Annotated in this window: 39 protein-coding genes and 2 pseudogenes (1 of these 41 running past the window's edge); 37 read left to right on the top strand and 4 right to left on the bottom strand. The window is 48.2% G+C overall.

All coding sequences use genetic code 11. The annotated features are described in order from the left end of the window. The 8 genes and pseudogenes from DTHIO_RS06510 to DTHIO_RS06475 all read left to right on the top strand — a co-directional run. Positions 1-1,625 carry the 3' portion of a hypothetical protein gene (locus DTHIO_RS06510; protein ID WP_008869531.1) on the top strand. Its footprint begins 3,856 nt before the window's first position, so 1,625 of the gene's 5,481 nt are visible here — the last part of the coding sequence; its start codon lies beyond the left edge, outside the window; it ends in the stop codon at positions 1,623-1,625. 131 nt (positions 1,626-1,756) lie between these two features. After that, positions 1,757-4,378, top strand: a complete 2,622-nt coding sequence (locus DTHIO_RS06505; protein WP_008869530.1) for a trypsin-like serine peptidase — start codon at positions 1,757-1,759, stop codon at positions 4,376-4,378. A 351-nt stretch (positions 4,379-4,729) separates the two neighbouring features. Next, positions 4,730-8,596, top strand: coding sequence for a COG1361 family protein (locus tag DTHIO_RS06500; RefSeq protein ID WP_008869529.1), 3,867 nt, complete (start codon positions 4,730-4,732; stop codon positions 8,594-8,596). 918 nt (positions 8,597-9,514) lie between these two features. After that, complete coding sequence (locus DTHIO_RS06495; protein WP_008869528.1) at positions 9,515-21,469, top strand: hypothetical protein; 11,955 nt, start codon at positions 9,515-9,517, stop codon at positions 21,467-21,469. A 175-nt stretch (positions 21,470-21,644) separates the two neighbouring features. Then, positions 21,645-22,354: pseudogene (locus tag DTHIO_RS06490) on the top strand (SapC family protein). Then, complete coding sequence (locus tag DTHIO_RS06485) at positions 22,351-22,992, top strand: NYN domain-containing protein (RefSeq protein WP_008869527.1); 642 nt, start codon at positions 22,351-22,353, stop codon at positions 22,990-22,992. The pseudogene DTHIO_RS06490 and the gene DTHIO_RS06485 overlap by 4 nt, the downstream one beginning before the upstream one ends. Before the next feature lies 1 nt (position 22,993). Continuing rightward, positions 22,994-23,206 carry a hypothetical protein gene (locus DTHIO_RS06480; protein WP_008869508.1) on the top strand — a complete coding sequence of 71 codons (213 nt, stop codon included), beginning with the start codon at positions 22,994-22,996 and terminating at the stop codon, positions 23,204-23,206. A gap of 309 nt (positions 23,207-23,515) precedes the next feature. Further along, positions 23,516-24,103, top strand: coding sequence for a site-specific integrase (locus DTHIO_RS06475; RefSeq protein WP_144311475.1), 588 nt, complete (start codon positions 23,516-23,518; stop codon positions 24,101-24,103). Positions 24,104-24,214: 111 nt separating this feature from the next. Here DTHIO_RS06475 and istB read toward each other — a convergent pair whose 3' ends face one another. Beyond that, positions 24,215-24,970 (bottom strand): IS21-like element helper ATPase IstB, encoded by a 756-nt coding sequence (gene istB / locus DTHIO_RS06470; RefSeq protein WP_008869526.1) that lies wholly within the window; start codon positions 24,968-24,970, stop codon positions 24,215-24,217. 12 nt (positions 24,971-24,982) lie between these two features. Continuing rightward, positions 24,983-26,530 (bottom strand): IS21 family transposase, encoded by a 1,548-nt coding sequence (gene istA / locus DTHIO_RS06465; protein WP_008869525.1) that lies wholly within the window; start codon positions 26,528-26,530, stop codon positions 24,983-24,985. 275 nt (positions 26,531-26,805) lie between these two features. On the opposite strand from istA, the gene DTHIO_RS22660 reads away from it, so the two are divergent. From DTHIO_RS22660 to DTHIO_RS06440, 6 genes are all read left to right on the top strand, one after another. Further along, positions 26,806-26,934, top strand: coding sequence for a hypothetical protein (locus DTHIO_RS22660; protein WP_279614617.1), 129 nt, complete (start codon positions 26,806-26,808; stop codon positions 26,932-26,934). A 100-nt stretch (positions 26,935-27,034) separates the two neighbouring features. Then, on the top strand, positions 27,035-27,949 hold the full coding sequence (locus DTHIO_RS06460; protein ID WP_008869522.1) for a transposase: 915 nt from the start codon (positions 27,035-27,037) through the stop codon (positions 27,947-27,949). Between the two features lie 308 nt (positions 27,950-28,257). After that, positions 28,258-29,172, top strand: coding sequence for a transposase (locus DTHIO_RS06455; protein ID WP_008869524.1), 915 nt, complete (start codon positions 28,258-28,260; stop codon positions 29,170-29,172). A gap of 64 nt (positions 29,173-29,236) precedes the next feature. Next, on the top strand, positions 29,237-29,554 hold the full coding sequence (locus DTHIO_RS06450) for a SapC family protein (protein WP_008869523.1): 318 nt from the start codon (positions 29,237-29,239) through the stop codon (positions 29,552-29,554). Positions 29,555-29,654: 100 nt separating this feature from the next. Further along, complete coding sequence (locus DTHIO_RS06445) at positions 29,655-30,569, top strand: transposase (RefSeq protein WP_008869522.1); 915 nt, start codon at positions 29,655-29,657, stop codon at positions 30,567-30,569. 308 nt (positions 30,570-30,877) lie between these two features. After that, positions 30,878-31,798 (top strand): transposase, encoded by a 921-nt coding sequence (locus DTHIO_RS06440; RefSeq protein WP_008869521.1) that lies wholly within the window; start codon positions 30,878-30,880, stop codon positions 31,796-31,798. A gap of 460 nt (positions 31,799-32,258) precedes the next feature. On the opposite strand, the gene DTHIO_RS22655 is transcribed toward DTHIO_RS06440, so the two are convergent. Then, positions 32,259-32,381 carry a hypothetical protein gene (locus DTHIO_RS22655; RefSeq protein WP_008869520.1) on the bottom strand — a complete coding sequence of 41 codons (123 nt, stop codon included), beginning with the start codon at positions 32,379-32,381 and terminating at the stop codon, positions 32,259-32,261. A 53-nt stretch (positions 32,382-32,434) separates the two neighbouring features. Here DTHIO_RS22655 and DTHIO_RS06430 point away from each other — a divergent pair, with 53 nt between their 5' ends. The 21 genes and pseudogenes from DTHIO_RS06430 to DTHIO_RS22320 form a co-directional block, all read left to right on the top strand. Continuing rightward, positions 32,435-32,881 (top strand): hypothetical protein, encoded by a 447-nt coding sequence (locus tag DTHIO_RS06430; RefSeq protein WP_008869519.1) that lies wholly within the window; start codon positions 32,435-32,437, stop codon positions 32,879-32,881. A gap of 102 nt (positions 32,882-32,983) precedes the next feature. Beyond that, positions 32,984-33,280 carry a CHC2 zinc finger domain-containing protein gene (locus DTHIO_RS06425; RefSeq protein WP_008869518.1) on the top strand — a complete coding sequence of 99 codons (297 nt, stop codon included), beginning with the start codon at positions 32,984-32,986 and terminating at the stop codon, positions 33,278-33,280. A gap of 5 nt (positions 33,281-33,285) precedes the next feature. Then, complete coding sequence (locus tag DTHIO_RS06420) at positions 33,286-34,470, top strand: tyrosine-type recombinase/integrase (RefSeq protein ID WP_008869517.1); 1,185 nt, start codon at positions 33,286-33,288, stop codon at positions 34,468-34,470. Next, positions 34,457-35,425, top strand: a complete 969-nt coding sequence (locus DTHIO_RS06415) for a tyrosine-type recombinase/integrase (protein ID WP_008869516.1) — start codon at positions 34,457-34,459, stop codon at positions 35,423-35,425. The genes DTHIO_RS06420 and DTHIO_RS06415 overlap by 14 nt, the downstream gene beginning before the upstream one ends. After that, the gene (locus DTHIO_RS06410; RefSeq protein WP_008869515.1) at positions 35,422-36,438 is read left to right on the top strand and encodes a site-specific integrase; all 1,017 of its coding nucleotides are present in this window, start codon (positions 35,422-35,424) and stop codon (positions 36,436-36,438) included. Before DTHIO_RS06415 ends, DTHIO_RS06410 begins: the two co-directional genes overlap by 4 nt. Before the next feature lie 202 nt (positions 36,439-36,640). Continuing rightward, the gene (locus tag DTHIO_RS06405; RefSeq protein ID WP_040418127.1) at positions 36,641-36,955 is read left to right on the top strand and encodes an O-linked N-acetylglucosamine transferase family protein; all 315 of its coding nucleotides are present in this window, start codon (positions 36,641-36,643) and stop codon (positions 36,953-36,955) included. A gap of 453 nt (positions 36,956-37,408) precedes the next feature. Continuing rightward, positions 37,409-38,203 carry a transposase gene (locus tag DTHIO_RS06400; RefSeq protein ID WP_008869514.1) on the top strand — a complete coding sequence of 265 codons (795 nt, stop codon included), beginning with the start codon at positions 37,409-37,411 and terminating at the stop codon, positions 38,201-38,203. A gap of 632 nt (positions 38,204-38,835) precedes the next feature. Then, positions 38,836-39,756 carry a transposase gene (locus DTHIO_RS06390; RefSeq protein WP_008869513.1) on the top strand — a complete coding sequence of 307 codons (921 nt, stop codon included), beginning with the start codon at positions 38,836-38,838 and terminating at the stop codon, positions 39,754-39,756. 93 nt (positions 39,757-39,849) lie between these two features. After that, positions 39,850-39,996, top strand: a complete 147-nt coding sequence (locus DTHIO_RS21380; RefSeq protein ID WP_153305062.1) for a hypothetical protein — start codon at positions 39,850-39,852, stop codon at positions 39,994-39,996. Between the two features lie 45 nt (positions 39,997-40,041). Beyond that, positions 40,042-40,224 (top strand): type II toxin-antitoxin system HicA family toxin, encoded by a 183-nt coding sequence (locus DTHIO_RS22935; protein WP_008869512.1) that lies wholly within the window; start codon positions 40,042-40,044, stop codon positions 40,222-40,224. A 3-nt stretch (positions 40,225-40,227) separates the two neighbouring features. Beyond that, positions 40,228-40,443: a type II toxin-antitoxin system HicB family antitoxin gene (locus tag DTHIO_RS06380; protein ID WP_008869511.1), complete on the top strand. Its 216-nt coding sequence runs from the start codon at positions 40,228-40,230 to the stop codon at positions 40,441-40,443. 78 nt (positions 40,444-40,521) lie between these two features. Beyond that, on the top strand, positions 40,522-41,232 hold the full coding sequence (locus DTHIO_RS06375; RefSeq protein ID WP_008869510.1) for a SapC family protein: 711 nt from the start codon (positions 40,522-40,524) through the stop codon (positions 41,230-41,232). Further along, entirely contained in the window at positions 41,229-41,870 is a 642-nt protein-coding gene (locus DTHIO_RS06370; protein ID WP_008869509.1) for an NYN domain-containing protein, read from the top strand. Before DTHIO_RS06375 ends, DTHIO_RS06370 begins: the two co-directional genes overlap by 4 nt. Position 41,871: 1 nt before the next feature. Continuing rightward, positions 41,872-42,084 (top strand): hypothetical protein, encoded by a 213-nt coding sequence (locus tag DTHIO_RS06365; protein ID WP_008869508.1) that lies wholly within the window; start codon positions 41,872-41,874, stop codon positions 42,082-42,084. A gap of 518 nt (positions 42,085-42,602) precedes the next feature. Next, positions 42,603-44,420 carry a COG1361 family protein gene (locus DTHIO_RS06355; protein WP_008869507.1) on the top strand — a complete coding sequence of 606 codons (1,818 nt, stop codon included), beginning with the start codon at positions 42,603-42,605 and terminating at the stop codon, positions 44,418-44,420. An 87-nt stretch (positions 44,421-44,507) separates the two neighbouring features. Further along, positions 44,508-44,726 (top strand): hypothetical protein, encoded by a 219-nt coding sequence (locus tag DTHIO_RS06350; protein WP_008869506.1) that lies wholly within the window; start codon positions 44,508-44,510, stop codon positions 44,724-44,726. A 23-nt stretch (positions 44,727-44,749) separates the two neighbouring features. Further along, on the top strand, positions 44,750-44,983 hold the full coding sequence (locus DTHIO_RS06345; protein ID WP_008869505.1) for a hypothetical protein: 234 nt from the start codon (positions 44,750-44,752) through the stop codon (positions 44,981-44,983). A 642-nt stretch (positions 44,984-45,625) separates the two neighbouring features. Continuing rightward, positions 45,626-47,965, top strand: coding sequence for a CAP domain-containing protein (locus tag DTHIO_RS19610; protein WP_008869504.1), 2,340 nt, complete (start codon positions 45,626-45,628; stop codon positions 47,963-47,965). Between the two features lie 767 nt (positions 47,966-48,732). Continuing rightward, positions 48,733-53,448 (top strand): trypsin-like peptidase domain-containing protein, encoded by a 4,716-nt coding sequence (locus DTHIO_RS06335; RefSeq protein WP_008869503.1) that lies wholly within the window; start codon positions 48,733-48,735, stop codon positions 53,446-53,448. Further along, positions 53,426-53,995 (top strand): right-handed parallel beta-helix repeat-containing protein, encoded by a 570-nt coding sequence (locus tag DTHIO_RS06330; protein WP_161598642.1) that lies wholly within the window; start codon positions 53,426-53,428, stop codon positions 53,993-53,995. The genes DTHIO_RS06335 and DTHIO_RS06330 overlap by 23 nt, the downstream gene beginning before the upstream one ends. Before the next feature lie 256 nt (positions 53,996-54,251). Beyond that, positions 54,252-54,433, top strand: a pseudogene (locus tag DTHIO_RS22320) (Rpn family recombination-promoting nuclease/putative transposase); the annotation flags it as partial. Positions 54,434-55,222: 789 nt separating this feature from the next. Here the strand turns inward: DTHIO_RS22320 and DTHIO_RS06320 are convergent. Continuing rightward, on the bottom strand, positions 55,223-56,224 hold the full coding sequence (locus DTHIO_RS06320) for an Rpn family recombination-promoting nuclease/putative transposase (protein WP_083803981.1): 1,002 nt from the start codon (positions 56,222-56,224) through the stop codon (positions 55,223-55,225). A 159-nt stretch (positions 56,225-56,383) separates the two neighbouring features. Between DTHIO_RS06320 and DTHIO_RS06315 the strand changes: the two genes are divergently transcribed. Beyond that, entirely contained in the window at positions 56,384-57,304 is a 921-nt protein-coding gene (locus DTHIO_RS06315) for a transposase (protein WP_008869499.1), read from the top strand. 70 nt (positions 57,305-57,374) lie between these two features. Further along, positions 57,375-57,671 (top strand): Rpn family recombination-promoting nuclease/putative transposase (locus DTHIO_RS06310; protein ID WP_008869498.1); only part of this gene is annotated, 297 nt, incomplete at its 3' end.

The following is a 57,671-nucleotide window of genomic DNA, read 5'->3' as shown; positions in this document are numbered from 1 at the left end:
ATTACGGGCGGGCCGTGGCCCTGCAGAATCCCGCCCGTGGCACCTGGGACCTTCGCCTGAGCGATGAGAGCGGCCTGGGCGAGGTGACCTACGATGCCAGCGAGATGTTTCAGGGGCCGAGTACAGAGATTTTGAGCGTGGAGGTTGATGCCGGGAGCGATCAGGTGCATATAGTGTTCGACACCGAGCTTCAGGATGCAGACAGCGGGGTGGTGCAGCTGTATGCAAGCCTGAGCCCTGAAACTGTGGACGAACTGGGCCGGCGCATTACCACTGATGCCATTGAAGTTGTTCAGGGGCAGCAGGAATATGTCTGGGATTACCGGGAAATGGCTCCTGGGACTTACTATGTGAACGCCGTGACCACAGCCGAAGGTCTGGCTCCGGACCATGCCTTTTCTGATGAGCCTGTGGAAGTTGTTGGCAGCGCAGATCTCGTGCTCTCTGTGGAACAGGAAAAGGGGCCCATAGAGGAAACATTTCTTTTGACCTTTACAGTGAGCAACGAGGGTGAGCGGGATTCAGGGTCCGGTATTCTGTCCATAGATGTTCCCGAGTCCCTTGTGGGCTATCAGCCAGATTCTGAGTTTCAGTCATTTACTGACAAGGTGACTGAAGTAAATTTTGAAAATATAGCAGCTGGTGACAGCGCTGATTTCGAGTTTCTAATACCGGCCGATTTTGAGGATCCTGCGGTTCCGCTGCAGGCCCAGGTTCAGGCTGCAGTTTACGACGCCGACCCGTCCCGCAATCAAATACTGTACGGGCTTTTTCCGGCATCGGAAGAAGAACAAGATGATGATGACGACCCCTTGCTGCAGGATTTTGAGTTTCATACACAAGTGGATATTGCCGTGGGCTCCCCTTTCTCGGAGCTGTTTACGGATGTGCAGGCCATGTATACCCATTACCAGGTCTGGACTGGGCGAATTGAGGATGGTATTGTTTTAGACGGCAACTCTTCAGGCTGGATACCTGCTGAGCATCTTGATGATTATAGCGTTGGTTATGAAAACTTAGAGCACAACACTTTGTATGTCCAGGGATGGAAACAGGGAGCCCCGCCAGGGGGCTGGCACAGCAATGCCTGGAGGGATGGGGATTATTTTGATTTTCCTGGTCCCCCGGAAATCGAGTTCAACGTTGACTCAGACATCTCTGTAGGCACTTCCTTTTCCGAGCTGTTCACAGACCAGGACGACACTACGACCTGGTATCAGTTGTGGACAGGCGAGCTGGACCAGGAAGGGGTGGTCCAGGGTTCAGTGGTGGATACTGAAGCCGGCGGCGGCTGGGTCCGGGCTGAAGATCTAAACGGGCTTCAGGTCACCGGAGACCAGGCCGGGCACAACACCATTTATGTCCAGGCTTACAGTCCCGAGCTGGGAATGCGTGACTGGCAGTCCAATGACTGGCAGAATCAGGAATATTTCGGATTTCCAGAGCCCTGGGGCTATGAACTGGCAGCACAGCATAAGCTGATCGTCCATCTGGACGATGGTTCCAAAGGAAATGTGGCCGATTTACCTGTTGCAGTTGCAGATTATGTTAATTCAGATGATTCCGGCAGCCTTGCCCTGCAGGGAGTGCAGGATGAGCAGGATTCCGGCGATTTGTTTAGTTAGTTTCCCTGATGCGGGCTATGCCCACCCCCAATTTTTTTCACGCAAAGGTGCTAAGACCGCAAAGCCGTCAACCATCAACCGTCAACTGCGTCTGCAAAAGAGACTTTTTGCATAAGCATCCTGGATCACAAATGATTCATTTTGACCAGCATCTGCGTCACCTTTTTCTCGGTCAGTCCTATGCGGATTTTCTCTCTCCAGGACGTTTTTCAGCCCCCTGGTATCAGTTATGGCTTTCTACAAAGGACAACAAAGAGAAAAAACCCCTGATCTCTGAAAACAATGGATGGGTTGAGGCCCGGGATCTTTTTTCCCTGCGTCTTGAGCATGACAATGCACAATACGATATCCTGTGGTGGAGGGAAGTGTCCGGCAGATGGAACTCTGTAAACATAGCCCCTGGTGATTACGACAGTTATGTAAGCGATCTTTTTTCCCATGAACCGGCCTGGCTTCGCATCTGGACCGGTCGCAACGACGGCGATGGCTTGAAGGGATCCCTGGTTGATGTCGGTCACATATACGGCCCTGATGCAGCTCCGGGCTGGATCAAGACGGAGGATCTAAGAAAACTTAAAACCGATGTCTCCCGTCTGGATCACAATGAGATCTGGGTCAAGCCTGCCGGTGGGGAATGGCAGAGTGCAGATATTGATTTTATTTATCCTGTGGACTTCAGTTCATTACAGCAAATAAATATAATGGAACACTCATACGCTGACCTGCTGGATTTTAAACCCTTTGCCTCTGAATGGTACCGGATATATACAGGGGATGAACATGGTGCTGTTCCGGTGCAGACCGGGCTTGCCAATGGATGGATCCAGGCCGGGGAGCTGGCAGAACTTACTCTGTCAGCAGAGCACTCTTCTCATGATACCTTGTGGTGGAAACCGCAAAATGGTAAGTGGCAATCTGTATCCATCGGACCCCAAGATACAGGTCTTAGTTTTGCCCGGCTTTTTACCCATGCTCCGGGATGGGTGCGGATATGGACCGGCAACAGAAGTGATGACGAGCTTACCGGTTCTTTTGTTGATACCGGCCATCTTTACGATCATGGTGAACCTGGCTGGATTCTTCTGAGCGATCTTAAGTTAATTGAAGTCGATGCAGACAGACTTGATCATGATCTGGTCCGTATAAAGCCTGCTGACGGTGAGTGGAAGGAAAGAGATGTTGCCTTTACTGCTGATCAACTCCAGCCTCAATTGGAGGCAGGCTTTACAGGTTCAGAATTATTTCATGCCGGGCAGGAGTTTTCTCTGGAGCTGGAGGTTTCGGAGTCAACGGGTGCAGAGATAGAGAACCTTGCTGTCCATTTCAGGATAGCAGGTTTGATTGACAAGGTTGTCGAAGCAGGAGATCCCAGATGGTCCGGGCTGGACGGGAATACCCGGACTATAGTGTTTGAAGATCTTTTAATCCAGGAGCCAGGTATATACAATGTCCAGGCTCAGGCCTTTGCAGACAATGCACAGGAAGCAGAGTTCAGCCAGGATATCACCATAGCTGCCCAGGAGTTTTCCGGACGACGTGAGGTAAGTATCGAACATATTTCCGCCGGTCGCGTGGGGAGCGAGATTGAGGTTCAGGCCTGGGCCTCTCACCTCGGCAGAAATGGTCAAGCCGTATTTACCCTGCATCAGGGAGACTTCTCCCACAGTGAAACCATCCCGCTGCAATGGGAACAGCCTATAAGCAAGCCACTGTCATTTACTTTCAATGACACATCTTCGTTAAATCCTGGCCCGGTAAACATGACTGTCAGTCTCAGCGATAGTGGAAGAAGTTTCAGTGCTTCCCAGGATTTTGCACTATACCAGCACGAGGAGGAATTCAACTGGCAGTGGGCCGATGTTGAGCAGCAGCCCTATGACTTGATCGGACATATGCTGGTCAGACTGGAGGACAGTGATAAAACCAGCATGGGAACCGGTTTTCTCATTTCTCCCAGGCACGTAATGACCAATGCCCATGTTCTTTCCAGCAACAGCTGGGAAAGCGATTTGAGTGAACTCAAGGCGGCTGAATTTTATCTTGGCCGCCAGGGAGCCACTGCAAGTCAGGAACAGGAGGACAACCTCTATCAGGCTGTGCAGGCGCACATGCAGAGATACAAGTGGGATGATCACTGGCCCGATACTGATATGGCGATAATTACACTGGACCGGGAAGTCGATCAAAATGACGGCCAGGGACATTTTCAGTGGTTCTGGACCAGTGCGGACGATGAAGAGCGTGATCTGCGTGGAAAGGAAGTCACCTGGTCCGGATACCCTGCCAGAGGAGTTCATCAGGGCGAGGATGATGGTGAAGGGCTCTATTTTCAGTGGTCATCGCAAGGTGAAGTAGACAGCTATCGCATCGGCCATCCGGATTATGGTGCCCAGAGCGGGGGTTTTAAGCTTGCTCCGGATATGTACGGATCCCGGGGGGCAAGCGGTTCCCCTGTTTTTTTTCAGGAAGATTCTGGAGATTATTACTTTGCAGGAGTTTATGCCGGAAGCGGCAGCAGCAAAGCCCCACTGGTTTCTGCCCTTGATAAGGCAGCTTATAACTGGGCTTTGTCCATAGTGCAAAAAGATGGCTATTTTCTTGAGAAGGAGTTGCTGGAGGACATGAGCAGCGGACCTTCTCCTGTCCAGCTGGATTCATTAAATCAAGGTGAACAGCACAGGGAAAATACTGAAGTTGACCTGATGGGGGTCCATGAAGAACCAGGGGGTCTTCCCGACTCTTGCTTTGTTTAGAAGCTGCTTTATCCTGGCGGCCCGGCAACGAACAGGCGGAATCATGAAGCTTTTCTCTTCAGTTAATTTGAAATTTTCGCTGTTGCTTTATCAGGACAGTCAAAATCTCTCGCACAATACTCTGAATTTATTACGTTTTTTCTATATTGTTTTAAAGTCCCGATGTGTTTACGATATAAATATTTGAGATCATAAGGTTTTATTTCTTTGACTATTTACTGATAACTGATAATTTTTTGCTTGCAACCAACAACTGATAACTGATAGCTTAAACTTATCCTGCCTGGAAAGTATGTCCTTGGGTTTCATGTAGCAAGTCCAGATAACAATTAACAGATAGAGGAGTTGTATATGTCCATCATTTTTCCACCTGTAGGTCAGGTTGAGTTAGGTCTGCCTTTTTCTGAACTTTTCCAGGATACTGACCCTGAAGCTACACATTATCAGTTATGGACAGGTTTGATTGAAGATGGTGAAGTAAAGAAGGGATTTACCTTGAGAGCTGCGGATGGTTCACCCTGGATTCCGGTCGAAGAGCTGGACAACATGTCTGTAGGTATTAATCAGCTGGAGCACAACACCCTTTATGTACGCAATTATTCTACTGAAGTCGGTGACTGGGCAAAAAGAGATGACGTACCCTTTCCTTCAGAGATTTCAATAGAATTGCAGGAAGAGACAAATGTTGTAGGCGAAGATACTCCTTTAAGTGACATGTTCAGCTATGAAGCCGTCATTCCAGAGGACCAGATCTGGTTTCAGGTGACTGTAGACGGCGAACATCTTGATACCCGGCTGGGTCGTGGCTGGGTTCGGGGCGATCACTTGGACGAAGAGCTTTTCCCGGCTCAGGCCGCCGGGAGCGAGATCTCGGTTCTTCCTTATTATGCCGGAGATATTCAGACTCAGGAGAAAAAGTCATGGAATGTAGCCAGGGAGCAGGAGTTTGAATTCTTTATTGACAGATATTATCTGACCCAGGACACTTCTTTAAACGACTTGTTCAGTTTTATTTCTCCCACCGGCTTTGAAGCTGACTCTATCTGGTTTCAGGTGACAGCAGGCGGTGAACCTCTTGACACCCAGGTGGGCCATGGCTGGGTCCGGGGTGATCGCCTTGATGAAGAGATACTCCCTCGAGCGGATGCTGGCAAAGAGATAAGCGTTGTACCTTATTATGCTGGCGATTTTCAGGAAAACGAACAGGTGAAGTGGCTGGTTACTGACAGGCCGGCAGAGCTCGGCTTTGCTGAAGATGCTGTTTTAATCAGTCCTGAAAGCCCTGAAGTTGGTGATGATATTACCTTTTCTTCTCAGGTCTTTGAAACAGACGGGGTTGAAACAGTAGAGCTGTGGGCTGAACTTACTGTATACAATGGGCAGGGCCAGACAGTCCATTCTGATGAAGTGTCTGCTTCCTTTCAGATACAGGAAGACTCTTATAATTTTGAGTTTGAGACCTGGGATGATGCCATTGAAGGTGAATACACCGCTTCTGTAACTGTGGACGCCCTCAATGCCGACAGTTTGAACGCAGAATTTGATTTTGAGGTCCTGGATCCTGCACCGGCTTTTTTCAGTGTCCAGGAGGTGGATGCTCCTGATGTTGTTCAGGGAGAGCATGCCTCTGTTTCTGTTGATATTAAAAACACCGGGGATCTGCCTGGTTCACAGGACATACTCCTTGTTGTCGACCCAGATGGAGAGGAGCTTGAATTCCCGTCTGATGAACCCCTGGAACTGGCAGGGCAAGAGGCCGGCGAAGTTCAGTTCACCGGACTGGACTTGCATGGCCTTGAGGCGGGAAGCTACGATCTGCTGGTTATAACTGATAACGACGAAAAAAAATTTGGTGATCACCTTAATATTCTTGCCCCGGCTTATTTTTCAATAGATGAGGATTCCATAAAGGACCTGGTGATAAAAGAGGGGCAACAACAGGCCGACTTTTCTTTTGATGTATCCAACTCTGGAGAGGTGTCCGGTAAACAAGACATTGAGCTTGTCATTGTCCGGGAAGACCAGGATGATCTCGTTGAAGTGCTGGAGGATTTTAATTTACAGGCCGGAGAGACGAAAACGGCTCATTTTGAAATATCGGGCATTGAGGATTTGACACAGGGCAGTTATGATTTCCAACTCAGCACTGAAGATGAGCAAATAACAGTGCCCAGCGCACTTTTAGTCCGTGACCCGGACCAGGCATGGGCATCAGTGGAGGCGGTAGACCCTGTTTTCGAGGGCAGCCAGGAAGTGACAGCAGTCTTTACAGTGGACAATATTCATGAATTTCAGGGCGATGTATTTGTTGCAGTGACAGACGATGCCGGACAGGTACTATCTGATGAGAAAAGGATAGATGAGGACTTAGAAAGCGAGACCTTCAGCTTTGAACTTTTTGAGCCCTTGATGGCAAAAGAAACTTTAACAGTAGGCATTTATGAGGATTCAGAACTTTCAGAAGAGCTAGATTCCAGTGAGGTCAGGGTACCTGAGTCTGCCCGTTTCGTTGTCCAGAGCTTTGAGCTTGATCCTGTCCTGGAAGGAGACATTCTGGAGGTTACCGCCGACATATTGAATACTGGTGAGCTCCAGGACACCCAGGATATCATTCTTGAACTTGACGGTGACCAGATCGCAAGCCAGGAGATGATGCTGGGTGGAGGCGACTCAAAGGAGTTTGCATACAACCTGGATACCTCGGATCTTGAACTGCAGCCAGGAGATTATCAGCTGGCCCTTAGTACTGATCAGGACAGTCAGGAACGTGATTTCACTGTACTTGCTGAGCCTTATTTTGATATAATGGACTTTGTGGACGTTGAAGTTGCACGTGGTCAGACAGTGGCAATATCAGCGGATATCCACAATACCGGCGATGTACAGGCAAACAGGCAGGTCATGCTCTACCTTGATGATATCGAGCTGGAAAGCTTTGAGATGACTCTTGAAGGTGGAGAATCCGCTGAGTTTGCTTTTGAGCTGGATTCTTCCGATGTGCAAGGCGATATGCTTGATACTGGCGAGTATACCCTCGGTCTGGATACAGAGGATGCCACCAGCAATGCCTTGTTGAATGTATTTGAGCGGCCTGTCAATATACTGCAGGCTGAAAGTGGTGTAGATGAGCAGACTCTTGCTGGTGATACAGAAAGTCAGAATGCCTTTGTATTCGAATTCGATTCTTCCCAGGATGGTCCCCTGGCGGATTTTGGAGATGTTCTTATTGAAAACTACCAGCCAGATGATCTCATCTTGTTCTTAGACCAGGAAAATATCTGGAACGCTTCCAGTGACTTTAATGATTATGATATTTTATCCAGTCGTGATGATGGTGTCGAGATCAGCTTTTCTCTGGTACCGCCTTTTTCGAATCAAATATTTATTGAAGATGCTGAGCTGGATGAAAGGGTCCCCTGGTCCTATCTTGATGACATTAAGGATGTGCATATAGAAGTTGAACATACGGAGGTTGTTCAGCAATCAGGTATGGAAGAATATATCAGAAACATTCTGTATCCTGAACAACACACTGTCTCATTCAACATTACCGATGATAATGATGAATCCCTCGAAAATGTAAACCTTGTGATTGAAAATTCAGACAGCTATCAGGTCGTAACTGATGAGCATGGTTATGCAGAGCAGAAAATAACTGACGGTCAATATAATTTTACCGCGAGACTGCCCGGTTATGACTACTATGAAGGAAGCTTTGAAGTTGACGGTGACGACAAGCAGATAGATCTGGAAATGGAAGAAGCTGTGTTCAATGTGGTCGAGATAGAAAGTGATCCTGAGCGGCAGGAGACCATTTACGGTGATCCAGGCATGCGGGATTTTTACGTGCTTGAATTTGGCTCCAGTCCGGACCGGGCGCAGGCAGATTTCGGTCAGGTCAACATAGGGGATTACAGCCATGATGAGGGAGATTATATTCTTTTGCTCGATGAAGACAACAACTGGAGCAGTACTCAGGAATTTGAGGCTGACAGTATCCAGGACAGTGATGAAGGGGCTCTGATTAATTTTATTAACTCTCCAGGTGACCCAGAGCAATGGTTGCAGATCGACGGTACCCGTGTTGACTCCCAGGACCCTCCCTTTGTATGGTCAATCGAGGATATCGAGGATGTCAGGTTTGTGGTGGAGGAAAGTGCAACAGTCGAGGCCATGGGTATCGAGCAGTATATCCTCCAGGAGGTCCTTGCTGCATAACTCTTTCGTAAGCATCCTGAAAGATACTCAGTTGTAGTTGTTGTCCCCAGGCCTGCGGCCTGTCTCGCACTTATTTTTCTAAATCTTACATCTGAAAATTATTTATCAGAAAAATAAGTGCGGGGACTGTCCCCAGTCACTCCAGAGGCATGATTCCGGCATCCCCTGAATGGTTAAGAAAAGAGATATTTGAAGGATTACCAGGGTTAATAGATGGATAAAGAAAAAAAACATTTTGTCCTGACTCCCTGACTCCCGGTTTAATGCCCTTCGGGCTTGCTCTGAGAGCAATTCACCCAGTTAAACAGACCTCTGGTCTACGGCATAGCCGTGTTTAACCGGGTAAAACGGGACAGGCGGAAAGCCAGGCCCAAAGCTCATTTTTATTGATTTATTGTTCCCACGCTCTGCGTGGGAATATCTTCCGGACGCTCCGCGTCCACGCTTTTTTTACTTGAGTGAGGTAATTAAAGGTTGACATGGCAAGCCTTTCCAGGTTAATTGATTGTTTAAACATCTGATCACTTCAGGTTAGTTGAATTATTTATCAGGTTAAGATTCAATGATTTTGGCTACTTACCGGGTAACCATTTTGTATTGCAATATTAAAGCTAATTTTATAAATAGGTAATTGTTCTGCCCAAGTTTATAGTCAAAAAAATTATCGCACAAGGTTCAGGTTCTATCGCATGTTTCGACATCACAACTGTCCAGATTTGTTTTAGGTCCAACTGCCTGCAATCATAAGGATTGTTTTAATATGTTAACAATTAACTTTAATTTCAGTTCTCAAGTGATCAATATTAAGGCCGTATCTATTTGACTTTTCAAAAACACTTAACTCGCAAGCTCTTAAGTCTTTAAGTCTGTTAAATATATAAATTCGATTTTGTAACCTTAGCAAGGAGGAAGCTAGGTATGGCTACCCATGAATTTTTTTCTGATCTTTTTGAATTTCCGGAGGGGGTTACCCACGTTCGCCTTTGGACAGGTGAAATGGAAGGCGAAAATCTTCTCGGTGGCTCAGCTGTAGAGTCAGATATGAGCCTTGGACGTGGCTGGTTTAATGTCAACGACCTGGACAAAATCAGTCTCAGTGATATTCCTTCAGGTCACAACAAACTCTATTCCCAGTTTCATTTTGAAGACGGAACTACTGAGGAGTGGCAAAGTCAGACAATTGGAAATACTCCAGCTTCTGATGATTCCGCTGATAGTTACACCTTTGAAGATCTGATAGATTATTCCACAGATGTAACTCATGTTCGCCTCTGGACAGGAGAAATGAATGGTAATGATGTAATTGACGGTTCAGTTGTCGAGTCTACATCAGGTTTAGGGCGTGGCTGGTTTAGCGTAGAAGATCTTAAAAGCTTGGATTTATCTTCCATCGCAGCCAATCACAATTCTCTCTATGTTCAGGCCCATTACGATGATGGAACTACAGGTGACTGGAGCAATCACGCTGTTGATTTCAAACAGTTTAATGGTGACTCTCCCGCCTCTGATGATTTTCCTACAGTAGATATTCAGGCAGAGGAACAGTCAGATAAAGTTAGCGTTCTTGATAGTATTGATAGAAATACCACCCTGGATCAGATGTTTACCTATACCCAGGATGTAGAGTGGTTCAAAATCACCATAGGCGATAACGAGCTGAATAACGGCAAATGGTTTAGAGCCGATACATTGAGCAGTTACACCTATACTTTAAATCAGGCACGTGATGGTGTTCCTATAAGCTACCAGTACTATGACGGGCAAGACATCTCGGAGTGGTACTCTCATGATGTAGAGCCTGTACTTCCTACCCAGAAGTTCACCCTCACTGAAGCTATCGGCGAAAAAGAGGACGTATATGTCGATGTAGACCCGATTACTGAGACACATATTTACTGGGGGTATTCCCTGTGCAGCGACTGCGATGACCCCAAGGGCATTTCATTGACTCGCCTGTTCCAAAGTTTGGGCGGAGAAGACGGAGATGGTATTCTAGGAGCCTTAGACGGCATTTTTGGATTCGGGGAGCCAATGAAAATTGAAAGCTTCCAGCCCATTCTTGATCAAATCAAAGCAATCACCGAGGCTGGAGTACTGGACGATCTGCAGGGTGCCGGAGCTATCGGAGAAGAGAATGATAATGTTCAGGTGGTGGAAGGCGATTCAAATATAATCTTCTTCGAAGATGATGGCACAGTAGTTGTTGAGCAGGTTCAGGGTAAAGAAGGCGACTACACAGGTAACTATGAAATAGTACTAAATATAGATAGCGCTGATGTGGTAGATGGTGAAGTGACCTTGAAGCTTGAGGCTTTTAATTTTCTGCACAATCTGCTCTTTGACGAGGACGGCTACTCGCGCCTGTTCGAAAAAGAAGTAACATATATGCCTCAGGTTAAGCTGAGTGAACTTTATCCTGATGCTGAAATTACAAAATATGGCGAAGATGCGGATCAAGACATTATGGTAGACCTCCATGAGGTCAAGGTAGAAGGCGGCAAGTACTTTAAGCCCATCGTACTTACTCCTGACACCAACAATGGTGGCACCATAGAAGAAGGCAACACCAGTGACAACGATACCCTGATAGAGGCTGGTCGCCTTGATCTGTTGCACCAGGCTTATATTGACGGCGGTGGCGGTTACAATACCCTGGAAGTAGACGCCAAAGGTCATTTCGCACAGCCGCTGCAGATGATGAACATTCAGCATGTAAGCATTGAAAACCTGCCCAACATCTATACTTATGATGATGTAGACGCTGACAATATTGGAGACGACTTCAATTATGGGCGTGATGGTGACGGTGATTTTCCGGATCCTGGTTATGGCTTAAGCGACAACCAGAACTCCATCCTCGATCTCGCCCGGGCACTGGATCTTGAGAAGCTGACTATTACCGAAGGCGGTTATCAGGGTCTTTTTGATGATGAAAATCTCAATGCTGGCAATCTGACTGTATCCGGCATTCGTAACGCAGCTGAACTGCACCTGCAGGGCGGTTTCAACAACCACCTGAACCTGCATTATGGCCGGGACAACACTGGTGATGGCATAGACATTGTTCTGCACAATGTCGATTTTAATCCTTCTGGCGATGCTGCTGAAGAAGGGCCTGATGGAGCACTTGGCTTCAACATCGCCCACAATGCCAATACCTTCAACTTCGACTCCCAGGGCGGAGACAACCATCTGGGCAATATCTCCAGCCTGTATAACGCTACCCTGACCACCATCAACGTCACCGGCTCTGCGCATCTGCACATTTCCGGAGATCTGAATAATATCTTCCGCGATGATCGTCCGGCTACATTCAATGCCTCTGAGAATGAGGGCGGTGTAGACATCAATTTTGATGGCCAGGAGCGCATCGTTTTTACTGGTTCCCAGGCTGATGATGAGTTTACTGCCGAAAATACTCGTGAAGTGATAGTTAATAATGCAGCTGGATCAAATCGCTATATTGTTGAGAGCAACGCTGATGCTTATGAAGACGGACACAGTAAGCTGCTAATCGATATCACAGACGAGACCGGCAACAACAAGTATGACCTGACCACAACAGAAGGCGGACACGTCCTGGTTTCAGCTGAAGGTGATGGCTCTAATGAGCTTGAGCTGTATGTTAACACACCAGAAGAAAACGGGAGCGAAGCCGAGAAAGTAGATATATACCTGGCAGGTGATCACAATGACGTAGAGATAGAAGGCGACATTGAGCTGGCTGACATCGTTCTGGGTGGCGATTATGGCGTTGTAGATATTGACGGCGAAGTCGAGACCCTGAATGTTACCCTGGAAGGTGGAAATGGTCAGGTATATGCAGAAGAAGTCACAGAAGCCAAAGTAGAAGCTTTTGGCGGTGACAATACAGTAGACCTTTATGGCGAAGATATCTCCGTATCCCTTGCTGGGGATGGCAATAATGTCTTCCTGAATGGTTCTTATGAATCTGATGGCCTTGGATATGGTGAGTTTACTAACGGTGCCTTGATTAATATCGAGTTCACAGAAGACGGCAGCAATGACGTCATTCTGGGTCATCCAGACGATGACCGAGAAGGCGGCGATGCTGGCGTAACCGCTCTGGAAGGCTCTTCCATAACCGGCGACGATGTTGCTTTGACCGTTCTGGAAGCAAGCGATCTGCGTGCAGCTGAGTTGGATGGTATCAACTCAGTGGTCATGAATGATGAGTTGACCCTTACTGTTGAGCAGTTTTTGGAAATCGGACCAGAGGGTTTTGAAGCCTATCGTGAGGTGTTTGGGGCAGAACAAACCCTGAACCTGATTGTAAAGGACGACACAGATCTAAGCGGTGTAGATTTGTCTTCTCTGCGTGACTTCAATTTCCATGTTGGAGGTGAGGTAGCACAGGCATCCGGAATCGAACTGAATTTTCTCATCACAAAGGGTGCAGAGTTAACTCTGACTGCCGAGCAGCTGCACTATCACGTAGATGAAATTGAAAGTGAGAAAGATACAGTAGGAAATGATCTCTTAGGTTCCGTCAAAATCGTTGGAGCTGGGCCTACATTCGATCCCTATACTGGATTTGAGTCAGACTACGATTTTGGTGGCTCCCTCTCCAGTGACTTTGATGGATCCGGAAACGTGACAGTTATTCGAGATGGTGACTTTGAGCGTCCTGGCGTAAGTGACACAGAGGATACTTTGACTCTGGTAAGCGACGAAGTAAGCCCCATTTCCGAAGACTTCACCACGTTGGCTCAGACCTTAGAAATTGTTGGTGACCAAGACATGGTCTTCGATGATGGCGCAGTGGTAAATATGACTACCAACGCCAAAGACGGCTTTACCCTGGATTTCTCTGGTTTGCAGGGCAACATGGAAGGCCTGACCCTGGCAGAGATCGGCGGAACCCGTACCATCAAAGAAATAATCGGAAACAGCAGCGATACCCGCATTGATCTTGAGCTGGATGGCAATGTTGGAGATGAAGATGATCCCCTGGTCACATCCGGAGTTGAGACTTACGTTGTTACCGATATGGACGGAAAAGACCGCTTTGTTTTTACCTCAGAAGTCACCAGAGATGTAGAGACACTGGGTCTTAGCGGCAACTATGAGCAATATCTCGTCTATCATAATGTTGAGCGCGGAGTAGATTTCCTCATGGAAGTCGATCTGGATAAGTATGACGGATACAGCGTGGGCACCCTGATAGGAAATTATGCTCGTTCCGGAGCTGATGCAGTAGTAAACGTAGAGCTTGCCGAAGGTGTTGACCTGCCTCAAGGCGAGGTAATGAAAGTTGCCGGCATTATGCTTAACAACGGCGACAATGCCACAGTTAACGTAACTGGCGGTGATACGGTTATTGAGGGTCTGGTAGGATTAAACGAAGAAATCTTTGAGGATTTTAGAGAATTCCATCCGGACAACTTAGCAGGCCTCACAGACGTCACATTTACCAGTGATAATGATGTTACCCTCAATGTTTATCATTTCAATTCTATGCTGGAATCTCTGGATGCCAGCGATGTAGATGGCGATATGACCCTTGTGATTGGCAAGGAATTTAGAGGAGTGGAATTAGGAGCAGTCAACTTTTCCGAAACAGATCTTACCGGTATTGACAAAGTAGTATTGGAAGAGGGTACCGAACTTACCCTGACTGCTGACCAGATAGTGGATATCACGGTAGACGATATCTCCGGCGAAGGTAAGCTTAACGTCACCGGTCTCTCCGATCAGGAAATTGACCTCTCAGCCATTGATGTGGATAACATCGGCACAGTGACCATTGCTGACGGCGACGTGATCACCCTGAATGAGAATACCAATCTTGGTAGGCCTGAAGAGGTGGAAATCGAAGCCAAAGAAAGCGATACTATTCTGGAGATGACTCAGGAGCAGTTCCTGCAGTTGAAGTATGCAGCTGAGGATGAAGGCTATGACATGGCCAGAGTGCATAGCGATAACGCAGAAAGAGACCCCTCTACAGGAAGATACTATACTTCCACTCTGGTACTTACCAGCCTGAGCAATGACTTCGGTGGTGATCCTCTGGATTTAGGCGGAGTTGAGACCGACAAACTGGTTATGCAGCTGGATAACTTCCAGGGAGAGGAAGGCACCAAAATAATAAATTTTGGTGATGGTATGGACGCTGATGATCGCCCTGATGTGCGCTTTGAGCTCTCAGGTGACAACGACATTACCAATGTTGAGGAAGATAACCTCTACGCTCCACAAAATCTGGAAATCCACTTTGCATCTGACGGCGAGTTTGCTGTAACCGCAGATCAGCTGCAGGCGTTTACAGAAGCTGGAGCCGAGTTCAGCACGGCTGAAGACGTATCTGCGACCATTAATATTGCAGATTATGAAGATCAGGTGTTCTATGCAGATCTATCCGAGATCTACGAGTCTGGGATAGTTATGGATGCTCCTGGTGTCTGGGTATGGGATTCAACAGAAGAGGTTGAAGATGGCGAGGAAATAAGCGTACTTAATATCTTCTCCGACGGCCTTGATTACACCGAGGTAGCCGAGATTGATCCCACACACCTGAATGGTGCAGAAGATTATGACAAGCTGGTAATCACCGGTGATCAGGATCTGTCCATTGTCGAACCCATTAACTTCCTGGGTGAAGACTTCACTCTGGACTTCTCCGGACTGGAAAGCAAGCTGGGCTGGGATGCTGACGATGACCGTGGAGCCAGCTATGTGACTATCTCCAACTTCGAAAATGTTGCAGAGGTTATCGGCAACGAAGAATACACCAGGCTTAATGTTGAGCTTAAAGGTGATGTTGCTGAGGCAGGCATGGAAAACGGCCTGAAATCCAGCGGCGTACACACATACGTTATGACAGACCTCAGCGAAGAAGACAATGATGGTGTATCGCATAACTTCTACGTCTGCGACCTGACCAAGGACCTGCAAACCCTGGGTCTGCAGAAGAACGGTGGAGACACCATTCATTTTCAGCAGGTCAACTGGGGTGTAAACTTCCTTATGGAAGGCGACGGTGCTGAGAACTGGAACGACTTACCCAAGGCTGATGGCAATCCCAATCAGTCCAACATTGGTACTTTGAAGGCCGATTTCTTCCATGAAGGTGCACCTGCAGTTGTAAATATCAACAACCAGGGCCAGGAACTGGGAGTGACTTCCGAAGATGAAGCCAGGGCACTGGTGGTTGATGGCATTGAAATGAATAATGCCAAGAGCCTTGATGTGAATGTTGAGGACGGCAATGCTCAAATCGGCAGCATCTTTGGTGTAAATGAAGGCGTTGATATTGGCGAAGATGACTTTGCAGGCCTCGAAGACGTAACATTCAGCAGCGACTATGATGTCACTCTGGATGTGCACCATTACAATTCCGTGCTGAAGTCCATCGATGCCAGCGACGTAGATGGGTATATGACCCTGGTGGTACAGGATGCAGATGAAGCACCTGGAGTCGACTTCTCCAGCACTGAGCTGACAGACATCGATGCCATAGTTATGGAAGACGGTTCTGATCTGACTTTGACCATGGATCAGATTCAGGCAATCGAGCCGCAGAACATTACTGTGCAGGACGAAGACGATGACGAAGCTACCCTGAACGTTGCTGACTTCAGCGATGAGCAGGTGGACTTCTCTGATATGGGTGTTGGTGAAGGCGTCAATATTGGCACAGTCACCATACTTGAGGGTTACGTAGGCGCACTGGATACAGATACCGTTCTGACCGGTGTGGATAAGCTGGTTATCCCCGAAGATTCCGAGCTGACGATCAGCGGTCAGCAGCTTTTAGAGCTGTTTAAGAGCGGAGCTGCTGTAGAAGGTGACGGTGCCTTGAACATCGAAGGTATTACTCAGGATCAGCTGGATGAAGCAGTAGATGCCTTGGACAATGATGCTGAACTTAACATCGGCGACGACATAACACCGGGTACGATCACATTTGATGGTGACGTGAGCATTCCGGAAGATCTTGGTCTGAGCAATCTGGATGTTGGTGATGGATCCTTCACTATAGTTCTTAGTGATGGTCAGACTATAGGCATTGAAAACTTCGACCTTGCTGATGGCCTGAAGATCGAGGGCGAAGAAGGTGCTACTGATAAGCCTCTGGTGTGGTTTAAGTTTATTGAACAGCCAGACTTTGAAGATACCATTGATGTAGGCCATTATCACTTGGTGGATCTCAAAATCCGTGACGAACTGATCAACAACTTCAGTGATAGCCAGGCTATTGAAGACCTCCTGGAAAATCTGGAAAACGCTTCCATACTGAACATAGAAAGTGTACCTCCTGAGGAGATACCATATGCCAGGTTCCGCGATGTTGTGGTTGAACCGGATGCAGTGCCTGACGGACTGACATTCAGTGCTGGCAAGTACGATGGTGCAGATGGCGAGAATGTTGAAGAGGTACGTGAGGTAGTCCTGACCCTGCAGGCTGATGGTGAAGATGCTGCAACAGTTAATGGACCTGTCGTAATTAATGATGGTGTGCATCGTGATCAATACACCATGCTGACCATCAATACAGAGGATATCTCAGGAGCCCAGGCTCTAACAGGCGATCCAGTAGTTATTGCCGGTAATATCGAGACTGATGGAGATAAGTCTGGTGAAGAAGGCGATCTGCTGGATATAACCATTAATGCTGTAGATGTGGACTTGGAGATAGAAGGTCAAATCGTATTCAGTGCAGAAAATGTAGATGAAGCTACAGCAACCTTGACCCTTACCGGAGACGCCAACGTAGATATCAAGGGGCTGGATACCACAGACTCGGCCATCGATCACCTCGTGATTGATACGGATGACTATACCGGTACCTTGAACATCCCCGGTGGATCAGATTCTCTGGAGATGGCTAATACCGAGACCTTGACCTTCACCGGTGGGGAAGAAGAAGCCTCCATTGTGCTGGACACAGTAGATGGCGGAGACGATCTTGAAGAGATTGATGCTTCTGATTATGCCGGTGATCTGGACCTGGGTGAGGTAAAGAACATCAACAGTGAAGACTTCACCTTTACAGCAGGAACCGGTCAGACCGAGATGGAGTTGAATGGTAACGAACTTGATGGTGTCTGGAGCTTCGACTTCAGCGATGCTGCTGAGAATAGCGTATTTGAGATAGGTGCTAATGCTTGGATCGCCGGTAGTGTTCTAAACATTGATCTTGGCGATGAAACTGTGCTTAGGATCAGCGAAGATACTGACTGGACCGTTTTAAACCGTCTGGATATCGACCAGAATCAGGAGATTGATCTTAATGGCGCTGAGTTGACCCTGACTGCTGCCCAGGCCGACGGGTTAAACATAGGTGGTAGTGGCACTGTCAATATCCAAGACCTTGGTGAAGCTGAAACCGATCTTAGCGGCATAGCTGATAATATTGCTGGTGAGGCAACACTTGACAGTGATGTAGTTGAGCTGCATGAGGACACAGACTTGGGTGACTTCACTGTAGTATTGGGTCGACTGGATGACTTCTCCCAGGTAATCGGTTTTGCTACTGAGGAGCAGGCTGATGGAAGGGAAGTCATTGTTCTTAAAGACAATGGTGATCCAGTAGGCGATTCAAACGCCATCGCTTGGCTCTTTGATACCATCACTGACAAGCCCATAGATGCTTCTGGCTACAGCGGTGATATCAAGAGACTGTTTGTCAGGGACGAGCTGGTAACTGATGATCCCGAAGTTGAAGGATACTGGGAAGGGTTGAATCGTGGAATTGAGATCATTAACATCCAGTATACAGGAGACCTGGAAGAAACTCTGGATGTAGTGAGACCTGTTGACCGTATTTTCGAAGTGGCCGGGTTCACTCAACTCGAAAGTGGGCTTGATCTGCTGGAAGGCGAGGATAAGCAATTCTATAAAAACGTAGATGTCCAGATGGGTGGAAGCGTTGAGATCGAAGACCTTACACTGAATTCCTTTATAGACCCTACAGAGGTCCGGAATCCTGAAGAAGCTGTCTTCGAAACTCTGACTATTACCTCTGGTAAATTTGATACTGGAAGAGTATTTGACCGTTTCGACAACGTTTTTGCTCCCGAAGACTGGGCCGCTGGTGGCTTTGATGATGATGACAATCCTTTAGGAGAAGACGGAAATCCGCTTGTTCTCCCTGGAGCCAACACCATAGGCAATATCAGCAGCGGCGATGGACTGAACCTGCTTAACGTGGTGCTGGAGACAACGCCGATCGCGAAAGATGAAGATGGAGATGTCGTTGATCCAGTTCCTCTGTACGTTGGAGACATTACTTTTGACCGTGCAGAGGATGATGATGACAATGCCAGCCTTACTATAAGCGGTTCAGAGGATGCTGAAGTCTTCATAGACAGGCTGGTCCTCACCGATGATTCCCTGACTAACGAAGTAAGCGATGACGTATACGAAGTGGTTTTTGATATTGACGGTACTGGCTATCTTGGTAAGTACGATGACGAAGAAGAAGAAATCATAACCGACACAGTCATAGAAATGGATGCTGCCGAGGAAGGAGCCACGGCAATCCTGAATACTGATATGGCAAACGTTGCTTATGTAAAATCTATCGAACTGGGTGATAACATCGAAGAGTATGAAATATACAACACAGATGCACATCTGCATGTAATCGGCGGCAGCGCTGCTCTGACCGGTGACAACCTGGAGAGTCTGACTATTGAAGGTAATGTAACAATCGGAAGCCCTGACTGGGATTCTGTTCAAACGGTGAATGATGATTTCTATAACGTCGGAGCTGACCAGGCATACGGTATTGATGCCGGTAATCTCACCGAGGTGACAGTTGGTGATGCTGAAGAATCCAGACTCTTTTTTGAGAACATCAATAGCGAAGAGTTCAACTTGAGTGGTGATGGTAATGTTGAAGTTGTATTGCTCGACGTTGAGCTTGATGCTGACGGCGAGTGGACTTTCCAGGATACAGGCGAAGTTAGAATTACCGGTTCCACAGACCTCTCCAACGGTGGCGATCTTACCATTGAAGGCGACTTGTTGGTTGATGGTGAAGTTGATCTGACTGATCTGGATAGCTTTGAAGGCAGCCAAGATAAATTAACCATTAATTACGCATCTGTCCTTACTGCTGACAGAGAGATACTTAATCAGTTCAGTGAGTATGAGACATCAGGACCTGTTGAAGACGAGGATGTAGAGGAAGGCAAACTCCGCCAGGTAGACGATGAAATCACAGCACGTGATGGCATTGGTCACTACATCCTGGATACTGACGAGGTAGATGACGACATTACCTTTGACTTTGATGGTCAGAACCCCAACCTGACCCGCGAAGGTGATGATGACCATGTGGTAACTCTGACTGGTCTGAGCGGGTTTCTCAGTGAAACTACCTGGACCGGCTTTGAGGAAGATAACGATGTGCTGCAGGTTTCCAGCGACATAATTCTGACAGAGGTTAATGAAGGTGACGACTTTGGCGGCATCACCATTCTGGATATCCCAGAAGGTGAAACTAGAGTCACCATGACCGCTGATCAGCACGACGAGCTGGATGAGGTCACCGGTGAAGGCGAGCTGACTATCGAAATAGTAGGTGGTGTGGATACCGAAGGTCTGGAAGGAGTCCACAGATACATCCTCGATAAAGGAGAGGAAAACGTATTCACCGTGGCAGACTACAACCAGACCGTAGAGGCCGGAAATGAGGGAGATATCCTGAACGCCAACACCGGCGCAGACACCTTCGTACTCGGAGATGGTGAAGACACTGTGGTCTATGATGATGCTGAGCAGAGCCTTGTTGTTGAGAGTTTGGGCGAGGTAGAGCGTGTTTCTCCTGGAGCTGATCAGCAAGCTCAGATCACCCAACTGACGTTCCTCACTGATCCAGAAGTAGATTGGGATGAACAGAACGACTGGGAGTATACCTTTAATATTATCGCGGGCGAGGACTCGGGTGTTAATGATGTGACTGTACCAGTTACACTCGTTGACCCAAGTGACCGTGCTGCTGTCGTAGCGCAGATCCGAGATGAACTTAATAATGATGGTGATTTCAGTGCTGACTATGAAGCTGAGACTACGGCCGCTCAAGGTCAGCTCAGAATCATCGGTCGTGAAGAGGGTGAGGACCAAACCTTCACCGTTGACCTTGAAATTAAAAACGATCTTAATGAGGAACAGGATAACGAGGATTACATCCAAAATCCGGGCGAAGAAGGCGAAGACGTCGGTGAGGAAATCCAATCTGCGGCTGATGAAGAGGGCGGGTCTATCGTGATCTCCATCGATGATGACGCTGCAGAGAAGATTAATGGTCTCAACTTCCAGATTAATGAGGATGACGGTGAAGGCTTCCAGCGTGTCGACGATTACTTGCCCGGCTTCTTTGAGAATGTCGACGATGTAGAGAAGCTCTACCTTGAATTGATTGCAGATCATAACTGGGACGACGGTGTTTCACCTTTCGATCAAACTATTGACTTTGAAGATGCTTATGATGAGGACGAAGGCGAGTTGACCCTCACACTTGAGGATGTGGGCCATTCTATTGAAATGGCAGACGGATACGATGCACCATTTGCCTTTTACTACAACGATAAAGTAAAAGGATTTGAAGAAGGTGATTCCCTTGACTTCAGCGATCTTGGACTGACTGAGGACAACTGGCTTGATGAAGCTATAGAAATCGGCGATGTAGAGTCCCCCTACGAAGCTGCACATATTGCCGCGACTGAGTTGGAGGATGATGATGACAAGATGTTTGGCTTCTTCGAATTGGAAGGTGACACCTACATCTACGGTAACCTGGGCGACGAAGACACAGTCTCCAGCGATGACCTGATGGTAAAGCTGGTAGGAGTTGACGGTGATGACCTTGATGTAGAAAACGGTTCCCTGGTTTGGAATGGTTAAACGCTAACCACTTCAACTGTCACAGCTGAAAATAACCATACCCCCGGCTCCACATGGTTGGAGTCGGGGGTATTTTTTTTTGGGATGTTGACTACGATTGGAACCTGACAGGCAAGGCCTTTATGCTTATTCTGCGAGACTTGCCAGGGCGGGGTTTTTCATTTACAACCTACCCATGCAACCACTATCCACGACCAGACACGCAGGCAAAAGCTTCTATCCTGCTCAAAATCACCAACACGCCAAAACCCGCACTACTGTGCCATTGGTTATCTCTGAACTACCCAGAGCAGTGCCGGCTTTCCCAATAGCCTTCACCGTATCCAGAGACAAATACATCCTTTCTGCTCTGATGGACTTAAAACCTGAACAGAACCTGTATGTCACCCAGGAAGGCAAGTGGCGAACAAGCTATATCCCAGCTTATCTAAGAGCACATCCCTTCTACCTGGTGGAATCCCAGGAAGGTAAGCAGGTGGTCTGCGTAGACGAGAACTCCGGGTTAATCACGGATATTGGCGGAGAGCCAATGTTTGGTGAAGACGACAAACCCACCCAGAAGATGCAGCAGATAATCGACTTTCTGGAAAAGATTGCCAAAGAGAGGGCTGTTACTGACAGGGCCTGTGCTACGCTAAGTGAGCTTGGAATGATAGAGCCCTGGGAGAGGGATACGGTGGTCTGTATAAAATCAGCGAGGGTAAGCTGAAAGATCTGAGTGGAGAGGCCTTTGTGCAGGTCAGGGATAAAGGCGCGTTGAAAGTGATGTACGGGCAGCTTTATTCCTTGACTCAGATGGCAAGGTTGAAGAAACTGGCTGAACAGGATAAGGAGCCGGATTGGGAGAGTATGGAAGAGCTGGATTTTGATAGGATAAAGATATGACCCGCAAAGTAATCATTTTCACAGACGGAATGTTCATGCGCCGCAGGGTGCTGGAGAGAAACCATTTTCTATACAAGCCAAGAGAGATCCGGGAGTACTGCCAGAAGCACCTGAGACCAAACGACTACCTGGTGCGCATCTATTATTACGACTGCCGTCCCTTGCAGGCCAGGGGAACATCTCCCTTAAACGGTAAGGAGATAGACTTCTCCAGGCTGGAGAGTGCAAGGTTAAGACACCAGCTGTTTGAGGGTCTGCGCCATGCTCCAAATTTCTGTCTGAGACTGGGAAATATGGATTGGAACGGCAGGGACTGGAATATTGTCGGCTCTAAAGTGTCTCCACTTCTTAAAAAGGAGATAACCGTGGATGACCTGTCAGACAGCGATATCCGCCCAGGAAGCGAAACCACCCAGATAAGCGTAAAAATGGCCCTGGATATGGTTACCCTTGCAGCCAGAAAAGCCGGGGATATGTTTGTTCTGATCACTGACAGAACAGACCTGGTTCCGGCAATGGAGATGGTTCGGCAAGAAGGGGTGCAGGTATGCCTGGATAATATGCATGCTCCTGTCTCAATAGAGCTTTCGGAGCAGGCGGATTTTATAAGTACCCAATTAAACAATAAGGAGAGTTAAGATGCACGTATTTGCAGACGGAATCAGTAAAGTGACTTTGTCCAATGGCAACCTGAGGATTATGCTCACCCAGCGTGGAGCAGATGATTCCACAGTTGAAGCCGGAACCCTGATTATTCCGGCGAGTCAGGCTAATAACTTTATGAATGGTCTGGCGAACAGTCTGAAGGAGCTGGATAGTAAGCTGAAAGAGGCCAGGGAGCAGCAGCAATAGAGAGCTAAGGATCTGTCACGATATAAGTGTTATATTTGTCTTATTGTTCCCACGCTCTGCGTGGGAACATTCCCTGGACGCTCAGCGTCCACAATGACCGCAGGAGCGGTCGGGCTACGCTCTCCCGCCCTGGCGGGACAGAGCGTGGGAGCGATAAACCCCCAGATTATGCAAGCATTATGTAACACTTATTTTATGACAAACCCTACGATGATTTTTATAAGCCAGCAGGGGATATCCCCTGCTGGCTTTTTACCCTCACACCCTCAAGAATGGCCTTCACAGCTTCACACAGAGCTTCCAGCAACCTTGGCCTCACCTTATCCGGCAGGGCCACGTATTACCTGCGTTGCCGGGATAAATCCAGCCGGATCAGGCAGGGCAAGGCTTGGCTCTACCGACAGCCTGGGGCTTGAACAGGCCCGGGAGAAAGCCAGTGTTATGCGCAGCCAGGCCCAGATGGGCTTCAATCCTCTGGAACAGCTGGAAAAGGTAAAGAGCACACCCACCTTCAAAAAGTTCGTACGGGAAAAATACATCCCGTATGTGAAAAGCTACAAACGCAGCTGGGAGTTTGACCAGCATACCATCGAAAAGCGTATGATACGCATCTGGGGCCACAAGAAGCTAAACGAGTTCAAACCTGGCGATCTGATTGATTTCCAGAGCGCTATGGTTAACCAAGGCTTTAAGCCGGGTACGGTAAACCGGTATATGGCGATAATCAAGCACATTTTGAACACGGCTGAAAAGTGGGATTACATCGATAGCTCTCCGACGCGCAAGGTTTCCAGGATGCACGATGCAGGACGTCAGGAGAGGTTTCTAAGCCCGGATGCGTATTCCACGCAAAGTGGACAGTCAGTACACGGCATGATGGACAGTGTTCCACACTGATGGTGGACAGCATTCCATGGGAAAGTGGACAGTGTTCCACGCTGATGGTGGACAGATGTCATTCACAGAACAAAGCGCTTATCGGAGCGAAGCGACGCGGGATGCCTTGTTTTAATCGAAACTGTTCTTTGAAGTCAACGATGCTTCCAGTTCGCGCATGGAATCTCCCCAAAGATCCATTCGGTGTGCATTGTGGATCAGGCGATCCAGGACAGCGTCAGCCAGGGTGGGATCACCCAGATACTCGTGCCATTTTTGGATTGAGAGCTGGCTTGTAACCAGGGTGGAGCGCAGCCCGTGCCGGTCCTCAAGGATCTCCAGTAGATCTCTTAGCTGTTCAGCTTTAAGCGGGCTTATGCCCCAGTCATCCAGGACCAGCAGATCTGTTTTGGCCAGCTCTTTCATGACTTTGGGGTAACGCCCGTCACCTCTGGATATGCCCACATCCTGCAAGAGACGGGGCATGCGGGTATAGAGGGCGCTGTATCCCTCTCTGCAGGCTTTTTGGGCCAGGGCACAGGCCAGCCAGCTTTTGCCTATCCCTGTGGGTCCTGTAATAATCAGGTTTTGATGCTCTTTTATCCACTGGCAGTCACAAAGCTTGAAGACTTGTGACTTGTCCAGTCTTCTGGGATGACGGTAGTTAATGTCTTCAACCACAGCCCTGTGCCTCAGCTTGGCTTTTTTGAGCCTTGTTTGCAGACGTTTGGATTCTCTTTCCGTCATCTCCCGGTCCAGGAGCAGGCCCAGTCTTTCTTCAAAGGACAGGGCCTCAATTTCCCTGGTTTCCTGCTGTTCCTGCAGGGCCTTAAGCATGCCTGTCAGTCGCATGGTTTGTAGTTTTTCAAGAGTGGGGTGGTTTAACATTTTGTCCTCCTTTTAATGATAGTAGTTTGCGCCCCGGATGTTGTCATGCTCCAGCACCGGAGCTTCAGAATTCTCGGACGGACTTGGTAAAGGCTGTTTGTCCAGGTTGTTCTTCAGGATGGATTCTACGCTCTTGTAGTTTGTCGATCCCAGGGTCAGGGCTCTTAAACAGGCAGATTCAAGCCTTTCTTCTCCATATTGCTTGCCCAGGCGCATGACGCCCAGGCAAGGCCTAAAGCCCTGCTGGGGATGGATCCTTTTGCCCATGATGGTTTTGATCAGCTTGGCCGTGGCAGGTCCAGTCTTGCTGGCCCAGTTTATCAGCCGCTCCGGATTCCAGTAATCATGCTCCCTGTGAGCCTTGGGCATATGTTCTTTGACCGTGGTATAGCTCCTTTTGTTATAGGATCTTTTATGGCTGGCCACCCGGGAGTTCTTGTGGAACAGCTCCACAGTGTTTTCCGTGTACCTGGCATCAAGCCTTTTTTTGACCAGGTGATGGGGAACTGAGTAGTAATGCCGGTCAATCTCCACGTGATAGTCTATGTTCACCTTAACCTTCTTCCAGAGGGCATATTCATAATGTGTGGCCGGAAGCGGCTGCAGAGCAGGTCTGTCTATTTCTTCAAAGAGCGACTTCCTGCTCCCTGGCAGTTTTTTGAAAGGCTTGTCGTTTAGCTTTTCCAGCAGCTTCCTGATTTCCAGGTTTAACTCCCACAGGGAGAAAAACTGCTGATTTCTGAGCCTGGCCAGAATCCACCTGGAGACAAGAAGCACACCGCTTTCGGCTTTGGCCTTGTCCTTTGGCTTTTTTCTCCTGGCAGGGATGACCGCCGTATTGTAGTGCAGGGCCATGTCTTGATAGGTGGGGTTCAGATCCGGCTCATATATATGGGGTTTATTGACTCCGGACTTGAGATTGTCCGGGATTGTAATCAAGGGGACTCCCTGTAGAAACTTGAAGGTCCGGACATGGGAGTTGATCCAGTCCCAGAGGTTCTGGCTCCAGGTGGCTTCCGCATAGGTGTAGTTGCTTGCACCCATGACAGCTACAAAGATCTGGGCCTGGCTTATTTCTCCTGTTCCCGGATCCGTAACCGGTACAGTATGGCCGGCATAATCAACGAAGAGCTTTTCGCCGGCCCTGTGGTTGTGGCGCATGACCAGATCAAGCTTGCCGCGCCATGCTCTGTATTCCCGGCAGAACCAGCTGTACTCGAAGCCGTCTGGGTTGGCCTCTTTGTATTCTTCCCAGAGCAAAAACTTGGTCACACCCTTTTTTTGCATTTCCTGATGCACCAGGTTCCAGTCCGGTACTGGGGTAGATACTTTATGCTCATTTTGCTGCGGAGGAAACAGAAGCTCGTGAAGCCTCTCCTCTGTCATATTCTCAGGCAGCGGCCAGAAAATCCCGGCATTTTTTGCTCTGGATATATAGGTGGCAACTGTGGACTTGCCTATATCGCAGCACTTGGCAATCTGGCGGGTGCTGAAGCCTTGTCCGTATTTTAAACGCAGGATTTCAGAAATTTTTCGCATGGATAACCTCTCCTGTGGCATTTGTACCTCCCGTTTGAATTTGTTTGGAGGTACATGATTGACAGGTTATCCCGCGTCAAACTTAAAAAGAAGAGGTGCTCCTTAGAGCGGCGAGTTCATTGTGAAGGTGTCCATCTTCCCGTGGAATGCTGTCCACCTTGCCGTGGAATGACTGTCCATCATGAGCATGGAATGCTGTCCTTTTTCCCATGGAACACTGTCCACTTTGCTGTGGAATGCTGTCCGTTTTCCCGTGAAATACGCACCCGGAAGAGCTGGAAAGGGTTCTGGATGAGTTGAATAACTGCAACAGCCCAGTGGTGCCGGATATTATCAGGTTCCTGATCATGACCGGAGCCAGGAAATCCGAGGCTGTAAACCTGCCTTGGTCCGAAGTGGATCTGGATGCTGGAGAAAAGAATTAGGGACAGACAAAATCTACATTATTTCTTGACAGCCCACAACCAGGGATCATACCTTTTGTCTTAGTTCACAACTTAAACCTCTGACCATTGGAGGCCAACAATGCCCAGAAACGCCAGATTCACACTGCCTGACAGACCTACTGTATATCACGTAATTTCCAGAACCGCCCTGCCCGGCTTTCCGCTTGGAGATATTGAAAAAGACAAGCTGCTGGATATAATAAGATATTTCAGTAAGATCTATTTTGTAGACGTGCTGGGATTCGCAGTTATGGGGAATCATTGGCACTTAGCTGTAAGAGTATACCCCCAAGAATACGCCGAAAGAGATGAAGTAAAGGAAAGGTTTTCAGACCGATACGGTGATGATATTTACTTTGGCGACAAAGAATATGAAAAGTGCAGCAAAAAATGGACTGACCTTTCTGAGTTTGTACGGGAGATCAAGCAAAGTTTTTCCAGGTATTATAATAAGAGGCATAGCAGGCGCGGCTTTTTCTGGGGTGAGCGGTTTAAATCCATGATAGTACAGGAGGGAAGGACTCTGGTTAATATGTTGGCTTATATCGATTTGAACCCCATAAGGGCTGGAATAGTAAAGAAGCCGGAGGATTACCGCTGGTGTTCCCTGGGCTACCATACCCAGACTGGGAATAAGGACGGCCTTCTGTCCATAGATTTTGGCATGAAGGAATGGAATGAATTCAATCCATCAGAGATAGTTCGCAAGTACAGGCAGTTTGTTTACGAAACCGGAGCTGTGGATGCGGGTAAAGGCAAAGTCATGGACAGAAAGATCGTGGAAAAAGCCCGTAAGAAAGGCTACAAAATATCCAGGACCGACCGGTTCAGGTACAAATGCCGGTATTTTACTGATTCCGGGGTGATAGGCGGGAAAGATTTTGTTCAGGAAGTATTCGACCAGGTTAAGCACTTGCTGGGGTCGAAGGATGAGCGGAAATTTACTCCCGTAGGCGGGGTGGATGGGGTTTATTCCATGAAGCGGCTTGGATAGACATCTCTTCCAAGCTCATGTAGTAATAATCTCATTCATTCAACAACAATATGGAGCCCGTGGCATGTACCAAAACACCCAGGCCCTGGACAAATCCCAGGACATAAAATTCACTCAGGTAAGTAACTACCACTTTGCAGCCAAAGAGAACTTCTGCCCGGTATTCCTCCAGGAGCTGCCCCAAATAGTAAGGGAGGAGAAAAGAAAGAGAAAAGAAAAGGGACAGACGAAATATACTTTACTTTTGATTCCATCTCGGGTAAGTATCCTTCCATCAACACCAATCCCTCATCTCAAGGAGGTAAGCCATGCCCAGAAATGCCAGATTCACTCTGCCGGACAGACCGGCTATTTACCACATCATATCCCGAACCGCCCTATCCGGCTTTCCACTTGGCGATATTGAGAAAGACAAGCTGCTGGATATAATCAGATATTTCAGCAGGATCTATTTTGTGGATATCCTTGGTTTCGCAATTATGGGGAACCACTGGCACCTGGCTGTAAAAGTCTATCCTCATGAGTATGCTTACAGAGATGAAGTCAAAGAAAGATTTGCCAGACGATACGGAGAGGATGTCCATTTTGGGGATCAGGATATGGAAAAGTTCAGCAAAAAATGGACTGACCTTTCTGAGTTTGTGCGGGAAATCAAGCAGACCTTTTCCCGGTATTACAATAAGAGGCATAACAGGCGCGGCTTTTTCTGGGGTGAGCGGTTTAAGTCTATGATTGTTCAGGAAGGCCATACCCTGGTGAATATGCTGGCCTATATCGATTTGAACCCCATAAGGGCCGGGATAGTAAAGAAGCCGGAGGATTACCGCTGGTGTTCCCTGGGCTACCATACCCAGACTGGGAATAAGGACGGCCTTCTGTCCATAGATTTCGGCATGAAGGAATGGAACGAGTTTGATCCCAAGGAGATTGTCCGCAAGTACAGACAGTTTGTATATGAAACAGGCGCTGTGGATGCGGGGAAGGGCAAGGTCATGGATAAGAAGATCGTGGAAAAAGCCCGGAAGAAAGGCTTTAAAATATCCAGGTCTGACCGGTTCAGGTACAGATGCCGGTATTTTACTGACTCCGGGGTGATCGGCGGGAAAGACTTTGTTCAGGAGGTATTTGATCAGGTCAAACACCTGCTGGGGTCTAAGGATACAAGGAAATTTACTCCCGTAGGCGGGGTTGAGGGAACTTATTCCATGAAGCGGCTTGGATAGACATCTCTTCCAAGCTCATGTAGTAATAATCTCATTCATTCAACAACAATATGGAGCCCGTGGCATGTACCAAAACACCCAGGCCCTGGACAAATCCCAGGACATAAAATTCACTCAGGTAAGTAACTACCACTTTGCAGCCAAAGAAAACTTCTGCCCGGTCTTCCTCCAGGAGCTGCCCCAGGTAGTAAGGGAATACTTTATCTGCTTCCCAAATAATCAGACAGACCTGCCCCACGCCCTCTTGGGCTTTCAGCAGAACACTAACCAGTACGTATCAGAAGACGGAAGCTGGCAAGCTGAATACATCCCAGCATACATAAGAAGATACCCGTTTATACTGGCCAAAAAGGAAGACTCTGCTCAAGGAGAAAAGAATTAGGGACAGACAAAATCTACATTATTTCTTGACAGCCCACAACCAGGGATCATACCTTTTGTCTTAGTTCACAACTTAAACCTCTGACCATTGGAGGCCAACAATGCCCAGAAACGCCAGATTCACACTGCCTGACAGACCTACTGTATATCACGTAATTTCCAGAACCGCCCTGCCCGGCTTTCCGCTTGGAGATATTGAAAAAGACAAGCTGCTGGATATAATAAGATATTTCAGTAAGATCTATTTTGTAGACGTGCTGGGATTCGCAGTTATGGGGAATCATTGGCACTTAGCTGTAAGAGTATACCCCCAAGAATACGCCGAAAGAGATGAAGTAAAGGAAAGGTTTTCAGACCGATACGGTGATGATATTTACTTTGGCGACAAAGAATATGAAAAGTGCAGCAAAAAATGGACTGACCTTTCTGAGTTTGTACGGGAGATCAAGCAAAGTTTTTCCAGGTATTATAATAAGAGGCATAGCAGGCGCGGCTTTTTCTGGGGTGAGCGGTTTAAATCCATGATAGTACAGGAGGGAAGGACTCTGGTTAATATGTTGGCTTATATCGATTTGAACCCCATAAGGGCTGGAATAGTAAAGAAGCCGGAGGATTACCGCTGGTGTTCCCTGGGCTACCATACCCAGACTGGGAATAAGGACGGCCTTCTGTCCATAGATTTTGGCATGAAGGAATGGAATGAATTCAATCCATCAGAGATAGTTCGCAAGTACAGGCAGTTTGTTTACGAAACCGGAGCTGTGGATGCGGGTAAAGGCAAAGTCATGGACAGAAAGATCGTGGAAAAAGCCCGTAAGAAAGGCTACAAAATATCCAGGACCGACCGGTTCAGGTACAAATGCCGGTATTTTACTGATTCCGGGGTGATAGGCGGGAAAGATTTTGTTCAGGAAGTATTCGACCAGGTTAAGCACTTGCTGGGGTCGAAGGATGAGCGGAAATTTACTCCCGTAGGCGGGGTGGATGGGGTTTATTCCATGAAGCGGCTTGGATAGACATCTCTTCCAAGCTCATGTAGTAATAATCTCATTCATTCAACAACAATATGGAGCCCGTGGCATGTACCAAAACACCCAGGCCCTGGACAAATCCCAGGACATAAAATTCACTCAGGTAAGTAACTACCACTTTGCAGCCAAAGAGAACTTCTGCCCGGTATTCCTCCAGGAGCTGCCCCAAATAGTAAGGGAGGAGAAAAGAAAGAGAAAAGAAAAGGGACAGACGAAATATACTTTACTTTTGATTCCATCTCGGGTAAGTATCCTTCCATCAACACCAATCCCTCATCTCAAGGAGGTAAGCCATGCCCAGAAATGCCAGATTCACTCTGCCGGACAGACCGGCTATTTACCACATCATATCCCGAACCGCCCTATCCGGCTTTCCACTTGGCGATATTGAGAAAGACAAGCTGCTGGATATAATCAGATATTTCAGCAGGATCTATTTTGTGGATATCCTTGGTTTCGCAATTATGGGGAACCACTGGCACCTGGCTGTAAAAGTCTATCCTCATGAGTATGCTTACAGAGATGAAGTCAAAGAAAGATTTGCCAGACGATACGGAGAGGATGTCCATTTTGGGGATCAGGATATGGAAAAGTTCAGCAAAAAATGGACTGACCTTTCTGAGTTTGTGCGGGAAATCAAGCAGACCTTTTCCCGGTATTACAATAAGAGGCATAACAGGCGCGGCTTTTTCTGGGGTGAGCGGTTTAAGTCTATGATTGTTCAGGAAGGCCATACCCTGGTGAATATGCTGGCCTATATCGATTTGAACCCCATAAGGGCAGGGATAGTAAAGAAGCCGGAAGACTACCGCTGGTGTTCCCTGGGCTACCATACCCAGACTGGGAATAAGGACGGCCTTCTGTCCATAGACTTTGGGATGAAAGAATGGAATGAGTTCAATCCATCAGAGATAGTTCGCAAGTACAGACAATTCGTATACGAAACCGGAGCTGTGGATGCGGGTAAAGGCAAGGTCATGGATAAAAAGATCGTGGAAAAAGCCAGAAAGAAGAACTATAAGATATCCAGGTCTGATCGGTTCAGGTACAGATGCCGGTATTTTACTGACTCCGGGGTGATCGGCGGGAAAGATTTTGTTCAGGAAGTATTCGACCAGGTCAAGCACTTGCTGGGCTCCAAGGATGAACGGAAGTTTACTCCCGTTGGTGGTGTTGAGGGTTTGTATTCTATGAAGCGATTGGGACAAACTTAATAATGGTCCAGTTAAAATAGCAGATTTAAACAAAGCTTTGCCGGATCTAAGTCTCGGATCACTTTTGCAGTCTTTGACTCTACTTGCACACGGCGGAGCTGTTGGCTTCTATGTCCAAAACGCAAACAAAAAACCAGCCATAAGTTTCAATCAGACCTTGGCCGAACTGGTATCCCGTGGCGCACCATACAGATATCTTGCCCTGCCTGGTATTGGTACTGGAATTAATTTAGATGAGATCCAGTGGATGGCTATCGATGCACACAGCAAAAACGAGGACATCCCAGCAGGGGTAGGACAGAAAGAAAGTAGGGACATTATGTTGCGAGTTTAGTTATGTTGCCAGTATCCCGCTATACCCCGCCTGCCTTTAGTATTTTTTTTAACATACCCTGCATACCCCGCCCTGATTGAATGCCCTAAGGGAAGTTTCGGCTCAACAGAATTAATCCACCCCGCCTCACCAGGTATAGACATATACCCCGCCCTTGAGGCAGTTCCCGGAATGTTCAGTGGTCAGACTCCAGTACTCAGCACTGATCCCTGATTTTTTCTTGACCCCGCCTGAATTCTTTTCATTCATTTTTCTTCTTTCCAAAACTACAACCTCTTGGAGTAACTGCTCCTGGAGGTTGTATGTCCAAAAAACGCTGCAGATACTGCCGGTGTCTTTTTCCCCTTACCAAACGTAACCCCGACCAGAAGTATTGCTCCAAGCCTGATTGCCAGAGAGCGCGCAAGCGCCGGTGGCAAAGAAAGAAAATGCAGGTGGACCAGGCCTACAGGCTCAATAAAAGGGCTTCAGACCAACGCTGGAGTGCCAGGAACCCTGACTACTGGAATAACTACAGGGAAAACAACCCTGGCTATACCCGAAGCAACCGGGAAAAACAGCGATATAGAAACCGGCGCAGGAGGGCCATCGAATCCATTTCCAGCGAAATTGCAAAGCTGGACGCGTTATCAGCTGAAAACAGTGACATATCAGGAACTTACGCCATGATTTCTGTCCAGGATCTGCTGATTGCAAAGATGGACGCGAAAATCGTAAAAATCACAGAAGTATCAATGGGTTGCGCATGATTTGGTCCTGATTGCAAAGGTAGGACTCGATAGCCTCCACTGCCGGGGTGGTGATAGGGAAGTCAAATCTTAATCACTGACACTTATCTCGAGGAGGAAATCATGGCCCAAAGATATTCCAGAGAGGAACTGCAGCGGTTGCGAAACAAGGTTTTGGTCAATGACGTTATTGTCCATATCCTGGATATGCCCTCCAAAGTCAGGGACGGATACTTGCGCTTTCTGTGCCCGCTTTGCTCCGAGTTTTTGACCGCCTGTAATCCCAGAACCAACCTGGCCAGGTGTTTTCGTTGCGAAAGAAATTTCAACCCCATTGACCTGGTCATGGTGGTCAAGGGCTTAAATTTCCGGGAGGCAGTGGAGTTTTTGCAGGACATGGAACAAAGGCTGGGCAGGTAGAGGTTATGCTGGACAGGCAGATCCAGGACTACCTGGAATGGATGAACAATGCCGGGTATGCTCCATGGACAATGGCCCAACACAGCCAAATTCTAAACCGGCTGCTGGACTTTGTGGTGCTAAATAGCATCCCCTGGGAGCGTACCTTTGCCCGGGATACCTTGCAGGCATTTAAGGACCATGTCCAGGTTAAGTATGCCGGGTTTGTCCTGCGCGGATTCATGCGCTACCTGCACCAGAATGGCATAATCTGCTTGCCGCCGGGTGCTTTGCCTGAAGGCAGAGGCAGGAGCAAGCTCCAAAGAGCCCAGCTGCCCAGGCTTTATGAAGAGTATCTCCAATTCTACACCCAAACCCGCCAGGTGGGACATGTTCAGATCTACCGGGTCCGGGGGACTCTATCCGCACTTAATGACTACCTGCAAAACCAGGGCATGGAGCTTAAAGACCTGGATGTCTTACATATGGATGCTTTTCTGGCTGAGAGAAACAGGAAATACGCCCCTGAAACCAGAATACATGAACGATCAGGCCTTAGAGGTTTTTTACGCTACCTGTACCTGGAAAGACAAATCCTGAAGAAAGATTTGAGCGCTTTGATCCAGGGGCCGCCGGTGTATGCCCAGAGCAGACCACCCAGGTTTCTTACTTTGGAACAAATAAAGACCCTGTTTCAAAGCATTGACAAGGATCGCCCCGGGGGACTGCGGTCTTATGCCATGATCCATCTGGCCTACTCCCTGGGGCTTCGGCCGGGGGAAATCTGCCGGGTGACCCTGGATGACATTTTATTCCGGGACAAGCTGATATACCTGCCGGACAGAAAAAACTCTTCTCCAGCCAAACTTCCCCTGCCTCAGGGGGCACTCAGGGCTCTGGCCGCATACCTTGCCTGGAATAGACCAATGGATCCCGGGCACAGGTTTCTTCTTTGCAATACCAGGACACCTTACGGACCACTCACTCCTTTGACCGTGAGCCAGAATATCAGCGCCTGCTTCCGCCGGGCCGGGATCAAAGGATCTGCCTACTGGCTGCGCCATACCTATGCCCAGAACCTGTTGCAGGCGGAGGCGTCCATCTTTGAAATCAAAGAGATGCTGGGTCATGACATCATCAAGACCAGCAAGAGATATCTGCATGTACACACCAGACTGATGCGTGAGGTATTGTTCAATGAAAAAGTTTGAGAGCTTTCTGGCCGGACATCTAAATGATTTTATCCAGTACCGCAAGGAACTTGGATATGTGAACAAGAGCCTGGCAAACCAGCTGAGAGCACTGGATTATTATGTCCGGGATAATGCCCGGGGGTGGGAAGACCTCACGCCTGCCTTTTTTCTGGGCTTCCGTGATGGAATCAAGGGCTCGCCTGCAACCGTCAACAATGTCATTCAGGCCACACGCAACTTCTTTGCTTATCTGCACCGGACAGGCTGCTGTGAACATAATCCGGTCCAGGATCTCCCGGCCAAGACTGAAAACGCCTTTATCCCTTTCATTTTCTCCCCGGAGCAGGTGGAGCAGCTCCTGCAGGGGGTGCAAAGTCAGATCCGGCGCAGCAGGGAAAAGTGCTTCCTGGTGGATATGGGCATATACATAGCTCTAATGTTGCAGGCCAGGTGCGGGCTGCGCATGTCCGAACCACTCAACCTGGGGCTTGAACATTTTGATCCTGTGCAAGGCACTATCTATATCCAAAAGACCAAGTTCCATAAGGACCGCTTGATTCCCATTCCTTGGGAGGCCCAAAAAGAACTGGATAACTTCCTGAGTCTTCGAGACGCCCTGTGCTGCACAAGCCCTTATCTCCTGCCAGGATTTAAAAACGCCCTGAGAACCAATCAGGTGTATCCCGTCTTTCACAGGGCTGTGCGGGAAACGGGAATCCATGCCCCAAGAAGAATTATAGCCAACATGGTCTTTGGCCATCCCACTCCGCACAGCCTGAGGCATTCCTTTGCAGTCAACACCCTCAAGGCGGCCCGGGACCGGGGCCGGGACCCCCAGGCTGTTCTGCCAGTACTATCCGCGTATATGGGCCACAGCAAGTACCGCTACACCGCCCTGTATCTCAAGGTCATGGACGCCGAGAAGCGCCAGGGATTTGTGGACTTTGCCATCTCGCGACTGGAGGACATATGAATCTGGGCTCCTGTCTGCATACCTTCTTTGATCAGTACCTGCCAAGAACCAAGGGCGTCAGCTCCAACACCATCCTGGCCTACCGCCATACCTTCAGCCTGTTTTTGCCCTTTGCCTCCAAAACCCTTGGCCGGGATATCAACTCCCTGGAGATTGAGCATTTAAGCACCCAGCTCATCCTGGATTTTTTAGACCATCTGGAGAGCGGCAGAAATAACAGTGCTCGCACCAGAGGCCACAGACTGGCGGTATTCAAGTCCCTGGCCAGAATGATCCGTTTTCTCTATCCCGAACATAAACTGCTGGCAGACCGGATTATCTCCATCCCTCAGAAGCGCTTCCCCAAAAAACTGGCTGCCTTTCTCACCCATGAAGAGGTTTTGCTGGTCCTGGATAGTATAAATCTCAAGAAAAGCGGAGCTTTCCGGGATTATACCATCATCCACCTGCTCTACAACTCCGGGGCCAGGGCCGAGGAATCAGCCTCGCTACGTCTGGACTACTTTGACCCGCACAAGAAAACCCTGGCCATCCTGGGCAAGGGCAACCGCTACCGCCAAATCGAGCTCTGGCCCAAGACAGTCCAGCTCATGTCCATGTATATCCAGAAATACCGCCCCAGGCCCAAACCCTTGCATCAGAACACCCTGTTTTTAAATCAGCGCAGGCAAGGCTTTACCAGAAACGGCATCTACCGGTTATGCAGGAAATATCTGAGCCTGGTGTTTGAAGAAAACCGATTCCAGGGATTGAATCCGGTGCATTGCTTCAGGCATTCATGTGCCATCAACATGCTCGGGACCGGCTTCAGCCTGACAGACATCAAAAACCACCTGGGACATGAAAACCTGCAATCCACCATGGTCTATCTCAAGCTGAGTCTGAATCGCAAACGAGAGCTGCAGCAGAAGTTCATTGAATACACCCAGAACCAGACCCAGGACCCCAAACTGGATGAACTTCTGGACTGGGAAAAAGAGCAGGAGACTCTGGACTGGCTGGACAGCCTGTAAGGCCCATATGCAGGCTGAGTCCAAACAAGTGGTACTATATTCCAAGGCCAAAAATTATGTTGCCAGCCCAAAATAATTATGCTGCATGTCTTCATATCCCCCTGGTATCCATGAAGATATGAAGACCCCGCCAAATCCGGTTTATTTACATGCATATCAGCCTGTTACGAGAACTCGCAACATAAGGGACAGATTCTTTAAGTTGTTAGATCCCTTCCCCTTTACCGGCGGTCTTACCAGCTGCGAGGCCCTGTGGATGGGTGTACCTGTAGTTACCATGCCTATGGACAGGGTTGTAAGCAGGCAGAGCTATGCTTTTCTTGGGACTGTTGGGCTTAGTGAGTTCGGGGCTGGGAGTGAGGATGAGTATGTGCGGATTGCCGCTGAACTGGCTGCTGATACAGATAGACTGGCTGATCTCAGACGCACCATGCGAAGCAGAATGCAGAGGTCTGTGCTTATGGATATTGACGGGTTTACAGCCGGGTTGGAAAAGGCCATGGTTGAAACCAGTTAGCCTCAGTGCCGCAGATTAAACGGCTTGGCGGGGTGAAGTACGCTGGCTTTTTTTATTTATTGCCTACTGGCTTATGCTGGTAGGCTTTTTTTTATGCCCAAACACCCATTTCCAATTTAAGGCCCCTCACGCCCATCCTGCTGGCTTTTATTCATCTTCGCATGCCTGACATCAAAAAGCACCCCTGAAAGCCCAAAATAGGCCTTATACGGCTTAGCTTTTCACTGTACTGCCCTGTCAATTCAAAAAACTGTCCTCCTTTACGTTATAAGAATTGGGGAAACCAATTTATAACCTACAAAAAAGGAGCAGTACCATGCCTAAAGTAGATCTACTAGGTTTGGGGTCGGACCTAATTAAAGTTCTAAATTGATTGAATAAATGGCCTTTACAGAGCCCAAAATTGGCCTTAGAATGCCCTTTTTAATAATCAAAAACCAGTTGTAAGCAAATATGCCCAGAGCCAACAGATATTTTTTGCCTGATCATTTGTGGCATATAACCCATAGATGCCATAAAAAGGAATTCCTGCTGAAATTTGCCAAGGACCGATCAACTTGGATTAAATGGTTATTTGAAGCGAAAAAGAGATACGGGCTACAGGTATTGAACTATACGGTTACCTCGAATCATATTCACTTGCTGGTACACGGCCATGAAGACAAAGATGTTATACCCAGGTCCTTACAATTGGTGGCTGGCAGAACCGGCCAGGAATACAATCAAAGAAAAAAGCGGAAAGGTGCTTTCTGGGAAGACAGGTATCACGCTACAGCAGTGGATGTTGATGAGCACCTGGTAAAGTGCCTGGTCTACATAGACATGAACATGGTCAGGGCCAGAGTGGTTAAGCATCCCAAAGAGTGGAGCCATGGGGGATACCCTGAAATAGTCAAGCCGCAGCAAAGATACCGAATTATCAGCAGGGATCTTTTGAAAAGACTGCTGGATATAGACGATGATTTATCCAAGGTATACTCTGGATGGGTCCAGGCAGCAGTAGATGAGCGTACTCCCAGGCAACCAGGCTGGACTGAAAGTGTTGCCGTGGGCTGTAAGGTTTTTGTAGAAAAGATCAAGGAATTGCTCGGCGGAAAAGCTTGCGGCCGCAGGGTTCATGAAGTAGACAAGACCGGATCATATGCACTGAAAGAACCTGTATCGGCTTACAATGATGTTTTTGGGGGTGAAATGGGGCTTCTAAGGTCTGAAAATAGGCTGTTTTGGGACATTTATCCTGATATTTAAGTATGATGGTTAGGTCCGACCCCCAAAGTTCCAAAGTTCTCTTTGTTCACTGGGCAGGCCCGAAACGTGCAAAAGGTGGGATTTAATTGCACGAAACGCGTTTGACGCGAAACGTGCAGCAAGTCGGTTTTATAAAATTAGGATGATGGGATGGCGGAGCCGGTGACTACTGAAAAGCCCTGGTCCTTGAACGGGATGCAGGGATTCATAAACCGCACCTGGAAGAGCAGGTTTGTGCGGAATGTGGCTGTGGTGGCGCCGGGGACAGTTTTTAGCGGTGGATTGCGGGGAAGGAAAATATTGGATGAAATTGCACGATTTGCGTTTGACGCGAAACGTGCAAAAAGTGGGATTTAATTGCACGAAACGCGCTTGACGCGAAACGTGCAGAAAATAAAATCATGCAGCCAACAACCCCAGAAACATCCAGATTCAGCCGGTTCACCAACGGCATTATGGCCAGATGGAACAGCAAGAGCCATTCGGGTTCGATTTTCCGGAATATGGCCATGCTTGCATCTGGTTCTGCCGGGGCCAAAGGAAGAAGGGGACAGTCTCTTCTTGCGTTTTATTTCAGCTTATGCTATCCATTCTTCCAACAGCTCAACCACCAGCCTTAAAGGAGGTAATTCATGCCCCGCATAGCCCGTTTTATCCGTAGTGACCAAGCCACCGTCTACCACGTCATATCCCGTACTGCTCTGTCAGGTCTGCCCATTAAAGACACTGACAAGGATTATCTGTTGGGGCTTATCAAAAGACTGAGCAGGCTTTACTTTGTTGACGTGCTGGGTTTCGCAGTTATGGGGAATCATTTCCACCTGGTAGCCCGGATGCACCCTGAGGATGAGATTTCCAATTCAGATATCATCAAGAGATGGCAGGACTATTATGGTGACAAGGTCGAGATGCCTACTGACCGGATGGCTGAGGTCAAGAAGAGGCTTTGCAGCCTTGGGGCCTATGTGAAGGACATCAAGCAGAATTTTACCCGGTATTATAATAAGAAGCACAGGCGGCAGGGTTTTTTCTGGGGTGGCCGGTTTAAGAGTATGATTGTCCAGGAAGGCAGTACTCTTGTTAATTTGCTGGCCTATGTGGATTTAAACCCTATCCGTGCAGGTATTGTGAAGAAACCGGAGAATTACCGCTGGAGCTCACTTGGCTACCATACCCAGACCGGCAATAAAGACGGCCTGCTGGACATTGATTTTGGCCTCAAGGAATGGAACGAGCTGGACCCCAAAGAGATTGTCCGCAAGTACAGGCAGTTTGTTTACGAGACCGGAGCAGTAGACGCCGGCAAAGGCAAGACCATTGATCAAAAGGTTGTGGAAAAAGCCAGGAAAAAAGGCTACAAAATATCCAGGGTAGAGCGCTTCAGATACAGATGCCGGTATTTTACTGATTCCGGGGTTATCGGCGGAAAGGATTTTGTTCAGGAAGTCTTTGACCAGGTCAAGCATTTACTGGGGTCCAAGGATACAAGGAAATTTACTCCGGTTGGCGGTGTCGAGGGTTTGTACTCTATGAAGCGCCTGGGGCAGACTTGAGTTTACTGCTCCAAGCATGTTCACTGACAGGGTATGCCCTGATCTGATTTTGGCGGAGCGATCCTCATTATTGTTGGCCGGACCTTTGCGCCAATGGATGGCCTGACAGGTCTTATCCATGAGCTGCAGGCCTGCTATGAGCATTACCATGAGAACACCGGAGCCTTGCGTATGCTCTGGAATGCGATTACCGGCAAAACTCCCTGGGCTGATCCTGACTATGAAATAAGGAGGGAGTAAGCGGCTCCTTGCCAATTGCCGGAAGAATGCATAAAATGTAAGTTAATGAAAAGACATCAGTTGATCAAACATTTGCAGGTACATGGCGCTTATCTTTTGCGAGAGGGAAGCAAACACAGTATATATCAGCTGGATCGAAAGAAGACTCAGGTCCCAAGGCATAACGAGATAGTAGATGATTTGGCCCGAAAAATTTGTAAAGATCTGAATATTCCTTTTGTGAGGTAGATAATGCATTACAGAGCAGTAATAAAGAGGACCGATGACTGGTGGATAGGTTGGCTGGTTGATCTGCCTGGCGTAAACGCTCAAGAGAGAACCAGGGAAGAATTGCTTGAGTCCTTGAGAGAAGGGGCAAGGGACATGCTGGAAACAGAGGTCCCTTTCGAGCCAGGTTTTGAGATGGAAAAAGTGGAAGTCCCTGAACCTGAGTGGGTTTTTAAGTAGGCAGGTTACGTCATTTAAGATTAATACCCCGCCCTCCGGCAACTTGCCAGGGCGGGGTTTTTCATTTACAAAACCCAAATGCAACCCTTATCCAAAACAACACACGCTGGCAAAAGTTTCCATCCGGCAAAGAACTACCAACACGCCAAAACCCGCACCACTGTTCCCATGGTTATCTCTGAATTACCCAGAGCAGTACCGGCATTTCCAATAGCCTTTACCTATTCCAGGAACAAGTACGTACTGAGTGCTGTGATGGGCTTAAAACCAGAACAGAACCTGTTTGTCACCCAGGAAGGCAAGTGGCAGACCAGCTATATCCCGGCATATCTGAGAGGCCATCCCTTTTACCTAGCGGAATCTCAGGAAGGAAAACAAGTAGTCTGCGTAGACGAGAATTCTGATCTGATTACGGATGGCCCAGATGGTGAGCAAATGTTCGGAGAAGAGGGTAAGCCCACCCAGAAGATGCAGCAGATAATAGACTTTCTGGAAAAGATTGCCAGGGAGAGGGCTATAACTGACAGGGCCTGTGCTGCGCTTGCTGAGTTTGGTGTGATCGAGCCCTGGGAAGGGTACGGTGGCCTGTATAAAGTGAGCGAAGCCAAGTTGAAAGACCTGAGTGGAGAAGCCTTTGTGAAGCTCAGGGATACCGGCGGATTGAAGGTTATGTACGGGCAGCTTTATTCCTTGACTCAGATGGCAAGGCTTAAGAAACTGGCTGAACAGGATAAGGAGCCGGATTGGGAGAGTATGGAAGAACTGGATTTTGAGAAGATAAAAATATGACACGCAAAGTAATCATTTTCACAGACGGCATGTTCATGCGCCGCCGGGTGCTGGAGAGAAACCACTTTCTGTACAAGCCAAGAGAGATCCGGGAATACTGCCAGAAGCACCTGAGACCAAACGACTACCTGGTGCGTATTTATTATTATGACTGTAAGCCCTTGCAGGCCAGGGGAACATCTCCCTTGAATGGTAAGGAGATAGACTTTTCCAGGCTGGAGAGTGCAAGGCTAAGACACCAGCTGTTCGAGGGCCTGCGCCATGCACCAAATTTCTGTTTGAGGCTTGGAAGCATGGAGTGGAACGGCAGGGACTGGAATGTTGTCGGCTCCAAGGTGTCTCCGCTTTTGAAGAAGGAGATAACTGTGGATGACCTGTCAGACAGCGATATCCGACCGGGAAGCGAGACTACCCAGATAAGCGTAAAGATGGCCCTGGATATGATCACCCTTGCAGCCAGAAAAGCCGGGGATATGTTTGTTCTGATCACTGACAGAACAGACCTGGTTCCGGCAATGGAGATGGTTCGGCAAGAAGGGGTGCAGGTATGCCTGGATAATATGCATGCTCCTGTCTCAATAGAGCTTTCGGAGCAGGCGGATTTTATAAGTACCCAATTAAACAATAAGGAGAGTTAAGATGCACGTATTTGCAGACGGAATCAGTAAAGTGACTTTGTCCAATGGCAACCTGAGGATTATGCTGACCCAGCGTGGAGCAGATGATTCCACAGTTGAAGCCGGAACCCTGATTATTCCGGCGAGTCAGGCTAATAACTTTATGAATGGTCTGGCGAACAGTCTGAAGGAGCTGGATAGTAAGCTGAAAGAGGCCAGGGAGCAGCAGCAATAGAGAGCTAAGGATCTGTCACGATATAAGTGTTATATTTGTCTTATTGTTCCCACGCTCTGCGTGGGAACATTCCCTGGACGCTCAGCGTCCACAATGACCGCAGGAGCGGTCGGGCTACGCTCTCCCGCCCTGGCGGGACAGAGCGTGGGAGCGATAAACCCCCAGATTATGCAAGCATTATGTAACACTTATTTTATGACAAACCCTACGATGATTTTTATAAGCCAGCAGGGGATATCCCCTGCTGGCTTTTTACCCTCACACCCTCAAGAATGGCCTTCACAGCTTCACACAGAGCTTCCAGCAACCTTGGCCTCACCTTATCCGGCAGGGCCACGTATTACCTGCGTTGCCGGGATAAATCCAGCCGGATCAGGCAGGGCAAGGCTTGGCTCTACCGACAGCCTGGGGCTTGAACAGGCCCGGGAGAAAACCTGTGTGAAAAAACAGACTTTTTCCTGTTGACACCCAGCTTGTAAAGGAGATACTGCTGGCAGAAAACTATAAGGAGGGATGGTATGTCATTCGAATTTCATACCCATCTTGATATCTCCGTAGACACCCGGTACAACGAATTGTTTACGGACACTGAAGAACTCTATACCCATTATGAGGTGTGGACCGGTCATATCCAGGAAGATGGCGAAGTTGTTGATGGTAATTTTCTTGGCAGGCTGTCCATTGAGGATCTTGCCGATGTACGGGTCGGTTATGATCAGATCAACCATAACGCCATGTATGTCCGGGGCTGGGAAGATGAAACCGGTACAGGGGACTGGCATCACAATGACTGGAAGGATGGCGATTATTTTGATTTTCCTGGTCCCCCGGAAATCGAATTTCATACTGACGTAGATATATCCCTGGAAACCTCTTTTGCCGATCTCTTCACCGATGAAGACGACACTTCAACCTGGTACCAGATATGGACCGGTGAGATGGACGAGGAGGGTGTGGTCCAGGGTTCTCTGGTGGATACTGAAGAAGGCGGCGGCTGGGTCCGGGCTGAAGACCTGAACAATCTCCTGTTCACTGCGGATCAAGACGGGCACAACACTGTTTACGTCCAGTCTTACAGCCCTGAACAGGGGAAAGGTGACTGGCAGCACAATGACTGGCAAGAGAGCCGGTATTTTGATTCCCCAGAATTTCCAGAAGCAGTTCTGCATAGTTTTCCGTCTCAAGTCATGCAAGCCAATCCTGACATAGAATTCAACACAGACTTGAATGTTACCGCTGGTGTCACCACTTTTGATGAGTTGTTCACTGATCCGGATGAAAGCGTAGTATGGTATCAATTGTGGACAGGCAAGATTGATGCAGAAGGAGAATTTATTAAGGGTTCTTTTGTTGACACCCCGGCAGGAAGAGGCTGGATCGAGGCATCGGACCTGGAGACCCTGAAGGTTACCGCTGCTCATGTCGATCATAACTCACTGGGCGTTAAAGCCTGGAGTGAAGAACATGGAATTAGAGACATGCAATTTAATGATCCCGACAAACCTTTTACAATAGATCTGCTTAATGCTGAGCTTGAGCTGCAGGGCTTGCGCTGGAAATGCCAGGGTATAGATTTTTGTACGGTGCCGGTGGAGGTGGCAGCCGGGGAGAAGCTGAATGTAACCGGGACGCTGGCGGCTTTAAACGATGGTTTGGCTGATGCTGAGGATGTTGATTTCAGCCTGGTAATCCTTGATGCCGATGGTGAGGTGGAGCATGAGTTTACCATAAGTGAAGATGATGATTTCATTCCTGCGGGCAGGTCTGTAGACTTTAATTATGCCTGGTATATTGAAGAGCCAGGAGACTACACTGCTGAAGTAACATCCAGCGCAGACAATGCACGATCAGTTCAGATCAGTGAGCATTTTACGGTGGAACACCAAGAGCCCGGGCTCCGGTTCCAGGAGCTGGAATGGACAAGTAACGGTAAAAAATTTAATACCAATCATGGCCTGGAAGTGGGCGAAGAATTGACAGTGTCCGGCAAACTTGCTGCCCTTGAGGGCTATAGAGAAAATGCTGAGGACGTTGAACTGAACCTGGTAATTACAGGAGGCGCTAGAAGCGACGTGTCTGTTGAAGGGTATACTGTTGGAGATATGAAGCCGGGCGATTCCCATGAGTTCGAACTCAGCTGGACCTCTGAATACGACTATGATCCCGGACAACATCCGTATTATACACTGAAGATAGTTGCAGATGCGGACAATGTCGATACTGTTGACAATTTCAGGACCTTCGATGTCAAAGCCCCCGAGGCTGCCTCTGATGACCACATTCATACCCTGGGTGTCTCTGATGATAATGCCCGGAATGAAATGGAAATGAGTTGAACAACTTAAGCCCCGGAAGCGGCTTTCCCCCAACACTTTTCAAGCCATCAACCGTCAACAGTCAACAAAAAACAAAGGAGAGTCAAGATGCACGTATTTGCAGATGGAATCAGTAAAGTGACTTTGTCAAATAACAACCTGCGTATTCAGCTGACCCAGCGTGGAGCAGACGAGTCAACAGTAGAGGCCGGAACCCTGATTATTCCGGCGAGTCAGGCCAACAACTTTGTAAACGGTCTGGCGAACAGTCTCAAGGAATTGGATAGCAAGCTGAAAGAGGCCAGGGAGCAGCAGACTCAGCAGTAACCCTCAAAATAAAAGGATTTGCAATGCACGTATTTGCAGACGGAATCAGTAAAGTGACGCTGTCCAATGGAAATCTGAGAATTATGTTGACCCAGCGTGGTGCAGATGATTCCCAGGTGGAAGCCGGAACCATGATTATTCCAGCTTCTCAAGCCAGTAACTTCCTGAACGGTCTGGCAAGCAGTCTCAGGGAGCTGGATGAAAAGCTCAAGGCCGCCAGAGAGGAAGAGCCAGAAGAGATCGAAGAGCTTAGTTGATCTATGTAGGCCAGTGGGGGATGACTCTGCTGGCTTTTTACTCTCACACCCTCAAGGACTATAGCAGGTTGAAAGATGCCCGGGAGCAGCAGACTAAGTAATTGATAGAGCCCCGTTTGCTATTTTTTTCAATTCTTCTTTTGGACACGGAGCGTCCGAAGATTTTTTCCAGGCAGAGCGTGGGAAAGACAACGTATAGTGGCTTACTCCTGAAACCCTGTCATAAAAAACAAGAACCACGCTAAGAAGCGTGGCAGGCCTTTGAACCGCAAAGACGCTAAGTACGCAAAGTTAAAGACGCGAAGCAGGTGTATTGTCCAAAACCGGGACACGGTTTTGGACAAGGCTGCCTTTTCATTTGCCGCCTGCCCCGTTAAAAGCGAAGCCTGTTTAACCGGGGTACACCCGGCAAATGAAAAAAATCTTCCTGCCTTCCTTTGCGACCTTTGCGTCTTTAGTGAGTCTTCGAACGGGCGGTTAAGGTTTCTTTGTTTCTTGGGTTGCGGGCAAAGCCCGCATTAGGTTGTTATTACTTGCTTCCTAAAGGTTATGAAGAGTTGACGGTTGCCCCTTTTAAAGGGGAGAAGCGCTTGGCTTGGAATTACCGGTTTCCGCTTCAACAAATTTTTGAAGGAGTGACTTATGTCTATTCAGTTTAACCAAGACTTAGAAATAACCCTTGGTACACCATTTACAGATCTATTCGCCAACACGGATGAGGAACAGACTTCCTGGTACAGATTGTGGACCGGTAAACTGGATAATGAAGGTGAGGTAGTCCGGGGAGCTATGGTAGGCGACGGCTGGGTATCAAAAGACGGTCTTGATGATCTTACCGTTGGAGTAGACCAGGCAGGGCATAACACCTTGTATGTGCAGACCTATACTGATGAGCTGAACTCCTGGGAGCACTCAACGGAAATGAGTTTTCCCGAGGAAATTACTTTTGAGCTGGCAATTGAAAAGGATGTGGTTTCTGAAGACACTTTGCTCAGTGATATGTTCAGCTTCGATACCCCTGTCAGCAGCAGTGAGGTCTGGTTTCAGGTCAAGGTTGAGGGAGAGCCCATTGACACCACTGTGGGCAATGGCTGGGTCCGTGGAGACAGGCTGGGGGGTGAGTATTTTCCAGCAAAACATGCCGGTAAAGAATTGGAGGTTACTCCGTTCTACGCAGGCGAGCTGCATACAGATAAAGCTCAGACTCAAATGGTGGATAGGGCCGAGCATTATGAATTAAGCATAGACAAAGCTTACGTGGAAGAAGATACCCCTTTGAGCGAAATGTTCAGCTACAACCTTCCAACCGGAGTCACTGCGGATACTATCTGGTTCCAGGTCAAGGTGGACGAAGAGCCCGTTGACACCGCTGTGGGCAACGGCTGGGTCCGTGGAGACAGGCTGGGGGATGAGTATTTTACGGCGGAACGTGGCGGTAAAGAGTTGGGGGTTACTCCTTTTTTTGATGGTGCATTGCAGGAAGGTCTCAGCCAGGAGTGGACAGTGCAAGGTGAGTCTGCTGCCGAGTTAAAGATTAATTTTATGAACATTACCCCGGAAGAGCCGGAGCCAGGCCAGGAATTCTCAGTAGATGTGAATATAGAGGAACTGGCAGATGTTGAGACTGAAAACCTGACTGTGGACCTGACGATAGCTGGTACTGAGATAGAAGAGACCATAGATGTAGACTCTCTCCAAGGAACAGAGACCACGGTTACATTTGAAGACCTGGTGATAGAGGATGCCGGAGAATACACCATAGACGTGACAGCTGATGCGGACAATGCGGATATTGTTTCATCGCAGAGCACGCTAAATGTTTCCATTGAGGACTTTGTCGTTGGAATAGAAATAACCACCCAGCCGGACCTGGAGTACATAGAAGGCCAGGAACTGGATCTGAGTGATCTGGAGGTAACCAAGAGCTACCAGGTGGCAGAGGATCAGGTAGTTTCCTTCTCAGATTTTGCAGACTACGGCCTGGTGGTTGATTTGGCGCAGGGAACAGAGCTTACTCTTGGTAATGACGATCAGACCATAAAAGTGGAACATACTCCGACAGAGAAGACTGCAGAAACGCAACCCCTGTCGGTTTCAACGCAAGAAGTCGAAAGTCATTTTCCGACAGACTACGAACAGTACATGATAACTCTTATAAACCGGGCCAGACTGGATCCGGAAGCCGAGGCCGATCTGTTTGGTATAGATCTCAATCAGGACATTTCTCCTGAAGATGAAATATCTCCAGACATGAAGCAGCCCCTGGCCTTCAACCCGGATTTGACGCAGGCAGCCAGAGAACATTCACAGTGGATGCTGGATAACGATACTTTTGATCACACCGGTGAAGGAGGCAGCTCCGTGGAGGATCGCATAAAGGATACGGACTACAATACCGATCCGCCCTGGGGCTGGGGTGAAAATCTGGCTTTAACGGGCTACACAGAGGGTATGGATGAACTCATCGCTCAAAAGCATGAAAACCTGTTTCTTTCATCTGGTCATCGTGAAAACACCATGAGCGAGTCATTTATGGAAGTCGGCGTGGGCTCTCTGCTTGGAGACTATGCTAACAATACTGTATACATGTCAACTGTCAAATTTGCTCATACCAGTGATACGCCTTTTCTAACCGGTACTGTGTTTCAGGATCTTGATGATTCAGGGGCATACAAGCCGGGAGAAGGTCTGGGAGATGTCCAGATTCAGGTTGGAGGACAGGGTACTACTACCTGGGATTCCGGTGGTTATGCCATGCAGCTTGAACCTGGAGATTATCTGCTTACCTTTAACCATGATAAATTTGAAGAAAAAGTGGAAATGGATTTTACCATGCCCGATGAAAATGTCCTGGTGGATCTGGTACTGGAGCCTGATGATTTACAAAACCGGACTGAATCTTCTGAACCCTCCATCCAGGAAATACAGTTTATGGGAGTAGAAAAGGAAGATGACACCTTTGGAGTGAGTGAGTTTGTCTAAGCTGACACAATACTCCAATACACCACTTTCTGATGTTGTCCCGTAGGGGCCTCTTTTTCCGCGGTAAACTCCCCTCCTTAGCCAAGGAGGGGCCGGGGGAGGTTGTATGAAATCCCTTCCTTCAGGAAGAAAGTTTGGGTGTATGGGGGTATATTATCGTTCCCACGTAACCATTCAGGGGGTCCTCGGTGTCGATTACTGGCACTAAGCCTGGGGACTGTCCCTCGCTAAGTACTAAATGTGCAGGTTCACAAAACTTTGCGTTTGCAATTTTTGAATTTGGTGCAGAAAAGTGTCGCGGGGACTGTCCCCAGGCCGATTGAGGCTTCCCCTGAATGGTTACGTTCCCACGCTCTGCGTGGGAACTTTTTTCGACCGCTCCTGCGGTCATTTTGCGTGGGCGTGAAGATATCTTGACGCCCATACTCCCATACTTCTTAAGGCCCGGGGGTGGTTATATGAGATCCCTTCCTTGCAGAGGCAGCCAGACAACTGGGAATTTCCAGTCAGCCGATTTATCGTAAAAAAATATTGCACTTTACGTGCAGTTAAAGTACGGGAGGCTTTAAGCAAAAGGGGAACTATATGATTTTCATGTTTCTAATCCGCCATATAGAGCAGAGCTGGTCCCTGCACCAGGCCCTGGATCTGTCAATCAGCCTGTGACATACACAGACTTGTAAGCCCGTTTCTGCCTTTGATGGCGGAGACGGGCTTTTTTTATTTTTGAAGCCACAATTCTATTCACTAACTTAAAGGAGGTAAGCATGAGTTCTGATGGTACGAATTATCCTGGTGGCACTCGAGATGAGGCCAGATTGATTGAATTAACCCAGGAAAAGTCCTTTGCTTTTCATCTCTCGCCTCAAGAGTACCATTACTACCAGTTTGATGCCGATCAATCCGCTATGGAGATCCATGTAACCAAGGGCGATGTCTCTGTAGAGCTTCAGGATGAAGATGGTAATACTCTGGCAAGTGGAGATCAGGGGATACGTTACGGGGGTCTTGAAGAAGGCAGGAGTTACTACATCCAGGTGGAAAATGAAGCCGGCAGTTGGTGGTGGCAGGATAAGACCGAATACCACCTGGATATTACCCCTTTGGATTTCTTGCCTGCCGATGATCCTGATGAAGCAGTTGAGCTTGTCCTTGAAGAAGACAGGGAGGCTACCCTTCAACCCGGGGATGGCAGTCATTATTACCAGTTTGAACTGGATGAAGCCCGGGCAATTGATATTGAAGCAACCGGCAGTGTCTCTTTAACGCTCAAAGATAGCCAGGGCGAAAAGTTGCAGGAAGGTGAAGATTTTCTTCAAAAAGATTCACTTGATGCCGGCGAGTACAAGGTAGTAGTGGAGCACCAGGATAGCAGGTGGTGGTGGCAGGATAAGACCGAATACAGCCTGGGCCTGAACACTGCTGAAGCGGGACGCCCGGATGAGCCGGGCCAAGACCCTGATGCAGCCAGGGTTATAGATATCTGGGAGGCTGTCAGTGAAGAAGGCAAAACTTTCCAGGAAGAAGTCCCTGCAGGTGAAGACCATTTCTATAAATTTGAGCTGGACGTAGATGCCGAAGTAGGACTCAAAGCCACGGGAAATGTTTCCCTGGATCTTTTGCGCGAGGGTGATGAAGGGGACTCTCTGCAAACCGTGAAGGCAGATAAAAACTTAATCCAGACAGAACTGGCCCCCGGGGAATATTATGTACGGGTGAACAATGAAACCGGTGAATGGTGGTGGCAAGCAGACGCCGAATATGAACTGGATTTTGAGGTGAGCCCGGATGGATACGAAGTAAGTACTTATGAGGAATTGCAAAAAGCCTTGGAAGACAGCGATGATTTATTGGGACCGGAAGGAGAGCTGATCATTCATGTTCAGGCAGATATTGGAGGAGAGGGTTTTGAGTCGCATGGTCCCCTGAGCTATGATCTGGACCATGATTTGACCATTACCGGGGATGTTACCCTGGATGCGGAGGATCACTCCCGCATATTCGAACTGGATGCCCCTGATCACAATATAACCATTGATGACTTGACCCTGTCCGGGGGCAACCATGAGGACGGGTTACCCGGCGGCGCTATATGGGCTCATGTCTCGAGTCTGGATGTGGAGGAATCTGTTTTTGTGGACAACACAGGCAATATTGCCGTGCGCGGCAACGATGAAGTAAATACCTTCATGGGTACAGACGGGGATGATCATTTTGTGGTTGTGGGAGACCTTCGAGGCGCCAGCAAAACCAACGAGCCTGAGCATACTGCTCTTTTAGGGACACAGTTGACTGACCTGGTTGGTTATAATTTTGATGAAGACGCAGGTGGTTCCGCTCAGGTCATAAACGGAGCAGGCGGCACCAATACCCTGCATGTTTATGGTGTGGCTGATATCAGCAACTTTGAGCTGGAAAATGTCAATTTTCTTGAGATTAACTCCGATGTTACTGCGGATGCCTCAGATATAGAGGGCATGGATTTCATAAAAGGTGACGGTGGCAGTACTTTGCGCGTGGTTTCCGGTGAAGCAGTTGAAATTGATCTCAGTGAATTTTCTGGGGTTTCCCGCCTGCATGTAGCAGAGGGTGTGAGTGCATCCATATCCAGTCTGGGCGGAGTTCGGTCGCTTTCAGGTACAGGGACCATTGCGGCCCGGGAGGGAGCCCTTGATCTTCGTGAAGGTATGGTGGTGGAGCGAGGTCTGGGCCTTAAGGATGCAGACGGTGCGGACTCGGATAGAAGCGGAGTTCGAGAAGTTGATGAAGTCAGGGATAGCGACAGGGATGCTGACGTTATAGAAGGTGGTCCTGGGGATGATTACCTTGTGGGTAATACAAGCGACCAGCTTTTTCTTCCCGGCGGCGGAAGCAACGTAATCGAGGGCGGTGGCGGCCAGAATATATACCGCCTTGAAGAGGGCAGCGATAATACCATCCATGCATCTCCATCAGATGATATACTGGATTTGAGCCTTATTTCCGAGGGAGTCGCCCTGGACCTGAGAGAGGGAGGCACTGGAGAAGACGAAGCTGTTGGCATCACTGTAGTGGTGGGCGGCGAAGCTGCTGGGCGGGGTGCGTTGGATGTGCATCTGTCCCAGGACCTGTCCGGCTCATTTGGAACGGATGTCGCCACTCTGCGCAGTCATGTGGACCCTGATGGCGATGATCCAAGTCTCATGGAGCAGCTTCGAGAAGTACAGCCCAACACAAACTTCGGCCTGAGTGGCTTCATTGATAAGCCCCTGCAGGATGTATTTGATACCACACTGGGGGGCGGCGGGGGCGACACCCCCGAATACCCCTTTGAAGAAAAGCTGGACATGACCAGCAATGCAGACCGTTTTGTGGAAGCAGTCTTTGACGACGAACTTATGGAAGTGCGGTGGGGGGGTGATGCCCCCGAATCACAGCTCTCCGCCCTGCAGCAGATCGGCCTTCGGGGTAATCCGTATGATGATACCTATGAAAACAGTATCGGGTTCAGGGCAGGTGCGACCAAGGTTGCTATCATCGCAACAGATGTTGATTTCCATGAAGGCCCAATCATGAATGAGACACTCGAACAGGAGATTCCGCCCAATGACGGCACCACGACTCTTAGGCGCTGGAAAGGCGATGAAGACAATCCTCCGGACGTCATTGGCCCTCCAGGGACAGGTGAGGACTTCCCCACCCGGACGCAGGTCAAGGAGGCTCTGGATGGGGCTGACATCTACCCCGTGATCCTGCTCCAGAATTATGACTGGTATCGAGACGACTATGAAGAGCTCCTGGATTATATAGGCCGGGGCAGCATAGTACCTCTGGCCGGCAGGACAGACGATGTGACCGCTGCAATCCTGGAAGCCATTGGTACCATAGACCAGCCGGCCATTCAGACGGTTGTGGGCACGCAGGGTGATGACCAGATCACGGGCAATCGCCTCAACAACATCCTCTGGGGCTATGAAGGCGACAATACCCTGTTTGGCTACAGGGGCACCAATGTGCTCATTGGCTCTACAGAAGGTTATGATACAGTTTTGCTGGAAGGCGAAATGGAAGATTATGAAATGGAGAGGGTGGATCTGGATGCCTTCCCTGAGTTGCCCAACGGTAGGCTGGACGTGACTCTTGGCGGGGATACCGGAATTGACTACGGTTATCGGTTCGTGTCCGAGTACTACGGCACGCACTACGTGGATCCTACTGTTGACCTGGTTGATTTTAAGGATGGGGATAGTTTCAGTCCTTTTGCTGGGTCTGCCCCTGAAGAACTCGCCATCCAGTCTATAGACATAATCACCGCAGGAGAGGTAGGTTCCAGTGTTCAGATAGATGCTATAGTCGAGCATACCAGGGACGCAGAAGAGGTTGAGTTTACAATCAGCCAGAATGGGGCAAACGCGACTGTTACTGTAGATCTTGAGAAAGACACTCCTTCTGTGGAAGAGGTCACAGGCATTTTTGATAGCACCTTGGGTTTTGAACCCGGAGCTGTGTACTTAGAGGTAAGGGTGGTTGAAGGTGCAGAGGTAGAATCTGATACTAAGACTTTCGGCCTGTATGAAGACGAAAAAAACCGGGAATTCCAGTGGCAGTGGGCTGACACTGACAAGCCTCCTTTTGATATGATTGGGCATACCATTGTTGACCATGATGGGCTTGATCCAGGAACATTAGGCACTGGAACCGGCTTTATGATTAGCCCCAGACATATTATGACTAATGCCCACGTGTTGTCGGAAGAAGATTGGCATTCTGATTTGTCTGAACTGAACTCTGTTGATTTTTACTTGGGTCGAAATGGTGGAACAATCACCGAAGAGCAGGATGGTAACTTGTTGAGGGGGGAGCACGCTTACCTGCAAAAAGATGAATGGGGAGACAAATGGCCGGATACGGATATGGCTATAGTCACTCTAGATAGGGAAGTAGACGGACACTTCGACTGGTTCTGGAATGCCAGGGGTAGCGAACGTGATTTGACTGGTGAACCAGTATTTCTTTCGGGATACCCTTCCAGAGACCTTGATCAGGGAACAGATCATATTGGAAATTCTACGTATTTCCAATGGACTTCGGAAGGTACAGTAACCGACTATATCTGGGGTTATGATGGGTATGGCGAAGAAAGCGGGGGGCTAAGTTTTACTCAGTCCTTGTCCTCTACAGGCGGGGCCAGCGGTTCTCCAATTATTTACCAAAATGAAGATAACGATTACCAGTTTGTTGGATCTTATGTAGGTCATAGTGGAGCAGACCCAGTAGCAGCGACTCTGGACCCTGCTGCCTACGATTGGGCCTTAGACATTGTACAGGATTACGGCTATCTCACAGAACTGGACTATGTGGAAGGTCCACGGGATATGGGACTGGATAAGGCTCTAAACCTGAATGAGGGTTTTGAAACCGATGTAGCCGAAGCAGTACCAGCTGAGGTGTCAATCCAGGGAATTAGAGATGAAGAGATGGATGATTTCTATTTTGCTGCTTAGTCTCGTGGGATGTACTACTGCTCATTACCGGGTCCATGACAAGGAAGAGTTGCGCTATGCCCTTGAAGACCCGGATAATCTGGCTGGTAAAGAACTTGTAATTAGAATTGCGTCTTCCATTTCAGACATTGGCCGTCCCTTTGTGTATGATGGTTCCAGTGATTTACGCCTTACCGGTGCTCCAGCAGAACTAACCAGTCATGGTCGCAACCACTTGCTGCGCAGTGATTCTAAGGCAAAAATTACCCTTGAGAATTTGACTTTTTCAGGTGGGCGCACTGGTGTAGGCTCAGAACGTGGCGGTGCGGTTTACCATCTGGGAGACCTGGTGATTAATGACTGCAAATTTTTAGATAACGCAGCTGAATTTGGTGGAGCCGTGTATGCTGGAGGAAGGGTAGATATACAAAGAAGCCGTTTTGAGCATAACCAGGCCCGCTGGAGAGGTGGAGCAGTTTATAGCGAAGATAAAATTACCACAACGGACTCAATATATCAGGATAATTCCGAACCTGTTTTATATGTACGAGATAAAGGAGTAAAATGATGCATGTATTCACAGGCGGAATCAGTAAAGTGACTTTGTCGAATGGAAACCTGCGTATTAAGCTGACCCATCGTGGAGCTGTGCAGCGAGAGCGTAGATGCAGGAACCCTGATTATTCCGACTTCTCAAACCAGTAACATCCTGAATGGCCTGGCGAATAGTCTGAAGGAGTTGGATAGCAGGTTGAAAAAGGCCATAGAGGAAGAACCACAAGCAGAAAAAGGATAAATGGGAAAAATAAGCTGAACTAAAATAGGCCCAAGAAACCCTTATAGACGTAGCCACAGAAGCATACGGTCCTCTACCCGATATGCTCCACGAGAAAATCAAGTCCATTCAATCTCTGGAGAACTTAAAAGCGCACTGAACAGAAAGGTGGTCAGAACCCAATTCCTTGAAGAGTTTACCGAGCTCGTAAATCGGGCTACTCAACATTAACTGCCAAGGTGGCTGTCCTTAACCAAAAGGATGGCCACCTATATTTCTGGCTTTTTGAAAAAAGAAAGCTGGTGTATGCTACCTTTGAGAAAATGGTTTCTGTATGAGGGCATGTTGAGGGCAGAAAATGGCCCTCTCTTTATCATTAACTATCTGAAATAATAGTATTATTTTTGAGTTATAGACAAAATTCCCTACTTTTTTTGCTTCTGCTTTGAGGGCATGTTGAGACCTCTTTTTTATCTCCTACCAAAATAACCACTTTCAGCCCAGGAAACACGGGCATTTTCAATAAGTTGCATTTTTCACCCTGACTGAAGGTGCCGACCGTGGAGAGGACTTTGTAGGTACAGAAAACAATGACACCTTCGATGCAGGCCTTGGTGTAAATCCTAATGGTGAGACCGTAAATAGTGGGGACGGGGACAGGCTAGTTGACAACTTAGCTGGTTTTCGATGTATGTTGTTTCAACAGCTTAACCGTAAGCCTTGAAGGAGGTGTTCCATGTCCCGAATAGCCGGCTTTATCTGCAATGATCGTCCCACAGTATACCATGTTGTTTCTGCGGATACGTCATAATCACCGGGATCAAGGTCTTCTATTTCATAGGTGGCTTCAGACTCACCCTCTGCCACTGTCAGAGCATCGGTCTCACCGGCTCCAACTGTGTCCTGGGGCTAAGGCATGGCATCGAAAAAATCGATTCAGGAAGATTATTTGGAGGGACAAAAAAAAGGCCACACCGACTTAATCAGCGTGGCCTGTTGGTGAATTAGGGATGTTCGAGGTTAGTTATGCGCTGCTCTGTTTACGAGCTCGGTAAATTCTTCGAGGGATTGGGTTTTGTAAACCTTTCTGGTTAAGGTCCGCAGGTTATCAATGGACTCTATGGACTTGATTTTATCCTGGAGAGAATTCGGTAATGGGCCGTGGCAGTCTCCAGCTACATCTATGAGGGTTTCTTTAGCGTTTTTTAGCTCTGCCTGTCTTTCCCATATAGGTTTTTCCTTAATGGCCTTATTGTAACCTCGTTCTTCCAATACTTCTGCTGTGGTTCTCACGGTTTCTCCTCCTTTGGGAAGATGTTTAACCTTCTCTTCTGCCTCTTCGGGCGTTTCATCTGTGGCTATAAGCAAATACTTGATCAAAATTGCAAAGATTTCATGAGCCTCTTTGGCATCCAAACCTTTAAACAACAGCTCTAAAGCTTCATATATCTGATCTCTTTTTTCCGGATAAAATATGTATTCAAGGACCAGGTGAAAAACCTCAAGGGTAATGGAGGTCTTGGCCTTCTTCTTATTGATTTCCGGGACTTCATGCAGGAGATGTTCAAACTTCGGAATATATTTCCTGTAATGCTCAGACGGTAGATTAAAGAGGTCAGAAAACTCCAGGCTATAATTCCACCTGGCTGTTCCGTGATAAAAAACCAGGGGAACTATGATCGGCAGAGTTCCGGTTTTCTTCTGGATAAAGCTCTGCCAGACTTCGTTCATGTATTTGAATAGCTGGATCTTGGTCCAGGCATCCAGATCACTCTTGTGCTCTACCAATATGTATATTTCAGCGGGCTCTCCAGTATTGAGCTTCAGGGTGATCACGATATCGGTCATGCTCTCTTTGAGATTGTCGCTGACATATGACCTGGAGGATACCTTGACAGTATCCAGGTTCATGTCCCTGGTTATCTCTTCCGGCAGATGATACCTCACGAAATCCCTTGCCACGGGTTCTCGCCCCAGTATCGCCCTGAAAGTGTGATCGTGGTATTTGCTTGTATCACTCATAAGGGAAGAATAAAGCATAGTCTTCAGGTAGGCAAGGAGAATTTATAGGTGGCAGTGAATAAACTGAATAAACGGGACAGACGAAAAATACTGGACTTTTATTCTCATTTCGGCTATTTTTTTTCCATAGACATCAACCCTCACCCAAGGAGGTTCACCATGCCAAGAAACGCCAGATTCACTCTGCCTCACAGGCCCACTGTATACCATGTGATATCCCGGACAGCTCTGCCAGGCTTGCCTTTGGGCGATATCGAAAAGAACCGCCTTCTGGAGATTATCAAGTATTTCAGCAGCATTTATTTTGTGGAAGTGCTCGGTTTTTGTATTATGGGCAACCACTGGCACCTGGCAGTAAAGATTTATCCCAGGGACTACGCTACCAGGCAGGAGGTCCAGGAAAGATTTGTCAAGCGCTATGGAGAGGATGTTCATTTTGGTGACCAGGAGATGGAAAAGTTCAGCAAGAAATGGACAGATCTTTCCGAGTTCGTCCGAGAGATCAAGCAGACCTTTTCCAGGTATTACAACAAGAGGCATAACAGACGGGGCTTCTTCTGGGGTGAGCGATTTAAAAGCATGATCGTACAGGAAGGCAGCACCCTGGTGAACATGCTGGCCTACATAGACTTGAATCCTATACGGGCCGGAATAGTCAAAAAGCCGGAAGACTACCGCTGGAGTTCACTTGGTTACCATACCCAGACCGGCAATAAAGATGGTTTCTTATCCATAGATTTCGGGCTCAAGGAGTGGAACGAGCAGGACCCCAAAGAGATTGTCCGCAAATACAGGCAGTTTGTGTATGAAACCGGCGCTGTGGATGCCGGAAAAGGCAAAACCATTGATCAAAAGGTTGTGGAAAAAGCCAGGAAAAAAGGCTACAAGATATCCCGAGTAGAGCGTTTCAGATACAGATGCCGGTATTTTACCGATTCCGGTGTTATCGGCGGGAAGGATTTTGTGCAGGAGGTATTCGACCAGGTCAAGCACTTGCTGGGTTCCAAGGATGAACGCAAATTTACTCCCGTTGGTGGTGTGGAGGGTTTGTATTCTATGAAGCGGCTTGGTGAATCTTGAGCTCAACTTTTTGTAAAGTTGGCATTTCCAGATTGTCCTTGCCAAGCACCTTGAGCTGTATTATCAAAACATGTCTAAAATTAAGCAAGCTCACGACAAGATATTCAAGAATGTTTTTTCAGACAGAAAAAACGCCCTGAATCTTCTGGGAAACTTTCTGCCTGCAAATATTCTGAACCGCCTGGACCTTAAGCAGATGGTCTATGAAAAGGACACCTTTGTTCAAAAACACCTGAAAGGCTACTACTCAGACCTCCTGGTCACCATCCCCTTGGTGGATTCAGACGAGTCAGTGAAGGTGTATTTCCTTTTCGAACATAAGAGTTTTTCTGATCCTGACTTGCCTTTGCAGCTGCTACGCTATATC

This window comes from Desulfonatronospira thiodismutans ASO3-1 (genome assembly GCF_000174435.1).
GTDB classification, from domain to species: Bacteria; Desulfobacterota; Desulfovibrionia; order Desulfovibrionales; family Desulfonatronovibrionaceae; genus Desulfonatronospira; species Desulfonatronospira thiodismutans.
The sequence above is the reverse complement of the archived record's forward strand: the minus strand, read 5'-3'. Positions and strand labels throughout refer to the sequence as shown.

Excerpts from the sequence above, each read along its gene's own strand:
- DTHIO_RS06365 (WP_008869508.1), top strand. The coding sequence starts at position 41,872 with ATGCACGTATTTGCAGACGGAATCAGTAAAGTGACTTTGTCCAATGGC.
- DTHIO_RS06425 (WP_008869518.1), top strand. The coding sequence starts at position 32,984 with ATGGCCCAAAGATATTCCAGAGAGGAACTGCAGCGGTTGCGAAACAAG.
- DTHIO_RS06335 (WP_008869503.1), top strand. The coding sequence starts at position 48,733 with ATGAGTTCTGATGGTACGAATTATCCTGGTGGCACTCGAGATGAGGCC.
- DTHIO_RS06410 (WP_008869515.1), top strand. The coding sequence starts at position 35,422 with ATGAATCTGGGCTCCTGTCTGCATACCTTCTTTGATCAGTACCTGCCA.
- DTHIO_RS06450 (WP_008869523.1), top strand. The coding sequence starts at position 29,237 with ATGTACCAAAACACCCAGGCCCTGGACAAATCCCAGGACATAAAATTC.
- DTHIO_RS06380 (WP_008869511.1), top strand. The coding sequence starts at position 40,228 with ATGCATTACAGAGCAGTAATAAAGAGGACCGATGACTGGTGGATAGGT.
- DTHIO_RS06505 (WP_008869530.1), top strand. The coding sequence starts at position 1,757 with ATGATTCATTTTGACCAGCATCTGCGTCACCTTTTTCTCGGTCAGTCC.
- DTHIO_RS06415 (WP_008869516.1), top strand. The coding sequence starts at position 34,457 with ATGAAAAAGTTTGAGAGCTTTCTGGCCGGACATCTAAATGATTTTATC.
- DTHIO_RS21380 (WP_153305062.1), top strand. The coding sequence starts at position 39,850 with ATGGATGGCCTGACAGGTCTTATCCATGAGCTGCAGGCCTGCTATGAG.
- DTHIO_RS06330 (WP_161598642.1), top strand. The coding sequence starts at position 53,426 with ATGATTTCTATTTTGCTGCTTAGTCTCGTGGGATGTACTACTGCTCAT.
- istB (WP_008869526.1), bottom strand. The coding sequence starts at position 24,970 with ATGTTAAACCACCCCACTCTTGAAAAACTACAAACCATGCGACTGACA.
- DTHIO_RS06400 (WP_008869514.1), top strand. The coding sequence starts at position 37,409 with ATGCCCAGAGCCAACAGATATTTTTTGCCTGATCATTTGTGGCATATA.
- DTHIO_RS06350 (WP_008869506.1), top strand. The coding sequence starts at position 44,508 with ATGCACGTATTTGCAGATGGAATCAGTAAAGTGACTTTGTCAAATAAC.
- istA (WP_008869525.1), bottom strand. The coding sequence starts at position 26,530 with ATGCCACAGGAGAGGTTATCCATGCGAAAAATTTCTGAAATCCTGCGT.
- DTHIO_RS06480 (WP_008869508.1), top strand. The coding sequence starts at position 22,994 with ATGCACGTATTTGCAGACGGAATCAGTAAAGTGACTTTGTCCAATGGC.
- DTHIO_RS06355 (WP_008869507.1), top strand. The coding sequence starts at position 42,603 with ATGTCATTCGAATTTCATACCCATCTTGATATCTCCGTAGACACCCGG.
- DTHIO_RS06370 (WP_008869509.1), top strand. The coding sequence starts at position 41,229 with ATGACACGCAAAGTAATCATTTTCACAGACGGCATGTTCATGCGCCGC.
- DTHIO_RS06440 (WP_008869521.1), top strand. The coding sequence starts at position 30,878 with ATGCCCAGAAATGCCAGATTCACTCTGCCGGACAGACCGGCTATTTAC.
- DTHIO_RS06315 (WP_008869499.1), top strand. The coding sequence starts at position 56,384 with ATGCCAAGAAACGCCAGATTCACTCTGCCTCACAGGCCCACTGTATAC.
- DTHIO_RS06460 (WP_008869522.1), top strand. The coding sequence starts at position 27,035 with ATGCCCAGAAACGCCAGATTCACACTGCCTGACAGACCTACTGTATAT.
- DTHIO_RS06500 (WP_008869529.1), top strand. The coding sequence starts at position 4,730 with ATGTCCATCATTTTTCCACCTGTAGGTCAGGTTGAGTTAGGTCTGCCT.
- DTHIO_RS06485 (WP_008869527.1), top strand. The coding sequence starts at position 22,351 with ATGACCCGCAAAGTAATCATTTTCACAGACGGAATGTTCATGCGCCGC.
- DTHIO_RS06445 (WP_008869522.1), top strand. The coding sequence starts at position 29,655 with ATGCCCAGAAACGCCAGATTCACACTGCCTGACAGACCTACTGTATAT.
- DTHIO_RS06455 (WP_008869524.1), top strand. The coding sequence starts at position 28,258 with ATGCCCAGAAATGCCAGATTCACTCTGCCGGACAGACCGGCTATTTAC.
- DTHIO_RS06345 (WP_008869505.1), top strand. The coding sequence starts at position 44,750 with ATGCACGTATTTGCAGACGGAATCAGTAAAGTGACGCTGTCCAATGGA.
- DTHIO_RS06375 (WP_008869510.1), top strand. The coding sequence starts at position 40,522 with ATGCAACCCTTATCCAAAACAACACACGCTGGCAAAAGTTTCCATCCG.
- DTHIO_RS06430 (WP_008869519.1), top strand. The coding sequence starts at position 32,435 with ATGTCCAAAAAACGCTGCAGATACTGCCGGTGTCTTTTTCCCCTTACC.
- DTHIO_RS06320 (WP_083803981.1), bottom strand. The coding sequence starts at position 56,224 with ATGAGTGATACAAGCAAATACCACGATCACACTTTCAGGGCGATACTG.
- DTHIO_RS06495 (WP_008869528.1), top strand. The coding sequence starts at position 9,515 with ATGGCTACCCATGAATTTTTTTCTGATCTTTTTGAATTTCCGGAGGGG.
- DTHIO_RS06390 (WP_008869513.1), top strand. The coding sequence starts at position 38,836 with ATGCCCCGCATAGCCCGTTTTATCCGTAGTGACCAAGCCACCGTCTAC.
- DTHIO_RS22935 (WP_008869512.1), top strand. The coding sequence starts at position 40,042 with ATGAAAAGACATCAGTTGATCAAACATTTGCAGGTACATGGCGCTTAT.
- DTHIO_RS19610 (WP_008869504.1), top strand. The coding sequence starts at position 45,626 with ATGTCTATTCAGTTTAACCAAGACTTAGAAATAACCCTTGGTACACCA.
- DTHIO_RS22655 (WP_008869520.1), bottom strand. The coding sequence starts at position 32,381 with ATGAATGAAAAGAATTCAGGCGGGGTCAAGAAAAAATCAGGGATCAGT.
- DTHIO_RS06420 (WP_008869517.1), top strand. The coding sequence starts at position 33,286 with ATGCTGGACAGGCAGATCCAGGACTACCTGGAATGGATGAACAATGCC.